General features: G+C 73.2%; 42 protein-coding genes, 2 tRNA genes, 2 pseudogenes and 1 riboswitch (1 of these 47 running past the window's edge). Of the genes and pseudogenes, 11 read left to right on the forward strand and 35 right to left on the reverse strand.

Annotated elements, in window-relative coordinates; all coding sequences use genetic code 11:
* Positions 1-2,548: ABC transporter permease (locus tag P3T27_RS14715; RefSeq protein ID WP_280678360.1), on the forward strand; the 2,548-nt coding region annotated here is incomplete at its 5' end.
* A gap of 178 nt (positions 2,549-2,726) precedes the next feature.
* Here P3T27_RS14715 and P3T27_RS14720 read toward each other — a convergent pair.
* The 7 genes and pseudogenes from P3T27_RS14720 to P3T27_RS14750 form a co-directional block, all read right to left on the reverse strand.
* Positions 2,727-4,094 (reverse strand): NAD(P)/FAD-dependent oxidoreductase, encoded by a 1,368-nt coding sequence (locus P3T27_RS14720; protein WP_280678362.1) that lies wholly within the window; start codon positions 4,092-4,094, stop codon positions 2,727-2,729.
* 428 nt (positions 4,095-4,522) lie between these two features.
* Positions 4,523-5,458, reverse strand: a complete 936-nt coding sequence (locus P3T27_RS14725; protein WP_280678828.1) for a Ppx/GppA phosphatase family protein — start codon at positions 5,456-5,458, stop codon at positions 4,523-4,525.
* Between the two features lie 155 nt (positions 5,459-5,613).
* A pseudogene (locus P3T27_RS14730) lies at positions 5,614-6,129 on the reverse strand (DUF501 domain-containing protein); the annotation flags it as partial.
* Entirely contained in the window at positions 6,101-6,610 is a 510-nt protein-coding gene (locus tag P3T27_RS14735) for a septum formation initiator family protein (protein WP_280678364.1), read from the reverse strand. The gene P3T27_RS14735 and the pseudogene P3T27_RS14730, both read right to left, overlap by 29 nt.
* 157 nt (positions 6,611-6,767) lie before the next feature.
* The gene (gene eno, locus P3T27_RS14740; protein WP_280678366.1) at positions 6,768-8,054 is read right to left on the reverse strand and encodes a phosphopyruvate hydratase; all 1,287 of its coding nucleotides are present in this window, start codon (positions 8,052-8,054) and stop codon (positions 6,768-6,770) included.
* A 241-nt stretch (positions 8,055-8,295) separates the two neighbouring features.
* Positions 8,296-9,201: a transglycosylase family protein gene (locus P3T27_RS14745; protein WP_280678367.1), complete on the reverse strand. Its 906-nt coding sequence runs from the start codon at positions 9,199-9,201 to the stop codon at positions 8,296-8,298.
* Between the two features lie 5 nt (positions 9,202-9,206).
* Positions 9,207-9,374, reverse strand: a riboswitch (cyclic di-AMP (ydaO/yuaA leader).
* A 210-nt stretch (positions 9,375-9,584) separates the two neighbouring features.
* A complete protein-coding gene (locus P3T27_RS14750; RefSeq protein WP_280678368.1) occupies positions 9,585-10,877 on the reverse strand; it encodes a cytochrome P450 in 1,293 nt (430 codons plus the stop codon).
* Between the two features lie 329 nt (positions 10,878-11,206).
* Between P3T27_RS14750 and P3T27_RS14755 the strand changes: the two genes are divergently transcribed.
* Positions 11,207-11,632, forward strand: coding sequence for an SDR family NAD(P)-dependent oxidoreductase (locus P3T27_RS14755; RefSeq protein WP_280678369.1), 426 nt, complete (start codon positions 11,207-11,209; stop codon positions 11,630-11,632).
* Between the two features lie 6 nt (positions 11,633-11,638).
* Here the strand turns inward: P3T27_RS14755 and P3T27_RS14760 are convergent, their stop codons facing one another.
* From P3T27_RS14760 to P3T27_RS14775, 4 genes are all read right to left on the reverse strand, one after another.
* Positions 11,639-12,703: a MazG family protein gene (locus P3T27_RS14760; RefSeq protein ID WP_280678370.1), complete on the reverse strand. Its 1,065-nt coding sequence runs from the start codon at positions 12,701-12,703 to the stop codon at positions 11,639-11,641.
* Between the two features lie 268 nt (positions 12,704-12,971).
* Positions 12,972-14,585: a serine/threonine-protein kinase gene (locus P3T27_RS14765; protein ID WP_280678830.1), complete on the reverse strand. Its 1,614-nt coding sequence runs from the start codon at positions 14,583-14,585 to the stop codon at positions 12,972-12,974.
* Between the two features lie 59 nt (positions 14,586-14,644).
* Positions 14,645-15,217 (reverse strand): hypothetical protein, encoded by a 573-nt coding sequence (locus tag P3T27_RS14770; RefSeq protein ID WP_280678372.1) that lies wholly within the window; start codon positions 15,215-15,217, stop codon positions 14,645-14,647.
* Between the two features lie 156 nt (positions 15,218-15,373).
* Positions 15,374-17,551, reverse strand: coding sequence for an N-6 DNA methylase (locus tag P3T27_RS14775; protein ID WP_280678374.1), 2,178 nt, complete (start codon positions 17,549-17,551; stop codon positions 15,374-15,376).
* Positions 17,552-17,763: 212 nt separating this feature from the next.
* On the opposite strand from P3T27_RS14775, the gene P3T27_RS14780 reads away from it, so the two are divergent.
* Positions 17,764-18,402 (forward strand): DUF4352 domain-containing protein, encoded by a 639-nt coding sequence (locus P3T27_RS14780; protein WP_280678376.1) that lies wholly within the window; start codon positions 17,764-17,766, stop codon positions 18,400-18,402.
* 183 nt (positions 18,403-18,585) lie between these two features.
* Here P3T27_RS14780 and mfd read toward each other — a convergent pair whose 3' ends face one another.
* The 6 genes and pseudogenes from mfd to P3T27_RS14810 form a co-directional block, all read right to left on the reverse strand.
* Positions 18,586-22,215 (reverse strand): transcription-repair coupling factor, encoded by a 3,630-nt coding sequence (mfd, locus tag P3T27_RS14785; protein WP_280678378.1) that lies wholly within the window; start codon positions 22,213-22,215, stop codon positions 18,586-18,588.
* A 720-nt stretch (positions 22,216-22,935) separates the two neighbouring features.
* Positions 22,936-24,249 (reverse strand): hypothetical protein, encoded by a 1,314-nt coding sequence (locus tag P3T27_RS14790; protein WP_280678380.1) that lies wholly within the window; start codon positions 24,247-24,249, stop codon positions 22,936-22,938.
* A 266-nt stretch (positions 24,250-24,515) separates the two neighbouring features.
* Positions 24,516-27,233, reverse strand: a complete 2,718-nt coding sequence (locus tag P3T27_RS14795; RefSeq protein ID WP_280678386.1) for an SUKH-4 family immunity protein — start codon at positions 27,231-27,233, stop codon at positions 24,516-24,518.
* A gap of 60 nt (positions 27,234-27,293) precedes the next feature.
* Positions 27,294-28,295, reverse strand: a complete 1,002-nt coding sequence (locus P3T27_RS14800) for an SMI1/KNR4 family protein (protein ID WP_280678388.1) — start codon at positions 28,293-28,295, stop codon at positions 27,294-27,296.
* A 117-nt stretch (positions 28,296-28,412) separates the two neighbouring features.
* On the reverse strand, positions 28,413-29,006 hold the full coding sequence (locus P3T27_RS14805) for a DegT/DnrJ/EryC1/StrS family aminotransferase (protein ID WP_280678832.1): 594 nt from the start codon (positions 29,004-29,006) through the stop codon (positions 28,413-28,415).
* 361 nt (positions 29,007-29,367) lie between these two features.
* Positions 29,368-29,757: pseudogene (locus tag P3T27_RS14810) on the reverse strand (Gfo/Idh/MocA family oxidoreductase); the annotation flags it as partial.
* A 97-nt stretch (positions 29,758-29,854) separates the two neighbouring features.
* Here P3T27_RS14810 and P3T27_RS14815 point away from each other — a divergent pair.
* Together P3T27_RS14815 and P3T27_RS14820 are read left to right on the forward strand one after the other, a co-directional pair.
* Positions 29,855-30,316: a YwqJ-related putative deaminase gene (locus P3T27_RS14815; protein WP_280678390.1), complete on the forward strand. Its 462-nt coding sequence runs from the start codon at positions 29,855-29,857 to the stop codon at positions 30,314-30,316.
* Positions 30,317-30,405: 89 nt separating this feature from the next.
* Positions 30,406-30,915, forward strand: coding sequence for an SUKH-3 domain-containing protein (locus P3T27_RS14820; RefSeq protein WP_280678834.1), 510 nt, complete (start codon positions 30,406-30,408; stop codon positions 30,913-30,915).
* Positions 30,916-30,976: 61 nt separating this feature from the next.
* Here P3T27_RS14820 and P3T27_RS14825 read toward each other — a convergent pair whose 3' ends face one another.
* Complete coding sequence (locus P3T27_RS14825; protein ID WP_280678392.1) at positions 30,977-32,248, reverse strand: histidine kinase; 1,272 nt, start codon at positions 32,246-32,248, stop codon at positions 30,977-30,979.
* 260 nt (positions 32,249-32,508) lie between these two features.
* Here P3T27_RS14825 and ppc point away from each other — a divergent pair, with 260 nt between their 5' ends.
* Positions 32,509-35,304: a phosphoenolpyruvate carboxylase gene (ppc, locus tag P3T27_RS14830; protein ID WP_280678394.1), complete on the forward strand. Its 2,796-nt coding sequence runs from the start codon at positions 32,509-32,511 to the stop codon at positions 35,302-35,304.
* 133 nt (positions 35,305-35,437) lie between these two features.
* Here the strand turns inward: ppc and P3T27_RS14835 are convergent, their stop codons facing one another.
* The 6 genes from P3T27_RS14835 to P3T27_RS14860 form a co-directional block, all read right to left on the reverse strand.
* Positions 35,438-35,761, reverse strand: coding sequence for a hypothetical protein (locus P3T27_RS14835; protein ID WP_280678396.1), 324 nt, complete (start codon positions 35,759-35,761; stop codon positions 35,438-35,440).
* A gap of 136 nt (positions 35,762-35,897) precedes the next feature.
* Positions 35,898-36,473, reverse strand: a complete 576-nt coding sequence (gene pth, locus P3T27_RS14840; RefSeq protein ID WP_280678398.1) for an aminoacyl-tRNA hydrolase — start codon at positions 36,471-36,473, stop codon at positions 35,898-35,900.
* 110 nt (positions 36,474-36,583) lie between these two features.
* Positions 36,584-37,171: a 50S ribosomal protein L25/general stress protein Ctc gene (locus P3T27_RS14845; RefSeq protein WP_280678399.1), complete on the reverse strand. Its 588-nt coding sequence runs from the start codon at positions 37,169-37,171 to the stop codon at positions 36,584-36,586.
* Between the two features lie 282 nt (positions 37,172-37,453).
* Positions 37,454-38,431: a ribose-phosphate diphosphokinase gene (locus tag P3T27_RS14850; RefSeq protein ID WP_280678401.1), complete on the reverse strand. Its 978-nt coding sequence runs from the start codon at positions 38,429-38,431 to the stop codon at positions 37,454-37,456.
* A gap of 204 nt (positions 38,432-38,635) precedes the next feature.
* Positions 38,636-40,108, reverse strand: coding sequence for a bifunctional UDP-N-acetylglucosamine diphosphorylase/glucosamine-1-phosphate N-acetyltransferase GlmU (gene glmU, locus P3T27_RS14855; RefSeq protein WP_280678403.1), 1,473 nt, complete (start codon positions 40,106-40,108; stop codon positions 38,636-38,638).
* Positions 40,109-40,251: 143 nt separating this feature from the next.
* Positions 40,252-40,322 (reverse strand) — tRNA-Gln (locus P3T27_RS14860).
* Between the two features lie 247 nt (positions 40,323-40,569).
* Here P3T27_RS14860 and P3T27_RS14865 point away from each other — a divergent pair.
* Both P3T27_RS14865 and P3T27_RS14870 read left to right on the forward strand, forming a co-directional pair.
* Positions 40,570-41,550, forward strand: a complete 981-nt coding sequence (locus P3T27_RS14865) for an acyl-CoA desaturase (protein WP_280678405.1) — start codon at positions 40,570-40,572, stop codon at positions 41,548-41,550.
* A gap of 191 nt (positions 41,551-41,741) precedes the next feature.
* Positions 41,742-42,344: a TetR/AcrR family transcriptional regulator gene (locus tag P3T27_RS14870; RefSeq protein ID WP_280678407.1), complete on the forward strand. Its 603-nt coding sequence runs from the start codon at positions 41,742-41,744 to the stop codon at positions 42,342-42,344.
* Between the two features lie 48 nt (positions 42,345-42,392).
* On the opposite strand, the gene P3T27_RS14875 is transcribed toward P3T27_RS14870, so the two are convergent.
* Complete coding sequence (locus P3T27_RS14875) at positions 42,393-43,184, reverse strand: methyltransferase domain-containing protein (protein WP_280678409.1); 792 nt, start codon at positions 43,182-43,184, stop codon at positions 42,393-42,395.
* 111 nt (positions 43,185-43,295) lie between these two features.
* Here P3T27_RS14875 and P3T27_RS14880 point away from each other — a divergent pair, with 111 nt between their 5' ends.
* A complete protein-coding gene (locus tag P3T27_RS14880; RefSeq protein WP_280678411.1) occupies positions 43,296-43,793 on the forward strand; it encodes a MarR family transcriptional regulator in 498 nt (165 codons plus the stop codon).
* A 99-nt stretch (positions 43,794-43,892) separates the two neighbouring features.
* On the opposite strand, the gene P3T27_RS14885 is transcribed toward P3T27_RS14880, so the two are convergent.
* From P3T27_RS14885 to P3T27_RS14905, 5 genes are all read right to left on the reverse strand, one after another.
* A complete protein-coding gene (locus tag P3T27_RS14885; protein ID WP_280678413.1) occupies positions 43,893-44,840 on the reverse strand; it encodes a response regulator transcription factor in 948 nt (315 codons plus the stop codon).
* Positions 44,841-45,158: 318 nt separating this feature from the next.
* Entirely contained in the window at positions 45,159-46,121 is a 963-nt protein-coding gene (gene galE / locus P3T27_RS14890; RefSeq protein ID WP_280678415.1) for a UDP-glucose 4-epimerase GalE, read from the reverse strand.
* Positions 46,122-46,343: 222 nt separating this feature from the next.
* Positions 46,344-47,012 carry a LuxR C-terminal-related transcriptional regulator gene (locus tag P3T27_RS14895; RefSeq protein WP_280678417.1) on the reverse strand — a complete coding sequence of 223 codons (669 nt, stop codon included), beginning with the start codon at positions 47,010-47,012 and terminating at the stop codon, positions 46,344-46,346.
* Between the two features lie 170 nt (positions 47,013-47,182).
* Positions 47,183-47,258, reverse strand: a tRNA-Thr gene (locus P3T27_RS14900).
* A 172-nt stretch (positions 47,259-47,430) separates the two neighbouring features.
* On the reverse strand, positions 47,431-47,886 hold the full coding sequence (locus P3T27_RS14905) for a helix-turn-helix domain-containing protein (protein ID WP_280678419.1): 456 nt from the start codon (positions 47,884-47,886) through the stop codon (positions 47,431-47,433).
* A 185-nt stretch (positions 47,887-48,071) separates the two neighbouring features.
* Between P3T27_RS14905 and P3T27_RS14910 the strand changes: the two genes are divergently transcribed.
* On the forward strand, positions 48,072-48,668 hold the full coding sequence (locus P3T27_RS14910) for a flavodoxin family protein (protein ID WP_280678421.1): 597 nt from the start codon (positions 48,072-48,074) through the stop codon (positions 48,666-48,668).
* A gap of 20 nt (positions 48,669-48,688) precedes the next feature.
* On the opposite strand, the gene P3T27_RS14915 is transcribed toward P3T27_RS14910, so the two are convergent.
* The 4 genes from P3T27_RS14915 to P3T27_RS14930 all read right to left on the reverse strand — a co-directional run bounded on the left by P3T27_RS14915 (position 48,689) and on the right by P3T27_RS14930 (position 54,137).
* Positions 48,689-50,023: an MFS transporter gene (locus P3T27_RS14915; RefSeq protein ID WP_280678423.1), complete on the reverse strand. Its 1,335-nt coding sequence runs from the start codon at positions 50,021-50,023 to the stop codon at positions 48,689-48,691.
* A gap of 482 nt (positions 50,024-50,505) precedes the next feature.
* The gene (locus P3T27_RS14920) at positions 50,506-51,729 is read right to left on the reverse strand and encodes a S8 family serine peptidase (protein WP_280678425.1); all 1,224 of its coding nucleotides are present in this window, start codon (positions 51,727-51,729) and stop codon (positions 50,506-50,508) included.
* 252 nt (positions 51,730-51,981) lie between these two features.
* Positions 51,982-53,637: a hypothetical protein gene (locus P3T27_RS14925; protein ID WP_280678427.1), complete on the reverse strand. Its 1,656-nt coding sequence runs from the start codon at positions 53,635-53,637 to the stop codon at positions 51,982-51,984.
* Positions 53,638-53,681: 44 nt separating this feature from the next.
* Positions 53,682-54,137 carry a hypothetical protein gene (locus tag P3T27_RS14930; RefSeq protein WP_280678429.1) on the reverse strand — a complete coding sequence of 152 codons (456 nt, stop codon included), beginning with the start codon at positions 54,135-54,137 and terminating at the stop codon, positions 53,682-53,684.
* A gap of 422 nt (positions 54,138-54,559) precedes the next feature.
* Between P3T27_RS14930 and P3T27_RS14935 the strand changes: the two genes are divergently transcribed.
* Complete coding sequence (locus P3T27_RS14935) at positions 54,560-56,458, forward strand: FUSC family protein (RefSeq protein WP_280678430.1); 1,899 nt, start codon at positions 54,560-54,562, stop codon at positions 56,456-56,458.
* Positions 56,459-56,525: 67 nt separating this feature from the next.
* On the opposite strand, the gene P3T27_RS14940 is transcribed toward P3T27_RS14935, so the two are convergent.
* Positions 56,526-57,671, reverse strand: partial view of an ABC-F family ATP-binding cassette domain-containing protein gene (locus P3T27_RS14940; RefSeq protein WP_280678432.1) — the 3' portion only. 720 nt of this gene lie beyond the right edge of the window; 1,146 of the gene's 1,866 nt are visible here — the last part of the coding sequence; its start codon lies off the right edge, out of view; it ends in the stop codon at positions 56,526-56,528.

A 57,671-nucleotide genomic window follows, 5' to 3' on the forward strand; every position in this document is an offset into this window, starting at 1 on the left:
CGCACTGCGCAACGTGCTGGCCCACAAGGGCCGACTGCTGATGACGGCACTCGCCGTCATGCTCGGCACCGCCTTCGTCGCCGGGACCATGGTCTTCTCCGACACCTTCGGCAAGGCCATGCGGGACAGCAACTCCAAGAGCTACTCGGACGTCTCGGTCCAGGTCGTGGACCACTCGGCCGGCTCCCGCGCCTCCGCCAAGCAGAAGAGCGAGAACGGCAACGCCTCGCTCACCGACGCCACCGTCCAGCAGCTGGCCGCCCTGCCGGGCACCGCCAACGCCCGCGGCGTGGTCAGCGGCTTCACCGGCGTCGCCGACCGCAGCGGCAACCTGATCGGCCAGTTCTGGGCGGCCAAGGGCGCCAACTACGCCCCGGGTACGGACGGCAAGGACCCGCGCTACCCGATGGCCGAGGGCCAGGGCCCGAAGAACGGCAAGGAGGTCGCCCTCGACCGCAAGACCGCCGACAAGGGCGGCTACAAGATCGGCGACACCGTCCGGGTCGCCGTCAACGGCCCGGTGGTCGAGGCGAAGCTCACCGGCGTCTTCACCACCGACGACCCGGTGGTGAACAGCGGCGGCACGCTCACCCTGTTCGACCGCGCCACCGCCCAGCAGCTGCTGCTGGAGCCCGGCCGCTACAGCGGCATCGTGCTCACCGCCAAGCCCGGCACCACCGAGGACGCGCTGCTCGCCCAGGCCCAGCCCAAGGTGCCGTCCGGCCAGCAGTTCGACGTCGAGACCGGCGCCAAGCTCAAGGCCGACGAGCAGGAGATGATCACCAAAAGCACTGATGCCATGCGCACCATGCTGCTCGTCTTCGCCGCGATCTCGCTCTTCGTCGGCATCTTCATCATCGCCAACACCTTCACCATGCTGGTCGCCCAGCGCACCAAGGAACTCGCGCTGCTGCGGGCGATCGGCGCCAGCCGCAAGCAGGTCACCCGCTCGGTGCTGATCGAGGCCCTGGTGATCGGCGCCTTCTCGGCGCTGGCCGGGCTGCTCGCCGGCATCGGGATCGGCGCCGGGATGCAGTCCCTGATGGGCTCGCTGAACGAGAACATGCCGCACGGCACGCTGGTGATCAAGCCGCTCACCATCGCGGTGACCCTGGTGGTCGGCGTCCTGGTGACGGTGCTGTCGGCCCTGCTGCCGGCCGTGCGCGCCGCCCGGATCGCCCCGGTGGCGGCGATGAGCAGCGGCGACCAGCCGACCAGCCAGAAGAGCCTTCTGGTCCGCAACACGATCGGCTCGGTGCTCGCCGGCGGCGGCCTCGCGATGATCGGCTACGGCGCCTCCACCGGCAACGACAACGGCCGGCTGCCGGTCGGCTTCGGCGCCCTGCTGGCCCTGATCGGCGTGTTCGTCCTGCTGCCGCTGCTCTCCCGCCCGGTGGTCGCGCTGATCGGCCCGCTGCTGCGCAAGCTCGGCGGCACCCCGGGCAAGCTCGCCCAGCAGAACGCGGTGCGCAACCCGCGCCGCACCGCGGCCACCGCCGCCGCGCTCACCATCGGCCTGACCCTGGTCAGCGGCCTCACCGTGATCGGGGCCTCGGTCAGCACCACCATCGACAAGGCCGTCACCAGCTCGATGAAGGCCGACTACGTGGTCTCGGGCGCCAACGGCATGAGCCTGTCCGAGCAGGTGCCCGCCGAGATCGCCAAGGCCCCCGGGGTGGCCGCCTCCTCGCCGGTGACCGCCGCCTACTGGGAGTTCGACGACACCCACGTGTCGATCACCGGTGTGAACGCGGACGCCTTCGACCAGCTCTCCGCGGTCAAGCTGACCAGCGGCTCGACCGCCGCGCTCGGCCAGGGCAAGGTGCTGGTGGACCAGGACCTCGCCACGAAGCTGAAGGTCACCGAGGGTTCGACGGTGACGGTCGCCTACTCGGACCAGTCCACCGGCCGGCTCACCATCGGCGGCGTGTACGAGAAGGGCGGCATGCTCGGTCCGGTCCTCCTGGCCAACAGCGAGGTCGCCAAGCACGAGGCGAAGCCGTCCATCGTCGACGTCCTGGTCAAGGGCAAGGACGGCGCCACCGGGGCGCTCAAGCAGTCACTCAAGGACGCCACCGGCGCCAACCCGGTGATCGAGGTCAAGTCCAAGCAGGAGATCCGCGACGACTTCAGCCAGACCATCACCTTCGCGCTGAACATGATGTACGGCCTGCTGGCGATGTCCGTGCTGGTCGCGATCCTGGGCGTGATCAACACGATGGCGATGTCGGTCTTCGAGCGCAAGCGTGAGATCGGGATGCTGCGGGCGATCGGTCTGGACCGCCGGGGCATCAAGCGGATGGTCCGCCTGGAGTCCGTGGTGATCTCGCTGTTCGGCGCCGGCATCGGCCTGCTGCTCGGCTGCTTCATCGCCTGGGCGATCAACGGGACGCTGAAGTCCAGCCTGGCCGGTCTGACCACCGTCCTGCCGTTCGGTCAGCTGGCGCTGTTCCTGGCCCTGGCCGGGGTGGTCGGCCTGGTGGCCGCGATCTGGCCCGCCCGCCGGGCGTCCAAGCTGGACATCCTGGAGAGCATCAAGACCGACTGACGCTCCCCGGAACGAGAAGGGGCCCCTGCCGGAGGGTTTCGGCAGGGGCCCTTCTACTTCTGTACTCCGCCCGGTCGCACGGCCGGCTGAGCACCACGGAGGTCGTGGTCCGGCGACACTGCCGGGCGGAGGGCCTCCGACTCATATCCCGGTGCTCCCACACCGGGATCTCAGTCGCTTACTTGCTGGCGAGTTCCTTCTCGGCGGCCGGCTTGGCGGCCTCCACGGGCTTCGTGGGCGCCGTGACCTCCTGGATCGGCAGGTACGGCTTCTCCATCTGGGAGAGGCCGACCAGCTCGCGCTTCAGGAACATGGCGAGCGTCCAGTCGGTGAAGACCCGGACCTTGCGGTTCATGGTCGGGACCATGGCGCCGTGGTACGCGCGGTGGAACCACCAGGCCAGGCGGCCCTTCAGCTTGACCTTGCCGAAGAGGATCGCGACGCCCTTGTGCAGGCCGAGACCGGCGACCGCACCGAGGTTCTTGTGCTCGTAGTTCTTCTGCGGGAAGCCCCGCATGCCCGAGATGACGTTGTCACCGAGGACGGCGGCCTGACGGACCGCGTGCTGCGCGTTCGGCGCGCACCAGGCGCCCTCGCCGACGGCGAGGTCCGGCACCTGGGCGTTGTCGCCGGCGGCCCAGACGTAGTCGAAGCCCTGGACCTGCAGGGTCGGCGCGGTGTCGACGTGGCCGCGCGGGCCCAGCGGCAGGCCGAAGTTGGCCAGCACCGGGTTCGGCTTCACGCCGGCCGTCCACACGATGGTGGAGGCGTCCATCTCCAGGCCGTTCTTCAGCACCACGTGCTGGTCGAGGCAGGAGTCCATCGAGGTCTCGATGTAGACCTCGATCTTCCGCTCCTCGAGCTTCTCCTTGGTCCACAGACCGAGGTCCGGGCCCATCTCCGGGAGGATGCGGTTGGCCGCCTCCACCAGGATGAAGCGCATGTCGTCGCGGCTGACCGTCTTGTAGATCTTGGCGGCGTCGCGCGCCATGTCCTCGATCTCGGCGATCGTCTCGACACCGGCGAAGCCGCCGCCGATGACGACGAAGGTCAGGGCCTTGCGGCGGACCTCCTCGTCGGCGGTGGACTCGGCCTTGTCGAGCTGGGCCATGACGTGGTTACGGAGGCTGATGGCCTCCTCGACCGTCTTCATGCCGATGCCGTGCTCCGCCAGACCCGGGATCGGGAAGGTGCGGGAGACCGAGCCGGCCGCGACGACCAGGTACTCGAAGGGCAGCTCGTAGCTGTCGCCGGCCGCGGGCTGGATGGTGGCGACCTTGCGGGCGTGGTCCACACCGGTGACCGCACCGGTGAGCACCTCCGCCTTCTTGAGGGCGCTGCGCAGCGGCGCGACGAGGTTGCGGGGCGCGACGTTGCCGCCGGCCGCCTCGGGGAGGAAGGGCAGGTACGTCATGTACGACCGCGGGTCGACGACCGTGACGGTCGCTTCGCCGTAACGCATCTTCTTGAGGATGCGCATCGCGGCATACAGGCCGACGTAACCACCGCCGACAATGAGGATGCGAGGACGCTCCGTGGTGCTCATATCCGAAAGTATCCAGCACCGTCCGGAGCAGCCTTCGTGAGGCCGGTCACAAGCTTCTGGACACCCCGTGCTACACTGCGCGGCCGCAAAACCGGCCCCAGCGCGGCGGCTCACGCCCCCGCGCCACCCCCCGCGCGCATGCGCCGGAGCACTACCCGCCTGAGCAGCAACGATCCGCACAGTGCCTGGGTTCCCGCTCCTGATTTCGATTTTCAAACCTCAAGCGGGGCCTGACCTGCGATCCAGGGGTCGTCACGGTGAGCAGGCCTTCGGTCCCACATTTCGGACGTAGCGGGCGAGCGGGTGCGGCGAATGACTGGATCGTCATGTGAAGAAATTCACGAACTTTCCCGCACGGGTTCGGGCGCGCCCCGGCCCCGGCCTCCCGAAAGGGCTGCCGGGGCCGGTCGGGTCAGGCCCACGCGGGGTCAGGAGGCCATGCTCCAGGCGATGCCGTCCAGGATGTCGTGCTCGCTCACGACCACCTCGGCGGCGCCCGTCCGCTCCATGATCTCCAGCAGCTCCAGCGCGCCGGCCGCGATCACGTCCACCCGGCCCGGGTGCATCGAGGGGATGGCCGCGCGCTCGGCGTGGGTGGCGCCCAGCAGCTCGCGGGCTATCTCGGCGACCCGCTCCCGGCCGATCCGCGAGTGGTGGATCGCCTGCGAGTCGTACGCCGGCAGGTCCTGGGCGATCGCGGACACCGTGGTGACCGTCCCGGCCAGGCCCACCAGGGTGGCCGCCCCGGTCAGCGGGACGACCTCGGCGGCCTTGTCCAGCTCGGCCCGCACATGCGCCCGGGCGGCGGCGACCTGCTCCTCGGAGGGCAGCTCGGCGCCGCCGAAGTGGCGCTCGGTGAGCCGGACGCAGCCGATGTCCACCGACCGCGCGGCCTGCACGTCCGCGCCGCCCAGCACGAACTCGGTCGAGCCCCCGCCGAGGTCGAACACCAGGTAGGGCGCCGGGAACTGACCGCCGGTCAGCTCCTTGGTGGCGCCCACGAAGGACAGTCGCGCCTCCTCCTCGCCGCTCACCACCTCGGGCTCGACGCCCAGGATCGCGCGCACGCCCTCGACGTACTCGTCGCTGTTCTCGGCGTCCCGCGAGGCGCTGGTGGCGACGAAGCGGGTGCGCTCCGGGCCGACCCCGAACCCCGCGATGATCTCCCCGTACTCGCGGCAGGCCGCGAAGGTGCGGGCCAGCGCGTCCGGGTGCAGCCGGCCGGTCTGGTCCACGCCCTGACCCAGCCGGTTGATGATCATGCGGCGGTCGAGGTCGGCGATCTCCCCGGTGGTCGGGTCCAGGTCGGCGACCAGCAGCCGGATCGAGTTGGTGCCGCAGTCGATCGCGGCCACCCGGGTCATGCTCACTCGGACTCCTCCGCGGCGGGCTCCTCGACGGCGCGCTTCTTCGCGGCGCGCTCGGCGGTCTTCTGCTGCTTGGCCTCGATCACGGCCTGGTGGTCCTGCTCCTTGGCCCGGTTGCGCGCGACCCGCTCACCGGCGGCCTCGACCTCGGCCGGGGAGACGCACGGGCCCTTGGCCCACCAGTCCTCCAGCATGCCGATCGCCTCGTCGCCGAGCGGGTTGACACCCTCGCCGGCCGCCAACGAGTGGCCGACCAGCACGTGCAGGCACTTCACCCGGTCCGGCATGCCGCCGGCGCTCGGGAAGCCCTCCAGCACCTCGATGGCGTCGCGGCGGGCGATGTAGTCCTCGTGCGCCTTCTGGTAGGCGGCGGCCAGCTCCGGGTCCTCGGCGAGCCGGGCGGTCTGCTCCTTCATCACGCCGTCCGCCTCCAGGGTGCCGATCAGCGAGGCGGCCTTGGGACAGGTCAGGTAGTACAGCGTCGGGAACGGCGTGCCGTCCGGCAGCCGGGGGGCCGTCTCCACGACGTCCGGGTTGCCGCAGGGGCAGCGGTGGGCCACGCTGCGCAGTCCGCGCGGCACCCGGCCGAGCTGGGCGGCGATGGCGGCGACGTCGGCGTCGGAGACGGAGGGGTGGTTCTCAGTGGTCATGGGGGGAGGTGTCTCCAGCGGGGGACGGTGGGAGCGGACGGGGGGAGGCGGGGGCCAGGGCGGCGGTGTCGGCGGCGTCGACCGAGTCCCAGATGCTGGCGTACCAGGGCTTGGCGGCCTTCGCCGGGTCGGCGGCCGCGCCGGCCGCCGAGGCCGTGCCGGAAGCGGACGCGGAGGGCCGGGAAGCGGCCGGGCCGGCCGGGTCCACCGCGATGTACGGGGTCTCCCCCGGCATCGCGTAGTGCAGCCGGGCGCGGGCCTGCGCCTTGACGTACTCCGGGTCCTGCCAGCGGGCCTTGTCCCGGCGCAGCTGCTCGACCTGCTGCCGGGCGTGGTCGGCCTTCGCCCGCTGGGCGGAGATCTCGGCGCGCTGGGAGATGAACTGCCGCGTCGGGTAGGCGAGGATCGCCACCAGCGAGCAGAGCACCAGGACGAGGACGGTCGCCCGGCTCGTGAACCGAGGCCGGGCCGCCAAGCCCGGGATCCTCCAGCCTGCCATCTCCCGTTCCCCTCCTGGTCGCGACGGTGCCCCGCCGTCCACCCTACGGGGTGAACGGCGGGGCACCGGTCAGGCGTGCGCTACCGGAGGAGCCCAGCCCCTGGTACGGGGGTGCTCGGCCCTCGTGTCGGCCGTGCCTGCTGCTCGGCTGTGCCTACTACTCGGCGGCGCGGAAGCGCGGGAAGGCGCCGCGGCCGGCGTACTCGGCGGCGTCGTCGAGGATCTCCTCGATGCGCAGCAGCTGGTTGTACTTGGCGACGCGCTCGGAGCGGGCCGGGGCGCCGGTCTTGATCTGACCGCAGTTGGTGGCGACGGCCAGGTCGGCGATGGTGACGTCCTCGGTCTCGCCGGAGCGGTGCGACATCATGCAGCGGTAGCCGTTGCGCTGGGCCAGCTCGACGGCGTCCAGGGTCTCGGTCAGCGAGCCGATCTGGTTCACCTTCACCAGCAGCGCGTTGGCGGTGCCGGTTTCGATGCCCTTGGCCAGGCGGGCCGGGTTGGTGACGAACAGGTCGTCGCCGACCAGCTGGACCTTGTCGCCCAGCTTGACGGTCATGGCCTTCCAGCCGTCCCAGTCCGACTCGTCCAGCGGGTCCTCGATGGAGACCAGCGGGTAGGCGGCGACCAGCTCGGCGTAGTACTCGATGAGCTCGGCGGCGGAGAGGGCCTTGCCCTCGAACTGGTAGGCGCCGTCCTGGTAGAACTCGGAGGCGGCGACGTCCAGGGCCAGCGCGATGTCGCGGCCGGGCGCGTAGCCGGCCTTCTGGATGGCCTCGGTGATGAGGTCCAGGGCCTCGCGGTTGCTGTCCAGGTTCGGCGCGAAGCCGCCCTCGTCGCCGAGGCCGGTGGACAGGCCGCGCTCCTTCAGCACGCCCTTGAGGGTGTGGTAGACCTCGACGCCCCAGCGGACGGCCTCGGAGAAGGACTCCGCGCCGATCGGGGCGATCATGAACTCCTGGATGTCGACGTTGGAGTCCGCGTGCGAACCGCCGTTGAGGATGTTCATCATCGGCACGGGCAGCACGTGCGCGTTCGGGCCGCCCAGGTAGCGGAACAGCGGCAGGTCGCTGGCCTCGGAGGCGGCGTGCGCCACGGCCAGCGAGACGCCCAGGATCGCGTTGGCGCCGAGCGAGGACTTGTCCGGGGTGGCGTCCAGGTCGAGCATGGCCTGGTCGATCAGGCGCTGCTCGGTGGCGTCGTAGCCGACCAGCTCCGGGCCGATCTGCTCGATGACGGCCAGGACGGCCTTCTCCACGCCCTTGCCGAAGTAGCGGTTCTTGTCACCGTCGCGCAGCTCAAGCGCCTCGAAGGCGCCGGTGGAGGCACCCGACGGGACAGCGGCACGACCGGTGCTGCCGTCGTCGAGGCCGACCTCGACCTCGACCGTGGGGTTGCCACGCGAGTCGAGGATCTCACGGGCTACGACGACATCGATGGACGGCACGAGGCATCTCCTTGCGGAAGCAGGGTCCGGCTGACGATTGGTGCTGCCGGCGGGACGATTGCGAAGTCGTTACGACCAGAGCCTAACCGCCCTGGCCGCCGGGGCCACGTTGGCCTCGGTCCCGTCTCAGCGTGTGGCCCGACTACCTGCCGGTAGTTCACCTGACTGCCCGATCGAAACGGGCGAATGCGAAGGAAGGGGGACGGAGCCCGTCCCCCTTCCTTCGCCGGGCCTCGCAGGATCAGCCGAGGTGCAGCACCTGGCCGGGCATGATCAGGTTCGGGTCGCCGCCGACGGTGCCGCGGTTGCCGTCGTACACCGACTGCCAGCCGCCGGACACGCCCTGGGCGGTGGCGATGCTCGACAGCGTGTCGCCGGCCCGGACGGTGTAGTCGTGGCCGGTCTGCGCGGCCGGGGCGGACTGCGCGGGCAGGATGGGCTGGACGCGCTGGACCGGCTGGACGGGCTGCGCGGCCCGGGGCGCGGACTGCGGCTGGGCGGCGGCCTGGCCCGCGTACTGCTGGTAGACGCTCTGGTGGCTGGTCCAGTACCAGGCGCCGTTGTTCTGGTACCAGTACACCTTCGCGTCGGCGTCCCAGCCGGCCTTGCCGGCGAAGCCCTGGGCCTGCGGCTGCGCCGGCTGCTGGGCGGCCGGCTTCGGGGCGTCCTGCTGCACCGGCTTCGGGGCCTGCTCCTGCTGGGCCGGCTTGGCGGCGGACTGCTTGGCGGGCTTGGCGTCCGAGGAGGTGTCGACGGACGCCGGGGCGCCGCCCTTGCTCAGACCGGCCTTCTGCGAGCAGACCGGCCAGGCGCCCGGGCCCTGCGAGGCCAGCACCTTCTCGGCGACCGAGATCTGCTGCCCCTTGCTGGCCTGGTTGGCCTGCGGCGCGTAGGAGGTGCCGCCGTACGCCTTCCAGGTGCTGGAGGTGAACTGCAGGCCGCCGTAGAAGCCGTTGCCGGTGTTGATGCTCCAGTTGCCGCCGCTCTCGCACTGGGCGACGGAGTCCCAGGCGGAGGCCGGGGCGGCGGAGGCACCGGTGGCGGTGAGGATCGGCATCGCGAGTCCGACGCCGGCCACACCGGCGACGGCGATGGCCTTCTCGGCCTGGGTGCGACGACGGTGGCGGCCAGTTCCAACGAACAGCATGAAGAGGTCCCTCTCCGCACGCCTGCGAGGTGAGCTGTCGGGTTCGGACCGGGAGGTGGCCCGGCCGCCGAAAGCGGAAACGATTCCGCTCGGGCGGCTTCACCCCAAGCCGTTGGGGAACGGCAACAAACCTGGTTCCCCCGCCCCTGCCCAGGGTCTGGTCGGTTTCCCGTGACGCGGCGGGCAGGATTCGGCGTTCCGCGCACGAGGTCCGCAGCTGCGGACTCCAGGGAGAGTAGACAGATCCTCAGACCAATCACAAGCTCATATCACCGATATCACACAGAAATTACGGCCCGTGTTCGGTCGCCTACCAACGGAGGCGCTATGTCCGGATTGATGATGGTTCAGACTGCCCGTGGAGGCCGTCCGGCGACGCCTCGTCAGCGCGTCGGAGCGTCGACAGGTGGAACGGGCGCATGCGGCGACCTGCTCTCCGGACTGAATTCGACCGGGAGTTCCCGCAGCCCACGCATGATCAGGCCACCCCGCCAGCGCAGATTCTCCGGGCTTTCCGCAAGCCGCAGATCCGGCAACCGGGAAAGCAGCGTGGCCAGCGCACTCCGCCCCTCCAGCCGGGCCAGCGGGGCGCCGATGCAGTAATGGATCCCGTGGCCGAAACCCAGGTGCGGGTTGTCCCTCCGGGCCAGGTCAAGGGTGTTCTCGTCCGCGAACCTGGCCGGATCGCGGTCCGCCGCGGCCAGCACCACCAGCACCGGATCGCCCACCGGGATGTCCACCCCGCCGATCGACAGCGGCCGCGTCGCGAAGCGCCACGTCGCCAGCTCCACCGGCCCGTCGTAGCGCAGGAGTTCCTCGATCCCGGTCTCCAGCAGCGCCGTCTCGCCGCGCGCCACCGACTCCTGCAGCAGCGCCCGCTGCCCCGGGTTGCGCAGCAGCGCGTAGGTGCCGTTGCCGATCAGGTTCACCGTCGTCTCGAACCCCGCGAACAGCAGGATGAAGGCCATCGCCGCGGCCTCGTTCTCGGTCAGGTGCTCGCCGTGGTCGCTCGCCCGGATCAGGCCCGAGATCAGGTCCTCCCCCGGATCCGCCCGCTTGCGGTGGATCAGCTCCAGCAGGTACGCCCGCATCCGCTTCACCGCTCGCCCCACACCGCCGCGTTGGCCGCCGCCGTGCCGGATCATCATCCCCGCCCAGTCGCGGAAGTCGTCCTGGTCCTCGGCCGGCACTCCCAGCATGTCGCAGATCGCGTAGATGGGGAGCGGGAAGGCGAACTCGTGGATCAGGTCCGCCGAACCGCGCTGCGCGAAGCCGTCGATCAGCCGGTCCGTGAGCTGCTGCACCCGCGGCTCGAACTCCGCCACCCGGCGCGGGGTGAACGCCTTCGACACCAGTCGACGCAGCCGGGTGTGGTCCGGCGGGTCGATGTTCAGCAGATGCGTCATCAAGTCCGCCTGGCGTTCCCCCGGAATGCCCACCCGGCCGGTGCGGTGGGCCTGCTCGCTGTGGTGCGCCGGGTTCTTCGACAGCCGGCCGTCCGCCAGCGCCTGCCGCGCGTCCGCGTAGCGGGTCACCAGCCAGGCCTCCACCCCGCTCGGCAGCGTCGTCCGGTGCACCGGGGCGTGCTCGCGCAGCCAGGCGTAGGCGGGGTACGGGTCGGCGGCGAACTCCCAGGTGAAGAGCTGCGGGGCGGCGGGGTCGGGCTGCACTGGCATGCACCGACCGTATCCGGTGGGTCGGGGGCGCACCGTCCCCGCCGGACCACGGTCGGTCGGGATCGGGTCGGAGTCCGGTCGGGATCCGACTGGGATCCGGTCGGCCCTCGACCCGCCCGACTCGTCCCGGCCCGACCCGGCTCGTCAACACCCGGCGGACGGCGTGCCAACGCTCCGTGGACAGCTCTTGGACAGCTCTTGGCCGGCCGGCGGGCGTGAGCCTGGTCACCTGAGGGGTAATCCCTGTTGCGGAGGGTCAGGACCTGTCTACGATCCTCCGCAGAAATCGTGGGCGCCGGTGCGGTGTCGCCCACAGGGAGGAGCAGGCCATGCGGGTCAGCGGGGCAGTCGTCGTCATCGCGGTACTCGACGGCGGGTCGGGAGCCGACCTCGCCCGCCGGTTCACCGCCGCCGGCGCCGCCGGAGTGCTGATCGCCGACCAGCAGGTCGGTGTCGCCGAGGACCTCGCCATCGAACTCGACCGGCCGGGCTGCCCCGTCGTCGGCGTCAGCGGCGACGTCCGCCGCCCCAGCGACATCGCCGCCCTCGTCGACACCGCCGAGAAGCACCTCGGCCCCATCGACCTGTTCTGCGTCGCCGGCCCCGACGGCGAGCGGATCGTCTCCCTCGCCGACCTGCCCGACCACCTCGACCTCGAACGCCTCGCCGAACTCCTCGCCCTCGTCGGCGAGGCCATCGGCGAGGTCGTCCCGCCGCAGCGGCGCCCGGCCGAGCCCACCGCCAAGGCCGCCTGAGGCCCGCTACTCGTCGGCCGGCTTGAGCCCCTCGGCCGGCTTGAGCCCCTCGGCCGGCTTGAGCCCCTCGGCCGCGCGCACTGCGTCCCGGTAGCCGCGCGCGGCCGACCGCAGCGCCGCGTCCACGTCCACCCCGGCGTCGTGCGCCCGCTGCGCCACCGCCAGCAGCAGCCGGCCCGCCGAGGCCGCCGTCAGCTCCACCGGCAGCTCGTACGGCTCGTCCGGCACGCCCGCGAACCCCGCCCGGCGCACCCGCGACACCAGCTTCGCCGCGTACGCCAGCGACGGCAGCCCGGCCGGCACGCCGTCCAGCACCGACTCCCGGTCCGCCTTCTCGGCCGCCTTCAGCTGCTCCCAGGTCGCCTCCACCTCGGCGGCGCCCGCCGCCTCGACGTCCCCGAACACGTGCGGATGCCGGTACATCAGCTTCTCGACGATGTCACCGGCCACGTCGTCGATCGAGAACGCCTCCGACGGGTGCTCCTCGGCGATCCGGGAATGGAAGAACACCTGGAGCAGCACATCGCCCAGCTCCTCGCGCAGCGTCTCCCGGTCCCCCTCCTCGATCGCCTCGACCAGCTCGTAGGCCTCCTCGACCAGGTACTTCACCAGGCTCTCGTGCGTCTGCTCGGCGTCCCACGGGCAGCCGCCCGGCGACCGCAGCCGGTCCATCACCGACGCCAGGTCCAGCAGGCGCGCCCCCGGCAGGTCGTACGACCCCGGCAGCACCTCGATCTCCGGCACCTCGCCCGCGTGCTCCACCGCCAACCGCGCCAGCGCGTCCGTCAGCCCCGGATCCCCGTCCGGGCTCCCCAGCCACACCGTCGGCCCCGCCTCCGCCGGCTGCCCGGTCAGCAACCGCGCCAGCGCCGGCGCCGACCCGGCCGGCACGACCTCCACCTCCACCCCGGCCTGCCGCACCGCCGCCACCTGCGGATGCCCCGCCTCCCCCACCAGCACCCGCCCGGCCGACCGCAACGCCTCCCACGCCGGCCACGCCAGCAACCCGGGAGCCACCCGATGGGTGGTCGTCAGCAGAATCAGCTTCGCGCCCGGAACATTCGTCGTCACACCCCCGAACCTACCCGCCACCGCCACCCCCACCCAGCGGAGGCGGGGACGCAGCGCTCTCGGCGGCCGGCCTCCTCGGGACCGTCTTCACACTCGCGTCCACGCGCCGACGCTCCCCCAGCCTCCGGCCGACAGGTGCCCCCGCTGCATCGCGTCCCTCCTCCGCCTCGCCATCCCCGCACCCCGACGCCGCCACGCCCACCGGGTGCCGTACACCTAGATCGTGATAGTCCCGGCGGGCCTGCGCGCGGGGGTGTGCGGGCGGGCTCTAGGAGGCGGGTGGCCAGGGGGTGGGGCGGTGGGGGTGGAGGGTGTCGAGGGACTGGCGGAGGCGGCGGACGGCGGGGTGGTGGGGGCCGTCGCGGCGTTCGCGTTCGAAGAGGAGTTGGAGCAGCCACTGCCAGGCGCTCTCGGTGTCGCCGGTGGCGGCGAGGCGCAGACCGATGCGTTCGCGCAGGTCGTAGCCGCGTTCGGGGTCGGTGTCGAGGCCGGCTTCGAGGCGGGCGGTGTGGGCGGCGAGCAGGGCCTGGTACTCGGCGAGCGCGTCGGGGCCGTGCCCGAGCTGGTCGAGGCAGACGGCGGCGCGGTAGCGGTGGTCGAGGCCCTGGGGGCCGTGCGGGCCGCCGTCGGCGGTGGCGGCCAGGCGGCGGTACTCGGGGAGGGCCTGGTGGGGGTGGCCCTCGTGGAGGAGGGTGCGGGCGTAGATGGTGCGGATGGTGCGCACCAGCGGGGCGCCGTCGCCGAGTTCGGCCTCGGCGCGGGGCAGCAGTCGGGCGGCGAGGCCGAGGACCTCGCCGTGGTGTCCGGCGTCGACGAGGTCGGAGAGCCGGGCGCACTCCGCGCCGAGGTCGGGGGCGGCGGGAGGCGCGGCGGGCGCCGGGGGTGGGGGGACGGCGGCCATCAGGAAGGGTCGCGGCTCGGAGCGGAGCAGCGGAGTCGCGGCGGGTGCGACGGGTGCGGCGGGTGCGGCGGCCGGCTGCGGCTGGTGCGGGAAGCGGTACGGGCGCGCCGGGTCGGGCAGGGCCGGGTAGCGGGGCTGCGGGGCGGCTTCGGCGGCGGGCAGCAGGGGGAGCAGCCGCGCGTACACGGCCTGGGCGTCGGCGGGGCGGTCGGCGGGCTGTTTGGCGAGCAGGTCGAGGACGAGCCGTTCGAGCGGCGGCGGCACCTCGGGGCGCAGGTCGCGCAGCGGTACGGGCGGTTCGTCGACGTGCCGGCGCAGGACGCCGAGGGCGGTGGGTGCCCGGAACGGCTCCTCGCCGGCGAGCATCTCGTGCAGGAGGCAGCCGAGGGCGTAGAGGTCGCTGCGCGGGTCGGTGGTGGCGGCGAGGGCCTGTTCGGGGGCCATGTAGGAGGGGCTGCCGATGGGCACGCCGGTGAGGGTGAGGCGGGTGGTCTCGGTGTCGAGCGCGGTGGCGATGCCGAGGTCGAGCAGGACGGTGCGGCCGTCGTCGCGGACCATGACGTTGCTGGGCTTGAGGTCGCGGTGGACGACCGGGACGGCGTGGACGGCGGCCAGCGCGGTGCAGAGCTGGGCGGCGACGGCCACCGCGCGCTCGATCGGGAACGGCGCGTCCTCCGCGATGAGGTCGGCGAGGCTGACGCCGGGGACGCGCTGCATGACGAGGTAGAGCTCGCCCCCGTCCTCGCCGGCGTCGAAGACGGTGACCAGGCCGGGGTGGTCGAGGGCGGCCGTGACGCGGCACTCGCGCAGGAACCGGCGGCGCAACTCGTCGCCGTGGCGGCGGCGTTCGCCGGCCGTGCCGGTGCCGAGGCCGCCGGCGGCGGGCCCGGTGCCGCCGGACAGGAGGCGGTCGGGGCGGAGCAGCTTGACCGCGACGGGACGGTGCAGGCGCTCGTCGTGGCCGGCCCAGACCTGGCCCATGCCGCCGTGGCCGATCTTCTCGGTGAGCCGGTAGCGGCCGTCGATCAGTCTGGCGGCGGTCACGGCCGGTCCTCGCGGGCCTGGCGGCGCAGCAGTTCGCCGAGTTGGCGCAGGTCGTGCGCGGTCTCGGCGGCGGGGGCGACCGGGGCGACGGGAGCGACCGGAGCGGCGATGGGCGCGGCGGGGGCCACCGGGGTGCCGTACCCGGGCATGGTGACCGCGTACGGCGAGAGGTACGGCGCGGCGGGCCGGGGCCGGCCGGCCTGCCAGACCGCGCGACTGTCCATCACCAGGTAGTGCACCGGGGCCGCGAACCAGAGCACGATCAGCGTGGTCTGGCCGGTGGCGTCGGCCGTCGGGTCCTGCAGGCTGCCGGCGATCCCGGCGGAGACGAACACGGTCAGCAGCAGCGCACAGAACACCCCCGCGCCCACGATGTCGTAGGCCCGCCGGCGGCGGACCGCCAGCAGCAGCGAGGGGACCACCCCGAGCAGGCCGACCGACAGCAGCGGGGCCAGCGCGCAGAGCACCCGACCGGGCACGCCGAACCGGCCCGGTATCGGCTCCGGTCCGGGGCGGTGCGGAGTCCCTCCGGGCGGCGGTCCGAACTGCCCGGGGTACTGCCCTGACATGTGCGCTCCTGAGCTGGTGAGGACCGACGCCGGCCGCGGCGCGGACGGCCCAGCACACCGTACCGCCCTGCCCCGTCGGCCCGGAGGGCTTCCGTCCGGTCGGCTTGAGGTCGGGTCCGAGGTCAGGTGCGAAGCCGGGTTTGAGCGGGCGTCAGGTCAGTCGGCCGGCGGTGTCGGCGCGCCCGTCGCGAGGGCGTCCGTCGCCGCCTGGGCCAGGGTGTGGGCGAGCGCGGCAGCCTGGCCGAGGGCGGTGTCGAAGGCGGCGAGGCGGGCGAACGCGACGCCGAGCCGCTGCTGGGCGGGGAGCGGGAGGCGGGGCAGTTCGACGCGGCGGATGTCGAGGCGGGCGGTGGTGGTGGCGTGACTGGCGGCGCGCCGGGTACCGGCGGTGGAGCGGAGGTGGCCGGCCAGGAACTCCGGGTCGAGGACGGTCGGATCGGGCCGGAGCAGGTGGAGTTGGCGGCCGAGGGCGGCGCCGAGCAGCGGGCCTTCGGCGGGGACGACGCGGGCGGTGCCGCCGCCGAGGGCGGGGACGAGGACGTCGCCGGGGCGGGTGCGGACGTCGCCGGCGGGGCCGGTGGCGGTGCCGAGGACGGCGCTGGGCGGGTTGCCGGCGACGAGGTCCTGGTCGGTCAGGACGGGGGTGCCACCGGGGGTGACGCCGACCGGGCGGGTGGCGGCACCGGTGCCGGAGGAGTACACCTCCAGCGCACCGGCGCGGACCAGTTCGCCGACCGAGACGACACCGGCGGGGGCCGCGCCGGCGACGGATCCGGCCCCGGGCTCCGGCAGCAGTGCGGCGGGGTCGTCGAGGCCGGCCAGGAGCTCGGCCAACCGGCCGCCGAGGTGGGAGAGTTCGGCCGCGCCGCCGACCGGGGCGGCCGGCGGGACGTGGCGGGCCGGGGAGAGGTCGGTCTCGTCGTCGAGCAGGTCGATGGCGGCCACCGCCCGGTGGACGCCCGGACGGTCGGCGGGCAGCGGCAGGCCCTCGCGGGCGGCCAGGTCGAAGCCGCGCCAGGCGTCGAGGACGGTCCGCCGCAGTGCGGGCCAGTCGACCTTGTCCCGGCCGCCCTCGGCCGTCGCCCCGGACGGCCCGGACGCCCCCGCCTGCGACGCCCACGCCGCACCGGCCGCGCCCGCCGCACCGGCGTCGAGCAGCAGGACCTGGCGGAAGTCGTCCCCCGGCCGGGGCGCGCGGAGCACCCAGAGGTGCAGCGGGACGCCGTACGGCGGGGCGGCGCCGGCGGGCAGCGCGACGACGGCGCGCAGCGCGCCGGAGCGGAGCAGTTCGGCCCGGATGCGCCGGCCGGCCCGGCGGCTGGCGACGGTGGGGGGCAGCAGCAGGGCGGTGAGGCCGCCGGGGCGGGTGTGGGCGAGGCAGTGCAGCACCCAGGCGAGCTCGGATTCGCCGCGTGGCGGGACGAGCCCGCCCGGCCAGCGGGTGTCGTACTGCAACTCGTCGTGCCCCCAGTCCCGCTCGTTGTACGGGGGCTGGCAGAGCACCGCCTCGAAGGTGTCGCCGGGGTAGCCGTCGGCGCGCAGGGCGTCGCCGGTGCGCAGGGCGAGCGGGAGCGGGCCGGGCTCGCCGGCGGGAGTGTGCAGGGCGAGCCGGAGCTGGGCGAGGGCGCCGATCACCGGGTCGGCGTCCTGCCCGTAGCGGCCGGTGGTGGACGGGTGGGCGAGCAGGACGGCGCCGAGGCCGACGGCCGGGTCGAGCACGGTGGCGGGGACGCCGGCGACGGCGGCGAGCAGGTCGGCGGCCTCCGGCGGGGTGGGGCTGAGCTGGCGGGTGTTGGCCTCGGCGTACCGGGTGAGCAGCTGCTCGTACGCGCCGGCCGGACCGGCCTCGGCCGCGAGGGCGGCGAGCAGGCGGGCTAGGTCCAGTTGGGTACTGCCGAGCAGGCCGGTCAGGCGGAGGGCGCGGGGGCCGTCCGCACCGAAGGTGTGAACAGCGGTGTCGGCGACGGCCCGGGGCAGCGCGGTGGCGAGGCGGGTGTCCGGCTGGTCGGCGAGTTCGGTCCAGCGGTCGGGGGCGCGGTGCAGCAGCAGGAGGAGGGCGCCGGCCTCGACCAGTGGGGCGGCGGGGTGGCCGGCCGGGTCGCGGAGGGTGTCGACGAGCTGCCAGACCCGCTCCAGCAGCGGGAGTTCGGCGATCTTGCCCTGGGCGCGCAGCCAGGACTCGACCTCGCCGAGGGCGAAGGTCGGGCTGGCGTCGGTGCCGCCGACCGGGAGGGGGAAGTCGGGGTGGCGGCGGCGCCAGTTGCTGACCGCGGCCCGGCCGACGCCGGCCAGCCGGGCGATCTCGACGGCGGTCACTTCGGGACGGTCCGGCACGGGGGCTCCTTCGGCGGCGCGGGCGAACCCGGAGGGCGGGAGGTGTGATCACACAGCATAGCGATGCGCTCGTCCAACGGAGTTCACATGTGAACAGAGAGGTTTCATGAAATCTCATTGACATGGTTCACGGATCAGTGGTGTGATCTCTCCGTCGCCACCGAGCAGGGGGCGACCACCAGGAAGACACCGACGACTCGGGAGCACCCGCCATGTCCGCCACCGCCCGCACCACCGCCCGCCGCGCCGCCACCCGCCGCACCGCCGCCCTGCTGCTGGGCGCCGCGCTGGTCACCCTCACCGCGACGGCCTGCAACTCCACCGGCGGCGCCTCCGTCTCGACCGAGGCCAAGCAGACCGCCGCCACCGGTGGCGCCGCCAAGCCCGCCGGGGACAAGCCCGCCGAGACCAAGGCCGCCGACGCACCCAAGGCCCCGGCCAAGGTGGGCGACACCATCGCGCTCAAGGGCATGGACAAGGGCAACACCGCCGACGTCACCACCGTGAAGGTGGCCGACCCGGCCGAGAGCGCGAACGAGTACCTCAAGCCCGCCGACGGCAAGCGCTACGTCGCGGTCCAGTTCCAGATCAAGGCCACCGGCGCCCAGGCCTACAGCGAGGCCCCCTGGGGCAGCGCCAAGGTCGTGGACGCCCAGGGCCAGGCGTACGGCCCGAGCCTCGCCGAGACCAAGGCCGGCCCCGCCTTCCAGACCCCCACCAACATCGCCCCCGGCGAGACCGGCAAGGGCTTCGTCACCTTCGAGGTCCCGGTCGACGCCAAGCTCGACAAGGTCCAGTTCGCCCTGGACAACGGCTTCGCCAACCAGGTCGGCCAGTGGAAGATCGGCTGACACACCGGCTGATACCCGGCCGACACCCCTGTTCACAGCCGCCACCCCCGAAGCGCCCGCACCCGCACCACCGCACGCGGGCCACGGTCGACACCCGAAGACACGGAACGGCGGCCCCGGGCCGAGCCCGGGACCGCCGCCGACTTCCTCCGGGGCCCGTCCGGCCCCGCCCCCTCGCGGGTGCTACTTCTTCGCCCCCGCCAGGTCGTCGAACATCGCCGACAGGAACTCGCTGCACCAGCCCAGCAGTTCCCGCCCGACCAGCGGCTTGCCGCCGATCCGCCCGGTGCTCGGCCGCGGCACCAGCAGCTGCTGGGCGGCCGCCTTGACCTGGCTGCGCGGGTAGAGCCGGTTCAGCCGCAGCTGCTGGGACTCCCGCAGCTCCACCGGCCCGAACCGGACGTTGGCCCCCTGCAGGGTGATGTCCGAGATGCCGCACCGCCGGGCGTACAGCCGCAGCGCCGCGACCAGCAGCAGGTTCTCCACCGGCTCGGGCAACTTGCCGTAGCGGTCGACGAGTTCGTCCCGGACCTGCTGGATGTCCGCCTCCGAGTTGACCGCCGCGATCGAGCGGTACGCCTGCAGCCGCAGCCGCTCGCCGGGCGCGTAGTCGTGCGGCACGTGCGCGTCGACCGGCAGCTCGATCTTCACCTCCAGCGGCTCCTCCTCCGGCTCGCCGCCGTTCGCCAGCGACTCGCGGAACTCGGCCACCGCCTCGCCGACCATCCGCATGTAGAGGTCGAAGCCGACGCCCGCGATGTGCCCGGACTGCTCGCCGCCGAGCAGGTTCCCGGCGCCGCGGATCTCCAGGTCCTTCATCGCCACGTACATGCCGGCGCCCATCTCGGTGTGCTGGGCGATGGTGGCCAGGCGCTCGTGCGCGGTCTCGGTGAGCGGCTTCTCCGGCGGGTACAGCATGTACGCGTAGCCGCGCTCGCGGCCGCGTCCGACCCGGCCGCGCAGCTGGTGCAGCTGGGAGAGGCCGAAGGTGTCACCGCGCTCGACGATCAGGGTGTTGGCGTTGGAGATGTCGATGCCGGACTCCACGATCGTGGTCGACACCAGGACGTCGAACTCCTTCTCCCAGAAGTCGACGACGACCTTCTCCAACTGGGTCTCCCCCATCTGCCCGTGCGCGGTGGCGACCCGCGCCTCGGGGACGAGGTCCTTGAGCCGGGCGGCCGCCTTGTCGATCGACTCCACCCGGTTGTGGATGTAGAACACCTGGCCCTCGCGCAGGAGTTCACGCCGGATCGCGGCCGAGATCTGCTTCTCGTCGTAGGGGCCGACGAAGGTCAGCACCGGGTGCCGCTCCTCCGGCGGGGTGGTGATGGTGGACATCTCGCGGATGCCGGTGACGGCCATCTCCAGGGTCCGCGGGATCGGGGTCGCGGACATGGTGAGCACGTCGACGTTGGCGCGCAGCTTCTTCAGCTGTTCCTTGTGCTCGACGCCGAACCGCTGCTCCTCGTCGACGATGACCAGACCGAGGTCCTTGAACCTGGTCTCGGACGAGAACAGCCGGTGAGTGCCGATGACGACGTCCACCGAGCCCTCGAACAGGCCCTCCAGCACGGCCTTGGCCTCGCTGTCGGTCTGGAACCGGGACAGCGCCTTCACCGTCACCGGGAAGTTGGCGTACCGCTCGGCGAAGGTCGAGAAGTGCTGCTGCACCAGCAGCGTGGTCGGCACCAGCACCGCCACCTGCTTGCCGTCCTGCACCGCCTTGAAGGCGGCCCGGACCGCGATCTCGGTCTTGCCGTAGCCGACGTCGCCGCAGATCAGCCGGTCCATCGGGACGGACTTCTCCATGTCGGACTTGACCTCGGCGATGGTGGTCAGCTGGTCCGGCGTCTCCGCGTACGGGAAGGCGTCCTCCAGTTCGCGCTGCCACGGGGTGTCCGGGCCGAAGGTGTGCCCGGGGGCGGCCATCCGGGCCGAGTACAGCTTGATCAGGTCGGCGGCGATCTCCTTGACCGCCTTCTTGGCCCGCTGCTTGGTCTTCGCCCAGTCGGCGCCACCGAGCCGGTGCAGCGTCGGGGCCTCGCCGCCGACGTACTTGGTGACCTGGTCGAGCTGGTCGGTCGGCACGAAGAGCCGGTCGCCGGGGTGGCCGCGCTTGGCCGGGGCGTACTCCAGCACCAGGTACTCGCGGGTGGCGCCCTGGACGGTGCGCTGCACCATCTCGACGTACCTGCCGACGCCGTGCGCCTCGTGGACGACGTAGTCGCCGGCGGCCAGGGCCAGCGGGTCGATCGCGTTGCGGCGGCGGGACGGCATCCGGCGCATGTCCTTGGTGGAGGACTTCTGGCCGGACAGGTCGGTCTCGGTGATGACGGTGAGCTTGAGGTCCTCGTCGACGAAGCCGTGCTCGATCGAGCCGCAGGAGACGTAGACGACGTCCCGGGTGGGCGCCTCGGCGAGGTCGGCGACCAGTCGGGCCGGGATGCCCTCGTTGCCGAGCACCTCGGCGAGCCGGGAGGCGGGACCGTGACCCTCCGTCACCATGACGACCCGCCAGTCCGCGGCCAGCCGCTCCTTGGCGTCGGCGATCGCCCGGGCGGTGTCGCCCCGGTAGGCCTCGACGGCGTGCATGCCGAGGGTCAGGGTGTTGGCGTCGAACTCCAGCACCTCGTTGACCGTGGACTCGCTGGTCGCGAACGGGCTGACCGACCACCAGGGCAGGCCGATCTCGGCGGCGTGCTCGCGCACGTCGGCGAGCGAGCGCAGCGAGGCGGCGGAGACGTCGATGGTCTCCAGGTCGATCGGCCGGTCCCCGCCGGCCGCGGCCGCCACCCAGGAGGCGTGCAGGAACTCCTGGCTGGTCGCCACCAGGTCGGCGGCCCGGGTGCGGACCCGCTCGGGGTCGCAGACCACGGCGACCGAGCCGAGCGGCAGCACGTCCACCAGCAGTTCCATGTCGTCCACCAGGACGGGCGCCAGCGACTCCATGCCCTCGACCGCGATGCCCTCGGCGATCTTGTCCAGGATCTCGGCCAGCCCGGGGTGCTCGACGGCCAGCTCGGCGGCCCGCGCCCGCACCTCGTCGGTGAGCAGCAGCTCGCGGCAGGGCGGCGCCCACAGGCCGTGCTCGGCGATCTCCAGCGAGCGCTGGTCGGCGACCTTGAAGTAGCGGATCTCCTCGACCTCGTCGCCCCAGAACTCCACCCGCAGCGGGTGCTCCTCGGTCGGCGGGAAGACGTCCAGGATGCCGCCGCGGACGGCGAACTCGCCGCGCTTCTCGACCAGTTCGACGCGGGCGTAGGCGGCGGCGGAGAGCCGGCGGGCGACCTCCTCCAGGTCGTGCGACTCGCCGCGCCGGACGGCCACCGGCTCCAGCTCGGCCAGCCCCTTCACCTGCGGCTGCAGCACCGAGCGGACCGGCGCGACGACCACCTGCACCGGACCGGCCGCCGGGTCGTCCGCCCGCGGGTGCACGATCCGGCGCAGCACGGCCAGCCGGCGCCCGACGGTGTCCGAGCGGGGCGACAGCCGCTCGTGCGGCAGCGTCTCCCAGGCCGGGTACTCGGCGACGGCGTCGGGCGGCAGCAGCGAGCGCAGCGAGGCCGCGAGGTCCTCGGCCTCCCGGCCGGTCGCGGTGACGGCGAGCACCGGGCGGCCCCGGTCGCCGCCGGCCTGGCCGGCGAGCGCGCGGGCCAGCGCGGCGATCGCGAACGGCCGGGCGGCGGGCGGTCCGACCAGGTCCAGGTGGCGGCGGCCGCCGGCGGCGGCTCCGGTGGCGGTCGCCGCCTCGATGGCCTCGGCGAGCGCCGCATCGCGCGCGACGACATCGAGCAGTCCGGTCAGACTCATCTGGGGTCTCTTCTTCGTCCCGTGGCTGGTGCTGCCTCCGGGCGGCGAAGGCCTGCCGGGGCAACGCGAACGGCCCGGCACGCCGAGCGGCCGGGGGTATCCAGCCTACGCCGCGGCACGGACGGGCACGCGGCGTACGGCCCCGGCGGGGCCGGGCGGGAACGAACGACCGTCCCGCCCGGCGAACGGACCCCGGACGCATCCCGGCCGGAGCCCGCGACGGGACCGCGGACGAACCACTGGACGGAGCACCGGACCGGCCGGTGGACGAACCAGCCACACGCCGGTCAAGGTCCGGCTCCGCGATCTGCCACGAACTGGACATACTCCTGTCACTGCCCGTCCATGGAGATCGCGCACCATGGTGAATGTGCCCGCCGCACCCAACCGTGGGGGATGGCTGTGGCGGCACTGTCGCACCCCCGATGGGGGTCGGAGGTGCGAGGCCGGGCGACCCTGGGTGGGGGCGCCCGCCCAAGCGCCGGGAACCGTGGCGCCCTTTCCTGGAGGGCGCCACGGGTCTCGGCCTCAACTCTTTCCCGGAGCCCTGCCGGCCCCAGCCCCGGCGCCTGCCGCGGTGACGCGGGCCGCCGGAGGTCCGCTCCGACGCGCTGGCCCGGCCGCCCGATGGGGGCGGTCGGGGCCCGGGGCGCGGAACGCACCCAGCCGAACGCGGGCCGGCCGACGGCGCAGGCGTCGACGCGAGCGCCGACGTCAGGCTCAGCGGCGCTTGTAGCTCACGGTGTTCGGGGGGGCGTAGCCGACGCCGTCGTCCACGATGACGATCTTCGGGATGATCCGGGTCTCGTCCTGCGGCTCCTTCTCGACGCCTTCGCCTTCGCCGTCGCCGTCGCCGTCGGCCGCCGGCCGGGGCAGTCCGGCCGGCTTCGGCGGGACGGCGGCCGGCGCGACCGGACCGGTCGCCACCGCGGCGGCGGCCGTCCCGCCGGAGCCGGAGGCCCCGCCGACGACCGGCATCCGCAGCGCGGCCGTCGACGTCTTCTCCCGCGCCGCCGGCGCGACGACCTTCCGCAGGCCCGCCACCGGGATCTCGCCGGTGTCCGCCTCCGAGTCCACCGGCGCCGCGTCGACGACCGCATCGGCCACCACGTCGGCGACCGGCTCGGCGTCCACCGCCGGGTGGTCGGGCTCGATCGCGCCGACCGCCGCGCCGGTGAGCGAGGCCAGCGTGGCCTTGATGTGGTCCAGGTGCTGCTGCACGGTCTCCAGCCGACCGTCGAACTCGCGCTGCTCGCGCTCGCTCTCCGCGTTGATCCGCTCGGCCTCCCGGCGGGCCTGCTCGATCATCTGGTCGGCCTTGGCCTGGGCGTCGGTCTCCAGCTGCTTGATCTGGCCGAGCACGGTGTCCCGGTGCTGTTCGGCCTCCTTGACCCGGCGCTCGGCGGTCGCCGAGACCTGGGTGTCCTCGGCGTCGGCCTTGGCCTGGGCCTCGGCGAAGTCCTCGTCGGCCTTGCGGCGCCGGTCGGCCAGCTCCGCCTCGGACTGCTCGCTCGCCTCGGCGGCGGCCACCCGCACCTTGGCGGCGTAGGAGGTGGCGGCGTCCCGGGCGTTGCGGCTCTCCTGGTCGGCCTCGGCGCGGACGCCCTCGGCCTCGGCGCGGGTGCGCTCCTCGGTGCGCCGGGCGGCCTGGTCGGCCTCGGCGCGGGTGGTGGTGGAGTACTCCTTGGCGGTGCGGTCGAGCGCCTGGCCGGCCTCGTAGACCTCGTCCCGGAGGTCCTCGGCGAAGCGCTCGGCCTTGTCCCGGACGGCGCGCGCCTCGTTCTGGGCCAGCACGGCCAGTCCGGCGGCCTGCTCGCTGAGGACCTCGTAGTCGGGCTCCGGGGCGTCCTCGGCGGCCCGACGGATGTCGGCCAGCCGGGCCTCCATCTGCCGGAGCCCGGCGCCGAGGACGCTCAGCCGTTCCCACGCCTCGTCGCGCTGCGCGGTGAGCGCGGTGAGGGCTCGGTCGACCTGCTCGGGCGCGTATCCGCGCCGGGCAGCGGTGAAGCCGTACTGGGGGACGGCGTCGCTCATGGGCTCTTCCCCTCGTGTCGCGGGCTGCGGAGCCCATGATCGGACGGAACGGACGGATCCGGAACCGGTTCGGCCGCCGGGGCCGGATTCGGTCGTCAGGCGGACCGGAATACGTCGAGGACCGGACGAATAGACCCATCCTCTTGACCTATTTTGCGCAGATCTGGGCGAAACCCCAACGAGGCACCACCGTGACGGCATGCCGGAGGGGTCGTTCCGGACACCGGAACGACCCCTCCCCACCTGCGAGGATCCGCGACGACCTGCTACAACAGGCCGTCCCAGAACTGCTCCAGCAGCACGGCCCACCAAGTGTCCGCGGTCTGCAGGGCCGCCGGGTCGATCGCGGCGAGCTGCTCCTGGAAGTCGGTCGTCCAACGACCGGCCTGGTCAGGCGTCAGCCCGTACCGCAGCCGCCACATCCGACCCAGCAGGGCCATCGCACGGACGAACTCCGGTACACCGGTGTTGACGAACCGGGGCGGCTGACCGGTTCCGTCGACGTCCACGGCGACCACGTTCGCGGTGCCGTACTGGACGCAGAGCTGGCGGCCGTAGTCGTTGCCGAGCACCAGGTAGCCGCCGAAGTCCGGCGCCGCGGGCAGACCGCGCTCGGCGGCCAGCTCGGCGAGCGTCGGGATCGGCCGGCCCTCCTGCGCCTGCGCCCAGAAGAACGGGCCGAAGTCGCGCGGCAGCCCGGCCCACATCAGGGACTGCGACACCGGCTCGGGCACGCCCTGGCGCGAGACCGCGCGCTGCTCGTAGCGGAACACGTTCGGCCCGAAGGCCGTCCCGAGCTCCTGGGCGAGCTGCTGCGGCGGGAGCGGCGGCAGCGGCTGGACCGTCCCCGGCGCGGGCAGCGGCACCCGGAACGGGCGGACCCGCTGGGCGCCGGAGGCCAGCTGGTGCAGCTCGTCCAGGTGGTCGAGCAGCTCGGCCATCCCGGCCTGCCGGGACGCGTGGTCGCGGCCGTACGCGGCGGTGTGGGTGAGCCGCACGTTCGGCCAGGACGCGGCGATCATGCGGTTGCAGTAGCCACCGGGCAGGTCGCAGGACTCCAGCTCGGTGTAGAGCTCCAGCACCTGCTCCGGCGGCACGTTCAGCCGCCGCAGGTCCTGCAGGATCTTCCACTCCGGATGCGGGGTGCCGGGCTCGCTGCGGTGCAGCAGCTTCTGCTCGGAGCCGTCCGGGCCCCGGTAGCTGAGCGCGGCGAAGTAGCCGGGGCCGACCGCCGGCACCCCGGGGGGCACGGCCGCGCCCGGCGGCGGGCCGGGCACCGGCGCCGGCGGGACGGCGGCGCCCGCGTTCGGGTAGCCGTACCCGGCCACGGGCGCGGCGGGGGCCGCCAGGCCACCGGGCGGCGGCGGGACGGCGGGGCCGCCGGACGGCGGGGTGCCCGGGTCGGCCGGGGCGGCGCCCAGCAGCGCCGGGTCGATCGCGCCGGCCAGCTGGGTCGCCTCGTAGGCCACACCGGCCGCGGGCGCGGCTTGGGCCGCCGGGGCGCCTCCGCGCAGGCCTGGCGGGGGCGGGGGCGGCGGGGTCGATCCGGCGGCGCGGCCGCCGGGGCTCGCGGCGGGCGTGCCGGTGCCCGGGGTGTGCCGCAGCTCGGCGGGCGGGGGCGGCGGCGGGGCGGAGCCGGGGTTGCGGCCCGACGCACCACCGGGCGCGGCGCCCGGACCGGGCGCACCGCCGCGCAGCGCGGCCGGCGGGGGCGGCGGCGGAGCCGACCCCGGGTTGCGGCCGCGCGCACCCTGCGGCGCCTCGCCGGCCACCGGGGCGGCGGGCGCGCCGGGGGCCGGGGCGCCGGGCAGGCCGCCCGGTCCGGGGAGATCGCCGGGCGCGGCGAGTACGGTCGGCGCGTGCTCGGCCGGGGCGGAGGACGCCGACGGCGCACCGGGCACCCCGCCGGGCGGGGCCAGCATGGTCGGCGCGTGCTCCACGGGCGCAGGAGGAGCCGGAGGCGCAGGTTGTGCAGGCGGCGCGGAGGGCGCGCCCGGCAGGCCCATCAGCCCCGGCACGGCGTCCGGCGACGCGAGCAGCGTCGGCGCCGGCTCGGCGGCCGCGGCGGGCGCGGGCGGCTGCGGGGAGGCGGCGGGTACGGGCGCGGGCCACGGCGGAGCCTGGGCGGCGGCCGGCGGCACCGGCGGCATGCCGTAGCCGCCGCCCTCCGGCGGCATCAGCATGGTCGCGGCCTCGGCCCCGGCGGGCGCGGGCGCGTCGGGCAGGTCGGACCCGGTGGTCCGCAGGCCCTCGGGCATCAGGACGGTGGCCGCCTCGCCGCCGGCCGGCGGCACCGGCACGCCCGGCGGCGGGACCGGCACGCCCGGCGGCGGGACCGGCACGGGGGCCGGAGCCTGCGGCCCGACGGCGGGCTCGGCGGGGCCGGCCGGCGGGGCGAGCATGGTCGGCGCGTCCCCGGCGGGCCGGTCGGAGACCGGCGGAGCGGTCAGAACGGCGGGCGCGGGCCACTCGGCGACCGGCACCGGCGCAGGGGCCGGAACCGGAGCCGGCGCGGACGCCGGAGCCGGAGCCGGGGCGGGAGCAGCGGCAGCAGGAGCACCGGCGGCCCCCAGCCGCTCCGCCTCCGCCGCGATCGCCGCGGCCCCCGCCTCCTGCAGCCACTGCGGCGGGCTGAGCAGGAAGGACGTCGCCTCGACCGGCCCGGGCGCGGGCTTCGCCGCCCCCGCCGGGTTGGCCGCGACCGGCCGCCCGTACACCTCCTCGTACTGCCGGACCACCTCGTTGACGGGCAGCGCGGGCCAGAGCGTGGTCGCGCCGGAGTCCCGGGCGATCACCAGTCGTGCCTCGCCCGCCGAGCCGTCCGCCGCACCCGCGGGGCCCGACGGCCCGTCCGCGGGCGCCACCGCCCAGCAGACGAAGCCCAGGTCGAACTCCCGGACCCGCACCTCGCGCTGCTGCGGCTGCGGCACCCCGCCGTTGATCCACTCCTCGGCGAGCTCCTGCGCCTGCGCGTACGTCACCACGCCCGGTTCACCCCTGTCCCCATCCTCGTCGTCCCCGCTCGTTCCACCACCGCGGCCACGTCAGCCCACCGGGACGGCCCGGGCGAACCCGCCGTCCACCATCAGCTCCGCGACCGTCTCCAGCTCCGGCGGGCTGCCGGCCAGCCGCAGCAGGAAGGCGTCGAAGTCCTCGCCGCAGGGCAGCAGCAGCCGGGCGCAGCGCTCCTCCGGGGCTTCCGGCGCACCGGTGTCGCGGGCGTCGTCGTACAGGTGGAACCAGACCGAGCCGATCCGGTCGCCGCGCACCTTGAGCGCGACGATGCCGCCCTGCGCGTAGGCGACGCCCAGGTAGTCCTTGGTCAGGTGGTCGCGCAGGCACTTGTTGGCGTACACGACGTCCTGGACGCCGTACTCCTCGCTGAGGGTCAGGAAGGGCTGGTCGAGCAGCATGCCGAGCTCGGTGTCCAGCGCCACCCCGACCGGGGTGCGGCCGCCGCCCAGCTTGAGGAAGGTGCGGTAGGCGCCGGGCAGCCGGTAGCCGAGGCGCTCCTCGGCGCGCTGCACCAGGTCCTCGGCGACGCCGATCGGATCGCCGCCGTCCTTGGTCAGCGAGAAGTGCACCGGGCGGCGCTCCTGCAGCGGGCGGGTGCCGCGGCGGGTGTGGTCGGCGGTGGAAATGGCCAGGCCGGCGTGGTGCCGCAGCAGCGCCTTGACCTCGACCGGGACGAGCTCCATCCGCCGCCAGCCGGGGGTGGCCCGGCCGACCGCGTGGTGCCAGGTCCAGCCGGGCGGGGTGGCGACGGCGGTGTCCAGGTCGGCCCAGAGCGGGTGGCCCTGGGTGAACAGCGCGGCGTTGGCCGACACGTAGTCGGTCAGCCGCAGCTCGTCCACGCCGAAGCCGTCCGGCGGGTCGGCGACCTCGGCTGCGGCGGCGGCGTACGGGCCGAAGTCCGGGTAGCCGTACTCGTCCACCCGGACCCCGGCGGGGTGACGCTCCGCGCGGACCGGATCCGGGAACTGCACCACCTGACCTGCGTACGCCGCGTTCGGTGCGGCGGCGACGCCGGGCCGACCTGTCGTCATCTGGGAGCCCCCACTGGCTGCTGCAAATTCTCGGTGCGCTTGCTGGACACCAGCGTAGGGGGTCGTCCCCGGGCCCGGCCCCCCGCCCGGGGAGAAGGCCCGGGGAGCGGGAGGCCGTCAGAGCCGGGTGCCGAGCGCCTCCGCCAGCACCCCGGCCACCCGGGTCTGCTGGGCCTCGGTGAGGTGCGGGTGCAGCGGCAGGCTGAGCAGTTCGCGGGCGGCCCGCTCGGCGACCGGGAACGCCCCGGCGCGGTGGCCGAGGTGACGGAACGCGGGCTGCGGGTGGACCGGGACGGGGTAGTGCACCCCGGCGCCGATCCCGGCGGCGTGCAGCTCGGCGAGCACCGCGCCGCGGTCCCGGCCGGGGCCGATCCGCACCGCGTACAGGTGCCAGACGTGCTCGTTGCCGGGCGCGGTGCGCGGCAGGGTGAGGCCGTCGAGGCCGCCGAGCAGCGCGTCGTAGCGGGCGGCGGCGGCCCGGCGGGCGGCGTTCCAGGCGGGCAGCCGGCGCAGTTCGGCCCGCAGCACGACGGCCTGCAGCGCGTCCATCCGGAAGTTGAAGCCGAACCGCTCGTGCCGGTACTTCTCGCGCGCGCCGTGGTCCCCGATCAGCCGGACGGCGGCGGCGAGTTCGCCGTCGTCGGTGAGCACCGCCCCGGCGTCCCCGTAGCCGCCGAGGTTCTTGCCCGGGTGGAAGCTGGTGGCCGCGATCCGTCCGTGGGCCGTGCGCCAGCGCGCCGTTGCTCAGCCGGACCGTCAGGTACGCCACGCAGGCCCGGCCGGCGCCGATCGGGTCGGCACCCTGGGCGGACACCCCGACCGGTTCGACGCCGGGCGGCAGCACGAAGTCGAGGACCGACAGGTCGTGCGGGGCGAGGTCCCACAGCACGTCGACGTCCGGCTGCACCAGTCCGAGGTTGATCCGCACCGAGTCGAAGAACTGAACGTCGCCGATCTCGCCGCCGTGCACCAGTTCGCGGATCCGGCGCACCACCGGGGTGTAGCAGAAGGTGTGGTCGCACATCAGCACCAGCCCGCTGCGCTCGGCCAGGTCGACCAGCTCGGCGGCCTCGGCGGCGGAGGTGGTGATCGGCTTCTCCACCAGGACGTGCTTGCCGGCCTCCAGCGCGACCCGCACCAGCCGGTAGTGCGCGGCCGCGGGCGTGGCCACCGCGACCGCCCCGACCCGCTCGTCGTCGAGCACCCGGCGGTAGGAGCCGGTCGCCCCGACCGTGCTGTACTCCCCCAGCACGGTACGGGCCTTGGCCTCGTCCAGGTCGCACAGCCAGTGCAGCCGCAGCGCCGCGGTGTCCTGGAACGGTACCGCCCGCGCCCACGACCGGGGGCGGTTTCGGGAAATCGGCGGACAAGTCGTGACGGCGGTGTGCGGATCCGGCCCCGGTCCGGCGAGGATCGGGTGACCACCCGGCCGGTCCCGCACGGCCGTTCGCCCGCCCCGCACCCCGGTTGTGCGGATGTCGGTGTCGTTTGACAGGCTTGCCCCGGACCGGCCCCACCGGTCCTGCCGTCAGCGGGAACGAGGAGGAGGAGGAGGACGCATGACCACCGGTGAGCCCCAGGGCCCGCCCGTGCTGCGCCACCACCGCGACAGCCTGCTGCCCGCCGTCGCCGCCGCACTGTCGCTCAAGGGCGGCGAGGTGCAGACCCTGGCGGGCGACAAGGACGCCCGGCGGCCGGTCCTGCACCCGCTGGTCGGCGAGTTCCTGGGCACGCTGCCCGTCGAGGCGCGCGAACGGTTCACCGGCCGCTGCCCGGAGGCCGTCCTGCTCTCCCAGTACCTGACCGCGGTCGATGGCCGGCGCTCCAAGCGCGCCGCCCGCAAGCCGATGAGCCTGCACGAGGCCCGCAAGGCGCTCAAGGGCTCCCGGATGACGACCGTCCGCATCCGGGAGGAGGGCGACCCGGCGCACGGCACGCACGCCCCGCCGTGCCGCTCCTGCGTCCCGATGCTGGAGCACTTCACCGTGCAGAGCGTCGCCGTCGGACCGCCCGCGCCCTGACCGCGCCCTCGTACGGCCCCTGTCCCCGAGCCCTGGAGTCCGCCCTGAACCCGCCCAGCCCGCCCCCGCCCCCGCCCCCGCCGTCCACCCTGGCCGCGGCCCCCCTCGAGCGGACCCGCCCGCGCTTCCCCGCCGATGTCGCCGCCGAGCTCAAGACGGCCGGCTGGCACCCCGGCCGCTGGCAGATTCGGCAGGCCGAGGAGTGGGCCGACACCCTGGTGGGGTACGGCGGGGCGTCCGGCGTGCGGCACGCGGTGTTCCCGGCGGCGGTGGAGGCCTGGGCCGAGTTCGGCGGCCTCGCCTTCGACCTGGCAGGCCCGGGCCGGCAGCTGGCCCGCACCCCGTTCCTGATCGACCCGCTGTGCGGGCTGCACCAGCCGCGCACCCTGCTCGACCTCGGCCGCGCCCTGGACACCCAACTCGCCCCGCTCGGCGAGGAGGCGTACGGGCAGGCGCTGCTGGCCGTCGACGAGGAGGGCCGGGTCTACAGCCTGGACCACACCGGCGAGTGGTTCCTCGGCCACGGCATCGACCAGGCGGTCGCCACCCTGGTCCTCGGCACCGCCCCCGAGCGGCTGCGCACCGCCGACGGGTCCTGACGGCGGCCCGGCGCGCCGCCGCAGGCCCGTCAGTGCAGGGGCCCGTCAGCGCAGTGGCCCGTCAGCGCAGCGGCTCGGCCCGGACGGCCAGCCGGGACGGCAGCACCGCCTCGACCCGGAACCCGCCGTCCGCCTCCGGCCCGGACGAGAAGGTGCCGCCCAGCGCGATCACCCGCTCCCGCATCCCGACCAGCCCGTTGCCGCCGCTGGGTAGCTTCGCCGCGCCGCCGCCCCCGCCCGGGCAGGCGTTCACCACGCTCACCCGCACCCCGTTGGGCGCGTACGCGAGCAGGACGGACACCTGTGCGCCGCCGGCGTACTTGTGCGCGTTGGTCAGGCCCTCCTGGACGACCCGGTAGGCGGTCCGCTCGGCCTCGCCGGTGAACTCCTGCCGGCTGCCGCTGACGGTCAGCGTCACCGCCATGCCGGCCGCCCGGGACTGGTCGACCAGCCGCGGCAGCCCGGCCAGCGAGTCCGGCTGCGGCTGCCGCTCGTCGTCCATCCGCAGCACGCCGAGGATCTCCCGCAGCTCGTTGAGCGCCTGCCGGCCGACCTCGCCCATCAGCTTGGCGCTCTGCGTGGCCTTCTCCGGGTCCTTGGCGGCGATCCGTTCCAGCGCCCCGGCGTGCACCACCATCAGGGACACCCGGTGCGCCACCACGTCGTGCATCTCCCGGGCGATCCGGGTGCGCTCCTCCAACCGGGCCCGGCGGGCGCGCTCCTGGGCCTGCTCGGCCAGCAGGTCCAGCTCGGTCTCCAGGCCGTGCGCGCGGTCCTTGAGCGAGTCGATCAGCCGCCGCCGCGCGCCCACGTACAGGCCGGTCACCACCGGCGGGACGGTCAGGCCGACGGCCACCAGGACGGCTATCAGCACCTGCCCCCAGAGCGGCGGCTGCTCCACCACGACGGAGTCGCCGGGCGTCAGCATCGACACCATCATCACGGCGACGGCCTCGGCGAAGGCCAGCCCGGACAGCGCCATCACCCGCCACCGCCGGGAGGGCCACTCCCAGGTCTCCGCCAGCGTGTACAGCGACACCACCAGCAGCAGGACGCCCAGCATCCCGGGCATCGCCACCAGGGTCACCAGCACCGGTACGGCCGGCCAGCGGCGGCGCAGCACCAGTGAGCCGCCCGCCACCGCGCCGAGCAGAGCGACCCCGGTCGCACCGGCGGAGTTCAGGTGCACCCGGGCGGAGAGGAAGGAGACCGTGGTGAGCGCGCACTCCAGCGCGGCGAGCACCGCCAGCCCGATGTCCAGGAAGGCGCTGCGCGGCCGCTTCCACCACCAGAACGACCGGACCGGCGCGCGCTCCCCAGGCGACTTGCTCATGGTTGACAGCCTAAGCGGCAACCCCCTCCCCTCCCCACCGGGATTGCCCCCGGCACCTCGCCAGGCCCTCAAGTGGTCCAGACCACGTGCGGTCCCCGGCGGTCGCTGTCCGCCATCCGGCCACCTCGCGGACAGCGACCGCCCCGACACCTATGCTGGTCGCGTCGGACAGCGCGGTCCGCACGCGTCACACCCGCCACCCGCGGGCGGACCTGTGACGATGAGCCGTTGCCGAACCCCACCACCACAGGGAGCCAGCCGTGACCGCTCCGGTCCCCACTCCGGCGGACAGCCCCACCGCCGTAGCCGACAACGCCGCCCTGCGCGCGGACATCCGCCGCCTCGGCGACCTGCTCGGCGAGACGCTGGTCCGCCAGGAGGGCCCCCAGCTGCTGGGCCTGGTCGAACAGGTCCGCCTGCTCAGCCGCACCGACGGCGAGGCCACCGCCGAGCTCCTCTCCGACATCGACCTGGGCACCGCCGCCAAGCTGGTCCGCGCCTTCTCCACCTACTTCCACCTCGCCAACGTCACCGAACAGGTGCACCGCGGCCGCGAGTTCGCCACCCGCCGCGCCCGGGAAGGCTCCCTGCTCGCCCAGACCGCCGACCAGCTGGCCGACGCCGACCCCAAGCACCTCGAGGACACCCTGGCCCACCTCGCGGTCCGCCCGGTCTTCACCGCCCACCCCACCGAGGCCGCCCGCCGCAGCGTCCTCAACAAGCTGCGCCGCATCGGCGAACTCCTCGACCGCATCCACCGCGAGGAGATCGCGGCCGGCCTCTCCCAGGCCGACCCGGCCCGCACCAGCAGCGCACGGCGCCAGGCCGACCGCCGCCTCGCCGAGGTCATCGACCTGCTCTGGCAGACCGACGAACTGCGCATCGCCCGCCCCGAGCCCACCGACGAGGCCCGCAACGCCGTCTACTACCTGGACGAGCTCTACCGCGACGCCGTCCCCGAGGTCCTGGAGGAGCTGCACGAGGAGCTCGGCCGGGTCGGCCTCACCCTGCCCGACGGCGTCCGCCCGCTCACCTTCGGCACCTGGATCGGCGGCGACCGCGACGGCAACCCCAACGTCACCCCGCAGGTCACCTGGGACGTCCTCAACCTCCAGCACGAGTACGGCATCAAGGACGCCCTGGCCGCCGTCGACGACCTGCGCAGCACCCTCTCCACCTCCGAGCGGCTGGCCGGCGCCTCGGTCGAACTGCTCGCCTCGCTCAACACCGACCTGCACCAGCTCCCCGAACTCAGCCCCCGCTACAAGCGGATGAACGCCGAGGAGCCCTACCGCCTCAAGGCGACCTGCGTCCGGCTCAAGCTGGAGAACACCCGCGAGCGCCTCGCCCAGGGCACCCCGCACATCGAGGGCCGCGACTACCTCGGCACCCGCGAGCTCATCACCGACCTGCGGCTCATCCAGGACTCCCTGCGCGCCCACCGCGGCGAGCTCATCGCCGACGGCCGCCTCGCCCGTGCCATCCGCACCATCGAGGCCTTCGGCCTCCAGCTCGCCACCATGGACGTCCGCGAGCACGCCGAGGCCCACCACCACGCCCTCGGCCAGCTCTTCGACCGCCTCGGCGAGGAGGCCTGGCGCTACGCCGACATGCCCCGCGAGTACCGGCAGAAGCTGCTCGCCAAGGAGCTCCGCTCGCGCCGCCCGCTCGCCCCCACCCCGGCCCCGCTGGACGCCGCCGGCACCAAGACCCTCGGCGTCTTCAACACCATCCGCGAGGGCTTCGAGCGCTTCGGCGACGAGATCGTCGAGAGCTACATCATCTCGATGTGCCAGGGCGCCGACGACGTCTTCGCCGCCACCGTCCTGGCCCGCGAGGCGGGCCTGATCGACCTGCACGCCGGGATCGCCAAGATCGGCATCGTGCCGCTGCTGGAGACCACCGACGAGCTCCAGGAGGCCGACCGCATCCTGGACGAGATGCTGTCCGACCCCTCCTACCGGCTGCTCGTCTCGCTGCGCGGCGACGTCCAGGAGGTCATGCTCGGCTACTCGGACTCCTCCAAGTTCGGCGGCATCACCACCTCCCAGTGGGAAATCCACCGCGCCCAGCGCCGGCTGCGCGACGTCGCCCACCGCTACGGCATCCGGCTGCGCCTGTTCCACGGCCGCGGCGGCACCGTCGGCCGCGGCGGCGGCCCCTCCCACGAGGCCATCCTGGCCCAGCCCTGGGGCACCCTGGAGGGCGAGATCAAGGTCACCGAGCAGGGCGAGGTCATCTCGGACAAGTACCTGCTCCCCTCCCTCGCCCGGGAGAACCTGGAGCTGACCATCTCCGCCACCCTCTCCGCCTCCGCGCTGCACACCGCGCCGCGCCAGGCCCCCGAGGAGCTGGCCCGCTGGGACGCCGCGATGGACCAGGTCTCCGCGGCCGCGCACACCGCCTACCGCGCCCTGGTCGAGCAGGACGACCTGCCGAAGTACTTCTTCGCCGCCACCCCGGTCGACCAGCTCGCGTCGCTGCACCTGGGCTCCCGCCCGTCCCGCCGCCCCGACTCCGGCGCCGGCCTCGACGGCCTGCGGGCCATCCCGTGGGTCTTCGGCTGGACCCAGTCCCGCCAGATCGTCCCCGGCTGGTACGGCGTCGGCTCCGGCCTCGCCGCCGCCCGCGCGGCCGGCCTGGGCGACGTGCTCGACGAGATGCACGGCCAGTGGCACTTCTTCCGCAACTTCCTGTCCAACGTCGCCATGACGCTGGCCAAGACCGACCTGCGGATCGCCCGCCACTACGTCGAGCAGCTGGTGCCCGCCGAGCTGCACCACGTCTTCGACCAGATCGTCGCCGAGCACGAGCTCACCCTGCGCGAGGTGCTCCGGCTCACCGGCGAGAACGAGCTGCTGGAGCACAACCCGGTGCTCAAGCAGACCTTCACCGTCCGCGACGCCTACCTCGACCCGATCTCCTACCTCCAGGTCGCGCTGCTGCGCCGCCAGCGCGAGGAGGTCTCGGCCGGCCGCCACGAGGACCCGCTGCGCGCCCGCGCGCTGCTGCTGACCGTCAACGGCATCGCCGCCGGCCTGCGCAACACCGGCTGACGCCGGACCCGTAGGCCGCTGGGGCCGCCGTCCAACCTCCAGGGGTGGGCGGCGGCCCCTGCGCAGGCCCGTCGGGGAACGCGAAAGGGCCGGTGCCCACCTCCGTGGACACCGGCCCCTGAGGACTCTTCGCCTACTCGCCCGGCTCGCCCGCCCGCCGGCGCTTCAACCACAGCGCGGCGCCGCCGGCCGCCACCACCAGGCCGCCGCCGACCGCCAGCAGCCCGGCGTCCGGGCCCATCGACTCACCGAGCACCGGCCCGAACTGCGCCGCCGCCGGCTCCGGGGAGATCCCCGGGTCCGGCTCCGCCACCGCGTCGGCGTGCGCCACGGCGCCGCCCGAGAGCAGCACCCCGGCCGCCCCCAGCGCACCGGCCGTACCGACCCGTCGTCCGAGCTGCTTCAGTCGGACCACCCGGAGCCGCCGCAGTCGGCGGACCGGACGAAAACCCCGCATCGAGGACTCCCCAGGACTCGTTCGCGAACCCGACCGACGCTATCCGATCCCGCACAGGCTTCTCACACCTATTCAGGTTTGGCGGGGCAAGCGTTGTACGACTGTTGCGTACCACCGCACCCGTCCTGACGGAACGTCAGGAGTTGTACGTGCCCTGCGCCCGCTCCAGCCCCTCGGTCAGCAGCGCCTCCACCGCGTCCGCCGAGCGGTCCACGAACCACTCCAGCTCCTTGCGCTCGGTGGCGGAGAAGTCCTTCAGCACGAAGTCCGCGACCTCCATCCGGCCCGGCGGCCGACCGATCCCGCACCGCACCCGGTAGTAGTCCGGCCCCAGCGACTTGGTGATCGACTTCAGCCCGTTGTGGCCGTTGTCCCCGCCGCCCAGCTTGAGGCGCAGCGCCGCGTAGTCGATGTCCAGCTCGTCGTGGACGGCGACCAGCGCCGAGGCCGGCGCCTTGTAGAAGTCCCGCAGCGCCGTCACCGGACCGCCGGAGAGGTTCATGAACGACATCGGCTTGGCCAGCACCACCCGCTCGCCCGCCAGCCGACCCTCGGCCACCTGCGCCCGGCTCTTGTGCGCCTTGAACTTGGCGCCCATCCGCTGCGCCAGCAGGTCCACCACCATGAACCCGATGTTGTGCCGGTTGCGGGCGTACTGCTCGCCCGGGTTGCCCAGCCCCACCACCAGCCAGGGGCCCTCGTACTCCGTCATCACCCTCGCTCCTCGCGCTCGCGCTCCACGTCATCTTCCCGGACACACCGCTGCCCCGGCCGCTCCGACGGGAGCGACCGGGGCAGCGGTCTCACTGGCTGGCGCGAGGCTCAGGCCTCGGTGCCCTCGGCCTCGGCGGCCTCCTCCTCGGCCGGAGCGGCCTGGGCGCCGATGACCTGCAGCACGACGGCGTCGCCGTCGACGGCCAGGGTGACGCCGGCCGGCAGGGTGATGTCCTGGGCGAGGATGGAGGCACCGGCCTCCAGGCCCTCGACCGAGACGGTCACGGACTCGGGCAGGTGGGTGGCCTCGGCCTCGATCGGCAGGGCGTTCAGCACGTGCTCGAGCAGGTTGCCGCCGGGGGCCAGCTCGCCCTCGGTGTGGACCGGGATCTCGACGGTGACCTTCTCGCCGCGCTTCACGAGCAGCAGGTCGACGTGCTCGATGGTGCGCTTGATGGCCTCACGCTGGACGGCCTTCGGCAGCACGTACTCGTCCTTGCCCTCGATCGGCACGACCAGCAGGGCGTTCGGGGTCTTGAGGGCCATCATCAGGTCGTGGCCGGGCAGGTTCAGGTGAACCGGGGCGTGGCCGTGGCCGTAGACGACACCGGGGACGAAGCCGGCACGGCGGGCGCGACGGGCGGCACCCTTGCCGAACTCGGAACGGGTCTCAGCGGCGATGCGGATCTCGGACACGACTGCACTCCTCGGGAAGACTGGCGCGGGGGTGCAGGCAACGCGAAAAACCGCCGGGACCACACCCTCAGTACGTTCGGGGGTCACTCGGCGGTAACGGCCTCTGCCACGGACGGGAACCCGTCACCGGCAGCGCGTCGATCACGGAGCGCGCACCCGTCGAGCAGGCGCACGGCATCCCTCGCCGAGCAGTTTCACGAGTCTAACCGCACCTGCGGCCTCCCGTGAAATCGGCGGCGGCCCCGGTCCGATCCGGACCGGGGCCGCCGCCGTGGGGCTTCGTCAGTGCACGCCCTCGAAGAGGCTCGTGACCGAGCCCTCCTCGAACACCTCGCGGATCGCGGCCGCGATCGAGGGGGCGATGGACAGCGTGGTGATCTTGTCCAGCTGGAGCTGCGCCGGGGTCGGCAGCGTGTTGGTGAACACGAACTCGCTCACCCGCGAGTTCTTCAGCCGGTCCGCGGCCGGGCCGGAGAGCACGCCGTGGGTGGCCGCCACCAGGACGTCCGCCGCACCGTTGTCGAACAGCGCGTCGGCCGCGGCGCAGATCGTGCCGGCGGTGTCGATCATGTCGTCGACCAGGACGCAGACCCGGTCCTTGACGTCACCGACGACCTCGGCCGACAGGATGGTGTTGGCCCGGGTCATGTCGCGGCGCTTGTGGATGATCGCCAGCGGCGCGTCCAGCCGGTCGCACCACTGGTCGGCCACCTTCACCCGGCCCGCATCCGGGGACACGATGGTCAGCTTGGAGCGGTCCACCTTCTCGCCCACGTAGTCCGCCAGCATCGGCAGCGCGAACAGGTGGTCCACCGGGCCGTCGAAGAAGCCCTGGATCTGCGCGGTGTGCAGGTCCACGGCCATCAGCCGGTCGGCGCCCGCCTGGCGCAGCAGGTCGGCGACCAGGCGCGCCGAGATCGGCTCGCGGCCGAGGTGCTTCTTGTCCTGGCGGGCGTACCCGTAGAACGGCAGGATCGCGGTGATGCTCTTGGCGGAGGCCCGCTTCAGCGCATCGATCATGATCAGCTGTTCCATGATCCACTGGTTGATGGGAGCCGTGTGGCTCTGCATCACGAAGCAGTCCGCACCGCGGGCCGAGTCCAGGAAGCGGACGTAGATCTCACCGTTGGCGAAGTCCAGGGCCTTGGTCGGGACCAGCTCGGTCCCGAGGGCCTCGGCCACCTCCCTCGCCAGTTCCGGGTGGGCACGGCCGGAGAAGAGCTTGAGTTTCTTCTCACCCGACGTCGTGATCCCGCTCACTGCACCGTCTCCTCGCGTTGCTGACGCTGAACCCCGTCACCCCGCGCAGGCAGGCGCAGCCGGCTCGCACGGTGGGGTCGGGGGAATTGTCGGTACGCCTGGACACGGGCCGTAAGCCCAGTGGCGCACGTATGTCCCCAAGGTTACGCGCCCACGCGGAAACCGTCCGCCCCGGGACCGTCCCTCGGACGACGGTCCGCCCCATCAGGCGTCCGCGGCCCCGTCCGTCGCGGTCTGCGCGGCCTGCGCGGCCTGCGCGGCCTGCGCCGAGGTGGTCCCCGGGCGCTTGCGCTCCACCCAGCCCTCGATGTTGCGCTGGTGCGCCCGGCTCACCCCGAGCGCGCCCGCCGGGACGTCGCTGGTGATCACCGAACCGGCCGCGGTGTAGGCGCCGTCGCCGATCGTCACCGGGGCGATGAACATGTTGTCGGAGCCGGTGCGGCAGTGCGCACCGATCACCGTGCGGTGCTTGTTGACGCCGTCGTAGTTCACGGTGACCGAGGCCGCGCCGACGTTGGTGCCCTCGCCGATCGTGGCGTCCCCGATGTAGGAGAGGTGCGGCACCTTGGCGCCCTCGCCCAGCTCGGAGTTCTTCACCTCGACGTAGGTGCCGACCTTCGCCTTGCGGGCCAGCTTCGCCCCCGGCCGCAGGTAGGCGTACGGGCCGGCGGCGGCCAGCTCGCCCACCTCGGCCCGGTCCGCCGTGGTGTTGCTCACACGGGCGCCGGCGCCGATCAGGGTGTCGGTGAGGGTCGAGTTCGGGCCGACCTCGCAGCCCTCGCCCAGGTGGGTGGCACCCTTCAGCTGGGTGTTCGGCAGCACGACGGCGTCCGGCTCGTACGTCACCTGCACGTCGATCCAGGTGGTCCCCGGGTCCACCACGGTGACGCCGGCCCGCATCGCCCGCTCCAGCAGGCGGTCGTTCAGCAGCCGGCGGGCCTGCGCCAGCTGCACCCGGTCGTTGATGCCGAGGATGTCCCGGTGGTCCTCCGCGACCACGGCGCCGACCCGGTGCCCGGCCGTACGCAGGATCTCCAGGGTGTCGGTCAGGTACTCCTCGCCCTGCGAGTTGTCCGTGGTGAGCTCGGCCAGCGCCTCGGCCAGCAGCTTGGCGTCGAAGGCGAAGACGCCCGAGTTGATCTCGGCGATCGAGCGCTGGACGGCGGTGGCGTCCCGTTCCTCGACGATCGCGGCGACCGTACCGTCCTCGTCCCGCAGGATCCGGCCGTAGCCGAAGGGCTCGGGGACGACGGCGGTCAGCACGGTGACCCCGTTGTCCTGGTCGGCGTGCGCCTTCGCCAGGCGGCGCAGCGTGGCCCCGGTCAGCAGCGGGGAGTCCCCGGCGGTGACGATCACCGTGCCGTCCAGCACCACGCCGTCCGCGGCCAGCGCCTCCAGCGCGGTGCGCACCGCGTGTCCGGTGCCCTTCTGCTCCTCCTGCACCACCGGGCGGGCCGCCGGGTGGTGCGCCGCCAGGTGCTCCTGGACCTGCTCGCGCTGGTGGCCGACCACCACGACGAGCTGCTCCGGCGTCAGTTCCCCCGCCGCCGACACCGAATGACCCACCAGCGACCGGCCGCACACCTCGTGCAGCACCTTGGGCAGCTTGTTCGACTTCATCCGGGTCCCGCCACCGGCGGCGAGCACGACAACGGCGGCAAGCGAATTGGCACCCATGCGGGGAGGCTCCTCGGTCGGTTCAGAGGGGGGCGGAACGGGCCCGGACCGGACCGAGGCCGGTCGCCATTCGCACAGTCCGCCGAGCAGCACCGACAATACCGGCGGATCGGTGGTACGCCCGAACCAGAGGCGTGCAGAGGCTCCGCCGCTAGGATTCGAACCCAGACAAAGGCCTCCAAAGGGCCCTGTGCTGCCATTACACCACGGCGGATAGTTGCTCAGACCCTACCCGAGTCGACGCTGCCGTGGGTATCAACTGCCCCGATCCGCAGGCCCCGATCCGCCGGAGATTCTCGAACGGACCGGGCCGGGGGTTCATCCATCCAGTCGGGTGAATTCACTCAAGCGCCGCGCGGCAGTGTGTTCCCTTCGCCACGGAGCGCAACCTACGATGCCGTAGGTTACGCCAACGTAGCCTCCGCTCCTCTCCCGCACAGGGACGCCGCAAAGGGACGCCCATGACCATCCAGGACGGCGAGCCGAGCGCGGGGACCGCCGCGCTTCCCACCGATTCCCCCGACTCCGCCACCCCGCCGTCCGCCACCCGCGGCGGGGAGCGGCAGGGCGTCGCCGAGCGGCTCGCGCTCGGGCTGTTCATCGTCCTGCCGTTCGCCGCACTGCTGGCCGCCGTGCCGGTGGCCTGGGGGTGGGGGCTGGGGTGGACGGACGCGGCGATCACCGTCGCGATGTACTTCCTCACCTGCCACGGCATCACCGTCGGTTACCACCGCTACTTCACCCACGGCGCCTTCAAGGCCAACCGCCCGATGCGGCTCGCCCTCGCGGTCGCCGGCAGCCTGGCGGTCGAGGGCCCGCTGGTGCGCTGGGTGGCCGACCACCGCAAGCACCACCGGTTCAGCGACAAGGACGGCGACCCGCACTCGCCGTGGCGCTACGGGGAGAGCCTCCCGGCGCTGCTCAAGGGCCTGTGGTGGGCGCACATGGGCTGGATGTTCGACGAGGAGCAGACCCCGCAGCTCGCGTACGCGCCGGACCTCGTCCGCGACCCGGCCATAAGGCGGATCTCCCGGCTGTTCTGGCTCTGGACCATGATCTCGCTGCTGCTGCCCCCGCTGGTCGGCGGGCTGGTCACACTGTCCTGGTCGGGTGCGCTGTCCGCCTTCTTCTGGGGATCGCTGGTCCGGGTGGCGCTGCTGCACCACGTCACCTGGTCGATCAACTCGATCTGCCACGCCGTCGGCCGGCGCCCGTTCCGCTCCCGGGACCGCTCGGGCAACGTCTGGTGGCTGGCGGTGCTCTCCTGCGGCGAGTCCTGGCACAACCTGCACCACGCGGACCCGACCGCGGCCCGGCACGGGGTGCTGCGCGGACAGATCGACTCCTCGGCCCGGCTGATCCGCTGGTTCGAGCTGGCGGGCTGGGTCCGGGACGTCCGGTGGCCGGACGCACAACGGATCGCCGCCCGCCGCGCCGCATGAGGCGTCGCTTCCAGCATGATGTAGGGGTGAACGGGAGCAGCGCAGACAGCACAGGCGGCCACCAGAGCACGCGGACGGACGCGGCACCCGACGCGGAGCCGGCCCGTCCGCGAACCGCTGCACCGGCGGGCGGGGGCGCCTCGGGGGGTGCGACTGCTCCGGCGACGCGCCGCCGGGGCGGCCGGGTCCGGATGACCGGCAAGCAGCGGCGGGAACAGCTGCTGGAGATCGGCCGGACGGTGTTCGCGGAGCGCGGCTACGACGGCACCTCGGTCGAGGAGATCGCCGAACGGGCCGGTGTCTCGAAGCCGGTGGTGTACGAGCACTTCGGCGGCAAGGAGGGGCTGTACGCGGTGGTGGTGGACCGCGAGATGCAGCTGCTGCTGGACATGGTGACGGGGGCACTGACCGGCGGGCACTCGCGGGAACTGCTGGAGCAGGCCGCGTTCGCGCTGATGGACTACATCGACACGTCGACGGACGGCTTCCGGATCCTGGTCCGGGACTCCCCGGTGGCCCAGTCGACCGGCACCTTCGCCTCGCTGATCAGCGACATCGCGACGCAGGTGGAGGACATCCTCGGCCTGGAGTTCAAGTCCCGGGGCTTCGACGCCCGACTGGCCCCGATGTACTCGCAGATGCTGGTCGGCATGGTGGCCCTGACCGGGCAGTGGTGGCTGGAGGTCCGCAAGCCGGACAAGGCGCAGGTCGCGGCGCACCTGGTGAATCTGGCCTGGCACGGGCTGGAGGGACTGGAGCGGCACCCGAAGCTGGTCGGCGACCGGAAGGGCTGACCGGCTTTCGGGTCCCGACCGCGCTCCGGGTTCGGCTTACTCCCTGATCTACTCCCTGATCCCGACGGCGAAGATCCGCCGGAACGGGAACACGGTGCCGTGCGGTCCGGCCGGGTAGGCCTCGCGCAGGAGCGCTCCGTACTCGGCGAGGAAGGCGGCCCGGCGGTCGGGGTCGGCGAGCCGGGTGAGGACGGGGCGCAGCGCGGTGCCCTTGACCCAGTCGAGGACCGGGTCCGGGCCGGGGAGCAGGGTGCGGTAGGTGGTCTCCCAGACATCGGGGGTGCAACCGGCGGCGACGAGGGCGTCGAGGTAGCGCTCGGGCGGGTGGACTCCGGCCCGGACGGCGTCGTCGCCGAGGAGGTCGCGCCAGCGGGGGCTGCGGCGCAGTTCCGCGAGCAGGGTGTGGCTGGGGGCGTCGAAGTTGCCGGGGACCTGGAAGGCGACGGTTCCCCCGGGCCGCAGGGCGGCGGCCCAGCGCGGGACGAGGTCGAGATGACCGCCGATCCACTGCAGGGTGGCGTTGGAGACGATCAGGTCGGGTTCGGCCGGGGCCGGGTCGTAGTCGCGGGCGTCGGCGAGCAGGTAGTCAGCGGTGGGCTCGCCCTCGGTGCGGGCGGTGGCCAGCATCGGGGCGGAGTTGTCGACGCCGGTGAGGCGGGCGTGCGGCCAGCGTTCGCGCAGCACGGCGGTGGAGTTGCCGGGGCCGCAGCCGATGTCGAGGATCACGGGATCGATCGGGTGCGGAAGGGCGGGGACGCGGGCGAGCAGGTCGCGCAGCGGGCGGGTGCGTTCGTCGGCGAAGCGCAGGTACTGCGCCGGGTCCCAGACGGGGGTGGTCATGGTTCACCTCACAGGTATCTCGACATCAAGATATCTCGATGTAGCCTTGCTGGCACATTTCTCGATGTCAAGAGACTTCACATCGACACATCCACCGATACACTGATCGTCATGGAGGACGAGGTCGACAGGCTGGTCGCAGCGTGGCGCCGGGAGCGCCCCGACCTCGACGTGGGGCCGCTGGAGGTCCTCAGCCGGGTCAGCCGGCTCGCCCGGCACCTCGACCGCGCCCGCCGCACCGCCTTCGCCGAGCACGGGCTGGAGCCCTGGGAGTTCGACGTCCTGACCGCCCTGCGACGGGCCGGCTCTCCGTACCAACTCTCCCCCGGCCAGCTGCTCACCCAGACCCTGGTCACCTCCGGCACCATGACCAACCGCATCGACCGCCTCACCGGCAAGGGCCTGGTCAAGCGCCTGCCCGACCCGGACGACCGGCGCGGCGTGCTCGTCCGACTCACCGAAGACGGCCGCGACCGCGCCGACCAGGCGCTCGCCGGACTGCTCGCGCACGAGCGCGAACTGCTCGCCCAGCTCACCGCCGGTCAGCAGGGCGAACTCGCCGCGCTGCTGCGGCAGCTGGTCGCCCCGTTCGACAACATCCCGGGCTGAACGGCCGACTTGAACGGCCAGGCTGAACGGCCGGGCTGAACGGCCGGCTTGAACAACGGGCCCGAACAACCGGGTTGAACGTCCCGGCCGAACCGGCTCCTACGGCCGGTCCACCGTGGCCGCGATGGACGGCGGCGCGGGCACGACCGGCTCGGCGGGGCTGACCCCGGCCCGGCGGGCCACCGCGACGGCCGCCAGCGTGGAGTGCACCCCGAGCTTGCCGAGCACGTTCTGCATGTGCGTCCGGACGGTGTGCGGCGACAGGTAGAGCCGCTCCGCGACGGCCTGCCGGCCCAGGCCCGCGACCATGCAGCGCAGGATCTGCTTCTCCCGCGGGGTGAGGGTGTCGACCAGCCGCTCGCTCTCGGTGCGGTCCCGGCGGGCGGTGGTCAGCTCGCGGATGACGCCGGTCAGCAGCGCGGGCGGCAGGTGCGTCTCGTCCCGCAACACGCCCCGGACCACGGCGAGCAGCCGGGCCAGCGAACTCTCCTTGGCCACCCAGCCGGTGGCGCCCGCGTGCAGGGCCCGGGCCGCGCGGTGCGGGTCGTCGACGGCGGCCAGGACGACGGCCCGCAGCCCCGGGTGGGCGCGGCGGAGCCGGGCGAGCAGGGTGATGCCGTCGGGCGCCGGGGGCGCGGCTCTGAGCTGGTCGGCCCGGTACGGGTCCGGGCGGGTCGAGCCCGTGCCGCGCGCGTCCGGGCGGAGCAGGTCCACCGGGCGGCCGCCGGACGGCGCCACCGGCGGGGCGGCCGGGTGGCGGGGCGGCGGCACGGGCGGGGCCAGACGCCGCCGGGCCTCGTCGGCCGGGTCCTGGCCCGGCCGGGTACGGGCGCCGGACGCCCCCGCTCCCTCCGCGCCGAGATCGGCGTCGATCAGGACCACGTCGAAGGCCCGTCCCTCGACGGCGGCGCGCTCCAGCGCCCGCTCGGCGGCGGCCGCGCTGCCGGCCGCGCCCACCTCCACGTCGGGCTCGGCGGCGAGTGCCGCGGCCAGTGCCTCGGCGAAGATCCGGTGGTCGTCGACCACCAGGACGCGGATCCGCCCCATCGTCACTACCCCCCTGCTCAGAGCGGCCCGAGCCCGGGGTCGGGGACCGGCCCCGGCACCCGCGCTCCTGGCCCGCCGCTCCGCCCGCCCACCGGTGACCGGTGCGGCCGAAGAAGAGCGCCGACCCCCACCGGTACCGCACTCAGCGTACGGGCCGGAAAACCCTCTCGTGGCGGTTTGGTGAAGTTTCGTCAGGAGGTGCGTGAGTGGCGGGATGTGCGTCGCCGGCCGGCGCCCCGGACAACACCGATGGCCCGGACGACACCGAGGCGCCGCCCCCGAACCGTCCGGGAGCGGCGCCTGCGGCGGTCGTGCGGCCTACTGGGCGTTCTTCTCCAGGGTGAACTTCCAGGCGTCGGCGACGATGTCGTCCAGGTTCGGGCGGCGCGGCGTCCAGCCCAGCGCCTCGTGGGCGCGGGCGGCCGAGGCCACCAGCACGGCCGGGTCGCCGGCCCGGCGGCCGGCCACCTGCACCGGGATCTCCCGGCCGGTGACGCGCCGGACCGACTCGATCACCTCGCGCACCGAGAAGCCGCTGCCGTTGCCCAGGTTGCAGATCAGGTGCTCGCCCGGCTTGGCCGCGTCCAGCGCCAGCAGGTGGGCGTCGGCCAGGTCCGCGACGTGGATGTAGTCGCGGATGCAGGTGCCGTCCGGGGTCGGGTAGTCCTCGCCGTACACCGCGATGTGCGGACGCTGGCCCAGCGCAGCCTGGAAGACCAGCGGGATCAGGTGCGACTCGGGGTCGTGGCGCTCCCCGTGGGCACCGTACGCGCCGGCCACGTTGAAGTAGCGCAGCGAGACGGCGGCCAGGCCGTGTGCGACGGCCTCGCTGGTGATCAGGTGGTCCACGGCGAGCTTGGTGGCACCGTAGGTGTTGGTCGGCGAGGTGCGGGCGGTCTCGGCGATCGGCACGACCTCCGGCTCGCCGTAGACGGCGGCGGTGGAGGAGAACACCAGCTTGCGCACGCCCGCCGCGCGCATCGCGGAGACCAGCTCCAGCGAACCGGCCACGTTGTTGCGCCAGTACTTCTCCGGGTCCACGACCGACTCGCCGACCTGCGAGGAGGCCGCGAAGTGCAGCACCCCGTCGAAGGAGGAGTCCAGCACCCGGCCAGCCTCCTGGATCCGGCCCTCGACGAACTCGGCACCGGCCGGGACACCCTCACGGAAACCGGTGGAGAGATCGTCCAGGACGGTCACCTGGTGCCCCGCCTCCAGCAGGTGGGCGGCCACCACGCTGCCGACGTAGCCGGCGCCACCCGTGACCAGGTACTTACTCATGATGAGACCTCCAGCGGGCGATGGTCCGCCGGATCAGCGGCGGCCATCGACGACGTGCGTACGACTGGGGATATTCTCCCTGCCCGCCGGGGGTGCTCAGGACCACCCGAACGGACCGCGCGACCACCCGTTGACGACCCGTGCGGCCACCGCTCCCGACCTGTGCGGCCACGGCTGTCGCCCCGTGCGGCCACCGCTCCCGCCCCGTGCGGCCGCCCCGGCTCAGCCGCCGGCCATCCGCTCCAGCAGCCCGGTCCGGGCGGCCACCGCGGCGGCCTCCAGCCGGGTCCGCGCGCCGAGCTTCATCAGCACCCGCTGGACGTGCGTCCGGGCGGTGCTCGCGGCGATCCGCATCCCGGCGGCGATCGCCGCGGTGTCCTCGCCGTCCGCGATCCGGGCCAGCACCTGCACCTCACGGCGGGTCAGCAGCCGCAGCAGCCGCACCGCTTCGTCGTCCGGCTCGGCGACCGGCCGCAGCAGCTGGTCGAAGGCCCCGCGCAGCACGTCCACGGCCACCGCCGCCTCGCCCGCCCGAGCCCGCCCGATCGCCCGCTCGACCACCCCGATCCGCTCGTCACTGGGCACGTACCCGGCTGCCCCGGCCGCGAACGCGCCCGCCACGCCGCGTAGTTCACCCACCGGTCCGAGCACGATCACGGCCACCTCGGGGCGCTCCCGGCGAATCCGGCGCAGCCCGTCGAAGGCCCCCGGCTCGCTCGGCGCGGCCACCCCCAGCAGGCACACCTCCGGCCGCCGTCCGACCACCAGATCGGCCGCGACCCCGGCCGGGCAGCCGACCGCGAGCACCCGGTGGCCGCGCAGCTGAAGCGCCGTGGCCAGTGCCTCGGCCAGCAGCCGGTGGTCGTCGACCACCACGAGTCGAACGCCCATGACGCCCTCCCGGTCGGGGTCCGGCTCGCGCCCGCACCCCATGGGCGGGCGGCCGATGACGCACCATCACAGCGCATTCCGTACCCGACCCGCTAGGCCGCCGCGCACTGCCCGGCGAGCTGATCGGGAAACAGCAAAAGGCCCTCGCCGTGAAGCGAGGGCCTTCCGTATGGAGCCCCCATGCGGAATCGAACCGCAGACCTTCTCCTTACCATGGAGACGCTCTACCGACTGAGCTATAGGGGCTTGCCGGGCTTTCACCGGGCCGGTCGAACAAGGAAGACATTACACGGCTCGCGACCCGGAAGGGAAATCGGATCCACGGTCTCGGCGCATGCCGGAGCGCACCGGGCCGGTCGCCGGCGCACGGCGGGCCAGCCCTCGATGTGCCGCGGGTCAGCCCTCGGTGTACTGCGGCTCAGCCCTCGGCGTGCGCCTGGTCGAACTCCTCGCGGGCGGCCAGCATCTGCCCGGTGTGCTGCTCCGTCCACCGGCCGAGCGGCGCCAGCAGCACGGCCAGCTCCCGGCCGAGCGGCAGCAGGTCGTAGACCACGCGCGGTGGCGTCTCCGGGAACACCGTGCGACGCACCAGACCGCTGCGCTCCAGGGTCCGCAGCGACTGGGTGAGCATCTTGCGGCTGACCCCGCTGATCCCGCGCTGCAGCTCGGAGAACCGCTGCGGCCCGCACCCGGCGAGGCTCATCAGGATCAGCATCGACCACTTGTCGGCCAGCTCGGCGAACATCGCGCGGCTGGGACAGAGCTGGGCGAAGACGTCGAGCTCCTGCTCCTCGCCCTTCCCCTGCCCACTCCCCCACTCCTGCCCGTGCCGCCCGACGCAGACCTGCGCCTGGGCCACTTCCTCCGTCGTCATGCCGTCCAGGGTAGCCCTGCGGTCTCCAATCCACTCCTGGTAACTAATGGAGACCTGGTCTATATTGGAGACCGATCGGCCGACGGGCCCAGCACGGTGCTTCTGCCCCTGCCCTCACCCGTTCCTGGTTCCGTTCCCGCTTCCGTTCCGGTTTCCGTTCCCGTCCCCGTACAGGAGTGCCCCGCATGACCGCCATCCGCCCGACCGTCGCCCTCGCCTACCACTCCGGCTACGGCCACACCGCCGTCATAGCCGAGGCCGTCGCCCGCGGCGCGGCCGCCGCCGGCGCCGAGGTCGTCTCGATCGCCGTCGACACCATCACCGACGAGCAGTGGGCCCAGCTCGACGCCGCGGACGCGATCGTCTTCGGCTCCCCCACCTACATGGGCACCGCCTCCGGCGCCTTCCACGTCTTCGCGGAGGCCACCAGCAAGCGCTGGTTCTCGGACGCCTGGCGGGACAAGGTCGCCGCCGGCTTCACCAACTCCGCCTCCAAGAGCGGCGACAAGGCCGGCACCCTCGCCTTCTTCCAGACCCTCGCCGCCCAGCACTCCATGAGCTGGGTCAACCTCGGCCTCAAGCCCGGCTGGAACTCCACCACCGCCACCGAGAACGACCTCAACCGCCTCGGCTTCTTCAACGGCGCCGCCGCCTCCAGCCCGTCCGACGCCGGCCCCGAGGCCGTGCACAAGGCCGACATCGCGACCGCCGAGCACCTCGGCGAGCGGGTCGCCAAGCACACCGCCGTCGTGCTGGCCGGCCGCGCCGCCCTCGCCGGCTGACCACCCCGCACGGTCGGCACCTACGCCGCCGGGTCCGTCCCCAGGAGGGGCACCCGGCGGCGTCCGCCGTCCACCGCCCCCAGCTCCGCGCCACCGGTCTCCGGCAGCAGCCACAGACACCCCAGCGCCACCGCGCCCAACCCCGCCAGGTACCAGCCGACCGGCTGCGCCGTCCCGTACGCCGCGGTCAGCCTCGTCGCCGCCAGCGGCGTCGTCGCACCGCCCACCACCCCGCCCAGGTTGTACGTCAGCGCGGCGCCCGTGTACCGCACCCGGGTCGGGAACAGCTCCGGCAGGAACGCCGCCACCGGCCCCATCAGGCACCCGAGCACCACCAGCGCACCCGCCAGCGCCAGGAACATCAACGGCCGGCGCACCGTCTCCAACAGCGGGAACAACACCAGCGACCACCCCGCCGCCAGACCCGTCGCCCAGCACAACGTCCGCCGCCGCCCCCACCCGTCACTGCGCGACGCGCTCACCCACACCGTCGCAGCCATGCCCGCCGCGCCCACCAGCAGCATCGACAGCACCAGCGAACTCGCCACCCCCAGCCCGGACGTGGCATACGCCAACGCATAGGTCGTGGTCAGGTAGAACAGCGCGTACCCCACGGTGATCGCCCCGCAGCCCAACAGCACCGTGCGCCAATGCCCGCGCAGCACCTCCACCACCGGCGCCCGGTCCCTCGGTTCGTCCGGCCGGAACAGCGGCGTCTCCTCCAACCGCAGCCGTACGAACAACCCCACCGCTACCAGCCCCAGCGACGCCAGGAACGGCACCCGCCAGCCCCACTCCCGGAACGCCCTTTCGTCCAGGCCGAGTTGGACCGCCAGGAAGACCCCGTTCGCCAACACGAACCCGATCGTCGGCCCCAGCTGAAGGAACGCCCCGTACCGCCCCCGCCGCCCGGCCGGCGCGTTCTCCGCGATCAGCAGCGCCGCCCCACCCCACTCCCCGCCCAACCCCACGCCCTGGCACACCCGCAGCGCCACCAACGCCGCCGGCGCCCACCACCCCCACGAGCCGAACCCCGGCAACACCCCCACCGCCGCCGTCGACAAGCCCATCGACAACAGCGACACCACCAGCGTCGCCTTCCGCCCCACCCGATCCCCGAAGTGCCCGAACACCACCGCACCCAGCGGCCGGGCCAGAAACGCCACCGCGTACACCGAGAACGCCGCCAACAGCGCCCCCATCGTGCCCAGTTCAGGAAAGAACACCGACCCGAACACCAAGGCCGCAGCCGTTCCGTACAAAAAGAAGTCGTAGAACTCGATCGCCGTACCGATCAGCGCCGCAGCCGCCGCACGCCGCAACTGCCCCACCCGCCGGGCTTCCTCCGCATCCATACCACCACCCTGGCCACCCACCCACCCCTCCCACCAGCCCCCACCCGAGTGACCCTGGCGCACGACCTGAACGCGCGTACTCATGCGCACCACGCGCGCCCCCGGCAGACTCCCGGCATCAGCGACTCGGACCGAACAGCACCGACCGGCGGCAAGGCACTGACGGGCGGCGAACCTTGGGAGAGGGCGTCACATGCGGACGCGCGTGGGGGTCCAGTGGTTGATCTCGACTTCGGGCACGTGGTGGCCTCGCACATGGGCGATGTCCAGACCGCGGTCGACCACAACAACCACGCTCTTCCGCGGCCCTTCGGGGGCCGCCGTTGCCTACGGTCGGCCCTCGAAGTCTCTGTGGCGGTCGAACCCGCCGTACGGACGATGACCACCTGAACCGCTTCGCCCCCACTGAAACCTCCGGGCACGCAACTGCCCGACCGGTCGGACTCAACACCCAACGGCCGGGCAGTCAAAGCGACATGCGACTACCTCGTGTACGGATTGTCTCCCGGCGGCACCGGCGGCTCGTACGACGGCGGAGGCGGCGGAGTCACCGAGCCCACCTGCGACACATACGCCTCAGGCTGTCCCGCTCCCTTCCGCCGCCGAACCACGACGAACACCACACCCGCGACCAGCAGCAACCCGACCACCACGCCGACCACGATCGACAGCGCACTACCGGAACCGGACGACTTCTCCGCCTTCGGCTCCACCGTCGGTGCGCCCACCGCCACATCACTCGGGCTCGGGGTCGCAGAGCCCGGTGCCGACGACGCAGCCGACGGGCTCACCGAGGTCGACGGAGCAACCGGCGCCGAGGCCTCTGAAACCGGGATCGGCGACACGTCCGCCGGACCGGGATCACCAGGATCCGTTAGCGCGATCCGCGGCCGAACCGCGCCATAACCGGCATCGTCGGTGCGAGCGGAACCATCCTTCGGTTTACCCGCTGTATTGACAAGCACTCGCAGTATCTGGTTCGCCGTCCAGTTCGGATGGACCGACCAAACCAAAGCAGCCGAAGCAGAAACCAGAGCCGCTGAATCCGATGTTCCATGGCTCTTGCAGTACTCAGTCGAGGAGGTACAAGCCGCAAACATGTCCGCACCGGGCGCAACAAGAGCGACCTGCGGCCCATACTCCGATTCAGTGGTCACGGTGCCGTTTCGATCAACGGCCCCAACGCCGACTACATTGGGCAATCCACCCGGATACGACACCAGATTCCCGGACTGTGCTTCATTCCCCACGCTGGCCACAACCAGAACACCCTTGGCCCGTGCAGTCGCGAGGACGCGGTCCAACTTGGCCACGTCGTCCGGAGAAGTCCTTGCCGCTGCCATACCCTGCGAGATGTTGACAACCTTTGCGCCTTGGTCGACCGCATAGTTCACGGCCTGCCCAATCTGCCCCAGGAAATCGGCCGAAGTGACAGATCCAGCAGATCCGTTGTTGATCTTGAGCGGCAGAACCTTGGCCTCAGGCGCCAAACCGTAGGCGCCCGTCCCCCCAACCCCTCTGCCGGTTCCCGCGATCAAGCTGGACATCTCTGTACCGTGCCCGTCATTGAACGACCCGACGCCACCAGGGCTGTCGCTGAAGTCCTTGCCCGGAAGGAACTGCCCCACCAGGTCGGGGTGATCCAGCCTGAAGCCACCGTCAATCACCGCGACGGTGATCCCTTGGCCCTTGGTGATCTTCCACATCTCCGGCGCATGCATGGCATCCAAATGCCATTGCCGCTCACGGACCGTGTCATCCGCAACTGCCGGTGCTGCAACTGGGCCAACCACGACTCCCGCTGCCAGAAGCGCAGCCGCAACTACCCGCCATCGCGCTCGCGCGTTCGTCCGCCCCATCACAACTCCTCGTCAATCTCTCCGTCGACCGGGGAGCGTGCCCCGAACAGGTCTGCCCGGCCACCGGAAGAGCCCAGTGGCCGGGCAGTCGTTGCCGTCCTACTCAATCACGTCGGGGTTGCTGTGCGGCGTACCGCTGGTCCAGGTCTCCTCGTCCTCATGGAGGTAGTCGGCCCGCTTGCGGCGATCGCGCTCATTCCGCCCAGAGTGACCCGCCGTTCCAGGAGCCATCATGCCGTTCTGCCCGGAGCGGGCTTCGCCCTCGGCGACTCCCGCAGCCACCGCACGGTTGCGGAGGCCCGTCCCTCCTGGCGTGAACTCCCCACCAGCGGCTGGCCCCTTGCGGCCGCCGACCGTCCCGCCGCCGGTTGAAGTCAGTCCTCGACCCCGTGAGCTACCGCCCGAGCCGCCGACTCCGTGACCTCCACCCATGCCCGGGTGCACGCCACCCTGCCCGCCGGCTACTCCGGCTCGGCCCGCCTGGGCATCTCGGGCGCCGAAGACCGTTCCGCTCGGCAGGCCCTGAGCGCCGCTTGACTTCCCCGGTACCGAGCCACCGCCGAACGGAACCGTACGGGCAGGAATCGAGCCGCCTCCCTTGCCCGAGATGGAACCGCCGCCACCACCCTTGGCCGGGATCGAGCCACCCCCACCACCGGTCGGGAAGCCTGTCACCGGGCCACCACCCGGGAAGCCCGGGTACCCGGCGGTGCCACTAGGCCCACCTGGGTACCCGGGGGTGCCGCTCGGGACGTCCGGTGGGACGTTACCGCCACCGCCAGGACCGAGCGGGCCGGTCTGGCCAGGAAGGGCCGGCACGGTCGGCAGGCTGTCGAGCCCGGTACCGGGACGGTGAATGGGGTCTGACGGAACAGAGGGAGAGGTCGAGGAACCCGGGTCCACGGGCGGCGGTGACACCTGCCCGCCACCGTGCGGCGGAATCGCTTCGGTGTGACCCGGAACAGATGGTTCCCGCGAACCCGCTCCTGGGCTACGGAGCGTGACGGATCCGCCACCATAGTTGCCACTGGACGGACGGTAGCTCCCATCCGAGTTACCGCCGCTCGTGCGGGGGCTTCGAAGAGCACCGCCGTAACCTCCACCGCCTCCACCCCCACCGCCTCGAGACGCTCCGGAGGAGTCGTTCTGGTTGGTCGGCCCCGGCGTACCCGGCAGAGCCACGTCCCCGAGCCCGGCCAGCTTCGTCGTCGCCGCGTCGTACGCCTGCGCCAGCTTCTCCATCTGGAGAACGGCTTCCTGGTGCTCCTTCTGGACCTTCGTCTGGGCCTGGGCGGCCTCTGTCCCGGTCACCCAGCCCTTGTTGACCGTTTTCATGTAGTCGTCGACGGACTGTCCGACGGCGAGCTGCACGCTTGGGGACAGGTAGACCGTCTGGCTGTTGCGCTTGGCGACCGTCGCGATTTCCGTGTGCGGCGGTTCGGGCACAGCAGACTTGGCGGTGCTGAGCGCCTCACCGGCCTGGTGCATCGCGTCGCCGGCGGTTGTGGAGTAGTCACCGAGCAACGCAGCCGACTGCTGCAGGTTGCCGGCCCAGGTCTTGAAGCTCTCGGCGGCCGGGCCTTCCCAGGTGACGTTGCCGATATGCGATTTGAGTGCCGCGCCCAGTTCCTTCAGAACACGGCCGGCCGACTGCAGCTGGGTGCCGCGGCTCAGGACCAGCGTGGGGTCCGCGCTGTCGACCATCTTCCTCAGCTTGGCGTGATCGATGCCCTCGAAGTTCGTTCCATCTGCCACTACTTGCTCCCCCGTCTCCCCGTATGCCTCTTCCCGGACCGCTATCAGAGGTCGACGTCGGTCCGCTTCGACGTCGTTCCAGCCGGCGTGGTGCCGCCTGCGTTCTTCGCGACGGCGTTCTGGTCGGCCGTCGTGTTGTCCTCGTTGGTCGAGTAGTTGCCCGCCGTCTGTGCGACCGCTGTCTTCATCGCCTCGATCTGCGACACGAAGTCCTTGTGCAGCTTGACGAGCTGGGTGTGCACCTTGCCGTAGGCCGCCGTCAGGGCCGTCGCCTCGGCGAACTGCGCGCTGGCGAAGCTCCCTCCGGTCAGCTTCTGCTCCTGGAGCTTGTACGGTGCCGCCGGGGAGCCCTCCATCGCCTGGAGCAGGGCCTCGATCTTCTTCGCGAACGAGGTGAGCGTGTCGAGTTCGACCTTGACGTCCTGCTTGCCGAAGGCGGACACCAGGTCGCCGGCGCTGACGTACGTCTGCACGGTGCTGATCACGGGGCCGATCCCCATGTAATGGCTGAGCGTAAAAGGCGTGACGTCACCGGACGGATCCGGATTGGCCCCCGTGTTCGGTGGAACCTCTCCTGCCACAGCAGTTCACCTCTTCCCCCGTACGGGCGGCGGTTCGGGGTAACCCCGGGGCCGCCGCTCCGCAACATACCGTCAACTTCTCGGTCGTACAGTCCTGGTCGGTGCACCGCCCGCCCTGGGGGCGGTTTCAACCTCCACAATCGTAGCCACCGCCCCTGTCGGACCGGCAGGGCCCTTGGCCCGCCTGTGCGCGATCGGTACGAACTTGACACGTGCAACCCGCCGGGGCACCTGGACAAGCCCCCGCTAGACTGGCCTCGCCCGGTTGGACCGGGTACGCCCCCATCTGCCGCGCAATGTCGCACAGCAGCGACCCTTGGCCGCAGAACGGACGTGATCGCATGCCTTCGGACGAGCCCGCCCCCTCCTGGTGGGCGCGCGCCGCGCGCCCCTCCCGGCCTCCGCTGCCGGTCGCGTTGATGGTCCGCGCCGCCGTGGGCATGGCGGTGCCGCTGACCGTCGGCCTGCTGGCGCACCGGCTGGATCTGGGGGTGTTCGCCGGCCTGGGTGCGATGCACGCGACGATGAACGACCGGGCCGAGCCGGCGGGGCTGCGGGCCTCCCGGATCGCGTCGGCGGTGCTGGCCTCGGCGCTCGGCATGCTGATCGGTACCGCCCTTCAGCATGCGGACGTCTCGGCGGCCGTGCTCGGCGCGGCGCTCACGCTCACCGCCTTCGCGTCCGGCGCGCTGAGTGCGACGGGCCCGCGCGGTTCGGCGGCCGGGATGCTGCTGCTGGTGTCGGCCGCGCTGGGCAGCGGGATGCCGTTGCCGGATCCGTGGTGGGCGGCGGCGCCGATGATGCCGGCGGGCGCCGCGTTCGTCGTACTGCTGGGTCTGCCCGGGAGCGCGCACCTCCGGCCCGCCTCCGATCCGCGCAACCGCGCGTTGGCGGCCGCGTACGAGGCGTTCGGCCGTACGCTCGCCGACCTGGGCACGCCGCAGGGCGCGGCCTCGCGCCAGGTGTTGACGGCCCGGTTGAACCAGCTCCAGGACCTCCTCCCGAGGCCGCGCCGCCCGGGGGCGGAGTCCGCCCGCACGGCCCGGCTGCGCCGGATGTACGAGGCGGCGCTGGCCGCCACCGAGGCGGCGACCGGCCTGCTGTGGGCCTGGCGGCCCGTGCCGCCGGAGATCGCGGAGGTGCCGGGCCGGCTGGCGGCCGCCGTCCGGCGGGGCGGCGGCGAGGTCGTCGTCCCGGACTGGCAGCCGGACACCCCGTCCCGGCAGGCCCTGGACGTGGCGCTGCGGGCCGCCGCCGACACCGTGGCCGGCCGGGACGCGGAGATCGGCACCGCCCCGGCGCCCCCGCCCGATCCGTGGCGGCTCCGGGTGAAGCTGCTGTCACGCGGTTCGGTCCGGTACGGGCTGCGGGTGGCGCTGTGCATCGCGGTGGGTTCGGCGGTGACCGCCAACTACCCGCTCAGCAAGAGCTACTGGGTGCCGATGACGATCGCCTTCGTGCTGAAGCCGGATCTCGGGTCGGTGTTCCTGCGTGCGGTGAGCCGTTCGATCGGCACGGTGCTCGGGGTGGCGGTCACCGCGGCCGTGGTCTCCCTCACGACCGACGAGTGGGTGCTGACGGCGATCGCCGCGTTCTGCGTGGCCCTGCTGCCGTACGCGACGGCGGCGCACTACGGGCTGAACACGGTGGCGATGACGCCGATGGCACTGATCCTGCTCCAGCTGGGCGGGCAGAGCAGCGCGGCCGAGTTCTGGCCGCGGGTGCTGGACACGGTGCTCGCCAGCGCGATCGTGCTGCTCTTCGGCTACCTGCTGTGGCCGGAGCGTCCGCGCCACCGGATCGAGCCGCGGCTGGTGGACGCGGCCACCGCGCTGCGGGCCTACCTGGACGCGGTCACCGGGGACGCCGGCCGGGCCGAGGTGTGGCTGCGCCGTACGGCCTACCGGGCGCTGGCGGACGCCCGCCAGGAGGTGCGGCAGGGGCTGGCCGAGCCGCCGCCGACCGGTCGGCTGGCGGAGCAGTGGCTGCCTGCGACGGCGGCCTTGGAGCGGCTGGGCGGCGCGGTGGCGGCGTTCGCGGCGCAGCTCCGGTACGGCGGCCGGGTGCCGGACCCGACGGAGGTCGGACGGGTGTGCCGGGCGCTGGACGAGCTGACCGCCGCAGCCCGCGAGCACCGCCCGCCGACCGGGGCGGCGGCCCGCCCGACGGCGCCGCACGACCCGACGCGCAGTGCGCTGGGCCGTGCGGCGGACGAGCTGGAGGCCCTGCTCGCCCGGTAGCCACCCCGGTAGCCACCCCGGGAGGAATCCTCAGGAGACGACCCCGACGGAGGCCCCTTCAGCGAGCTCAGACCTGCTCGGCCAGCTCCAGCCAGCTCATCTCCAGCTCCTCCTTCTCCTCCCGGACGCCGCGCAGCTGCGCGTCCAGCTCCGCGACCTTGGAGAAGTCGGCGGCGTGCTCGGCGAGTTGGGCGTGCAGCTTGGACTCCTTCTCGTCCAGCTTGGCGATCTGCCGCTCCAGCTTCTGCATCTCCTTCTTCGCCGCCCGCAGATCGCCGCCCGACAGCGCCGATGTTGCGGCCTCGGCACCCGAGGCGCCCGAGGCCCCCGAGGTGCCCGCCGCGCCCGAGGCCCCCGACGTGACGGAAGCGGCCGAAGCGGCGGCGGCGATCGAGGCGGCCATCCGCGCCCGCCGCTCCAGGTACTCGTCGACGCCGCCGGGCAGCATCCGCATCTTCTTGTCGCCCAGCAGCGCGTGGACGACGTCGGTGGTGCGCTCGATGAAGAAGCGGTCGTGGCTGATGACGATCATCGAGCCGGGCCAGCCGTCGAGCAGGTCCTCCAGCTGGTTGAGGGTCTCGATGTCGAGGTCGTTGGTGGGCTCGTCGAGGAACAGCACGTTGGGCTCGTCCATGAGCAGGCGCAGCAGCTGGAGCCGCCGCCGCTCGCCGCCGGACAGGTCGCCGACCGGCGTCCACTGCTTGTCCTTGCCGAAGCCGAACTGCTCGCACAGCTGGCCGGCGCTCATCTCCCGGCCCTTGCCGAGGTCGACGCGCGAGCGGATCTGCTCGACGGCCTGGAGCACCCGGATGGCCGGGTCCAGCTCGGCGACCTCCTGCGACAGGTAGGCGAGCCGCACCGTCTTGCCGACCTTGATCAGGCCCGACGCGGGCTGCACGTCGCCTTCGGAGGCGTACGCGTCGCGCAGGGCGCGCAGCAGCGAGGTCTTGCCGGCGCCGTTGACGCCGAGCAGGCCGATCCGGTCGCCGGGGCCGAGCTGCCAGGTGAGGTTCTCCAGCAGCAGCTTGGGGCCGGCCTTGACGGTGACGCCCTCCAGGTCGAAGACGGTCTTGCCCAGGCGCGCGTTGGCGAAGTTCATCAGCTCGGAGCTGTCCCGCGGCTCCGGCACGTCGGCGATCAGGGCGTTGGCGGCCTCGATCCGGTAGCGCGGCTTGGAGGTGCGGGCGGGGGCGCCGCGGCGCAGCCAGGCGAG

The sequence above is a fragment of the Kitasatospora sp. MAA19 genome, from assembly GCF_029894125.1.
In the GTDB taxonomy this organism is placed as follows: Bacteria; Actinomycetota; Actinomycetes; order Streptomycetales; family Streptomycetaceae; genus Kitasatospora.

Excerpts from the sequence above, each read along its gene's own strand:
- P3T27_RS14720 (WP_280678362.1), bottom strand. The coding sequence starts at position 4,094 with ATGAGCACCACGGAGCGTCCTCGCATCCTCATTGTCGGCGGTGGTTAC.
- P3T27_RS14725 (WP_280678828.1), bottom strand. The coding sequence starts at position 5,458 with ATGACCCGGGTGGCCGCGATCGACTGCGGCACCAACTCGATCCGGCTG.
- P3T27_RS14735 (WP_280678364.1), bottom strand. The coding sequence starts at position 6,610 with ATGGCAGGCTGGAGGATCCCGGGCTTGGCGGCCCGGCCTCGGTTCACG.
- P3T27_RS14745 (WP_280678367.1), bottom strand. The coding sequence starts at position 9,201 with ATGCTGTTCGTTGGAACTGGCCGCCACCGTCGTCGCACCCAGGCCGAG.
- P3T27_RS14750 (WP_280678368.1), bottom strand. The coding sequence starts at position 10,877 with ATGCCAGTGCAGCCCGACCCCGCCGCCCCGCAGCTCTTCACCTGGGAG.
- P3T27_RS14755 (WP_280678369.1), top strand. The coding sequence starts at position 11,207 with ATGCGGGTCAGCGGGGCAGTCGTCGTCATCGCGGTACTCGACGGCGGG.
- P3T27_RS14765 (WP_280678830.1), bottom strand. The coding sequence starts at position 14,585 with ATGGGCCAGGTCTGGGCCGGCCACGACGAGCGCCTGCACCGTCCCGTC.
- P3T27_RS14770 (WP_280678372.1), bottom strand. The coding sequence starts at position 15,217 with ATGTCAGGGCAGTACCCCGGGCAGTTCGGACCGCCGCCCGGAGGGACT.
- P3T27_RS14780 (WP_280678376.1), top strand. The coding sequence starts at position 17,764 with ATGTCCGCCACCGCCCGCACCACCGCCCGCCGCGCCGCCACCCGCCGC.
- mfd (WP_280678378.1), bottom strand. The coding sequence starts at position 22,215 with ATGAGTCTGACCGGACTGCTCGATGTCGTCGCGCGCGATGCGGCGCTC.
- P3T27_RS14790 (WP_280678380.1), bottom strand. The coding sequence starts at position 24,249 with ATGAGCGACGCCGTCCCCCAGTACGGCTTCACCGCTGCCCGGCGCGGA.
- P3T27_RS14800 (WP_280678388.1), bottom strand. The coding sequence starts at position 28,295 with ATGACGACAGGTCGGCCCGGCGTCGCCGCCGCACCGAACGCGGCGTAC.
- P3T27_RS14815 (WP_280678390.1), top strand. The coding sequence starts at position 29,855 with ATGACCACCGGTGAGCCCCAGGGCCCGCCCGTGCTGCGCCACCACCGC.
- P3T27_RS14825 (WP_280678392.1), bottom strand. The coding sequence starts at position 32,248 with ATGAGCAAGTCGCCTGGGGAGCGCGCGCCGGTCCGGTCGTTCTGGTGG.
- P3T27_RS14835 (WP_280678396.1), bottom strand. The coding sequence starts at position 35,761 with ATGCGGGGTTTTCGTCCGGTCCGCCGACTGCGGCGGCTCCGGGTGGTC.
- pth (WP_280678398.1), bottom strand. The coding sequence starts at position 36,473 with ATGACGGAGTACGAGGGCCCCTGGCTGGTGGTGGGGCTGGGCAACCCG.
- glmU (WP_280678403.1), bottom strand. The coding sequence starts at position 40,108 with ATGGGTGCCAATTCGCTTGCCGCCGTTGTCGTGCTCGCCGCCGGTGGC.
- P3T27_RS14865 (WP_280678405.1), top strand. The coding sequence starts at position 40,570 with ATGACCATCCAGGACGGCGAGCCGAGCGCGGGGACCGCCGCGCTTCCC.
- P3T27_RS14870 (WP_280678407.1), top strand. The coding sequence starts at position 41,742 with ATGACCGGCAAGCAGCGGCGGGAACAGCTGCTGGAGATCGGCCGGACG.
- P3T27_RS14875 (WP_280678409.1), bottom strand. The coding sequence starts at position 43,184 with ATGACCACCCCCGTCTGGGACCCGGCGCAGTACCTGCGCTTCGCCGAC.
- P3T27_RS14880 (WP_280678411.1), top strand. The coding sequence starts at position 43,296 with ATGGAGGACGAGGTCGACAGGCTGGTCGCAGCGTGGCGCCGGGAGCGC.
- P3T27_RS14885 (WP_280678413.1), bottom strand. The coding sequence starts at position 44,840 with ATGGGGCGGATCCGCGTCCTGGTGGTCGACGACCACCGGATCTTCGCC.
- galE (WP_280678415.1), bottom strand. The coding sequence starts at position 46,121 with ATGAGTAAGTACCTGGTCACGGGTGGCGCCGGCTACGTCGGCAGCGTG.
- P3T27_RS14895 (WP_280678417.1), bottom strand. The coding sequence starts at position 47,012 with ATGGGCGTTCGACTCGTGGTGGTCGACGACCACCGGCTGCTGGCCGAG.
- P3T27_RS14905 (WP_280678419.1), bottom strand. The coding sequence starts at position 47,886 with ATGACGACGGAGGAAGTGGCCCAGGCGCAGGTCTGCGTCGGGCGGCAC.
- P3T27_RS14910 (WP_280678421.1), top strand. The coding sequence starts at position 48,072 with ATGACCGCCATCCGCCCGACCGTCGCCCTCGCCTACCACTCCGGCTAC.
- P3T27_RS14915 (WP_280678423.1), bottom strand. The coding sequence starts at position 50,023 with ATGGATGCGGAGGAAGCCCGGCGGGTGGGGCAGTTGCGGCGTGCGGCG.
- P3T27_RS14920 (WP_280678425.1), bottom strand. The coding sequence starts at position 51,729 with ATGTGGAAGATCACCAAGGGCCAAGGGATCACCGTCGCGGTGATTGAC.
- P3T27_RS14930 (WP_280678429.1), bottom strand. The coding sequence starts at position 54,137 with ATGGGGATCGGCCCCGTGATCAGCACCGTGCAGACGTACGTCAGCGCC.
- P3T27_RS14935 (WP_280678430.1), top strand. The coding sequence starts at position 54,560 with ATGCCTTCGGACGAGCCCGCCCCCTCCTGGTGGGCGCGCGCCGCGCGC.